The organism is Staphylococcus sp. HMSC070D05 (assembly GCF_001815595.1).
Lineage (GTDB): Bacteria > Bacillota > Bacilli > Staphylococcales > Staphylococcaceae > Staphylococcus > Staphylococcus hominis.
In genome coordinates this window covers 1-41,703 of the sequence record NZ_KV821096.1, presented here as the reverse complement: position 1 = coordinate 41,703, position 41,703 = coordinate 1, and the positions used below count along the sequence as shown (strand labels likewise).

The window sequence follows — 41,703 nt, the reverse complement described above, 5'->3', positions numbered from 1 at the left end:
ATATCATTCCCACTAATTGGGGTCAGTCCATTTATCATTATTTTGTTTTATATGTAGCGCAATGAGTTGTTATTTTTCTGAGAATAATATTCTAGACTTTTATTTAATATTTTTATAACACAGTATTTGAATCTTCATCAACAAAATGATGTTCTATATAGAAAGCAATAGGTGTAATAATTAGAGAGATGATAATAAATGCCCAATTATTAATTTGAATACTAGGTCCATATGCCAAAAATGACTGTGGAATAAAAAACACATAAAATAGTGCGACTACTAGTAATGCGATAATACAGTAATTAAACCACCAAATCCAATGCGAATTATTAAAACACTGTAATTGAACAGTTTTAAAAACGACTAAAATAAAAAGAAATATAATAGTTAAACCAATGAAGAACGTAATAGGAAAAGTATATAAATATACTTCATTATGATTATCAGGAACAAAAAAACCGATAAACCCTTTAAAGAAAAAGAATATACCTATTAAAAAGATAAAATTTCTAAAAATAGATTTAATAATATTTTTAAATGTTTCATTTGGTAGGGATTTAAGTTGTTTTTTAGCGTGTGCTTTTGGATCATGATCGAAAAACTCAAGAGCTAAAGTTCCATCATTCTCTGCGGCAAGTAACTCCTTCAAAATACGATTGAGCATGAGTTCACTATCATGCGGATTTACACGTAAATCTGCTCTAATATAAGTCATGTAGTTTTCAAAAATTTCTCGATCCGTATTATTTAAACGCATTGATTTCACGTTGTTTTCACGGGCTAATGTTGCAGTCGATTTCATTTATTATCCCCTTAAAAATAAAAATATTTAAAAATTTTAAAAGTTGATTATTACATATTAAATATGAATAATCATATCATAGTTATGTAAAGAATATAATGTGTAAATAGGGAGAATATAAAATGAAAAGTCTTTCAATGACTGATTATCAATTAATTGAGAATATTACAAACATTCATGAATATTACTTAGAAAAAAGTGCATTAAATTATCATGCTACAACGTTCTCTATAAGTTTAAGACAATAAATGATTGAGAGAAGATTAAAAATGAATCAAGCTACATTTCATGTTAAAATAAGTGTTATTGATATATATTTAAAGGAGAACTATATGAAGAAGTGGGTTGTGTTTTTACTATTAGCGACTTTAACATTATCAGCATGTGGTAAAAGTGAAGAAAAAGTATCTTTAGAAAATGATATTAAACAGCTAGAAAAAGAAAATAAAGATTTAAAAAATGAAAAAAATAATCTAGAGAAACAAAAAGAAAAGCTCAATGCACAACGAGAAAAGTTACAAAAAGAAGTAGATAGTTCTGTTGCTAAAGAATCTGTTAAACAAGAAACTGAAAAATCCAAAAAGGATAACTCAAATCAAACGAATTTATCAAATGAAAGTTCTAGTAGTACTGAAGAACAAAGTAGTGACTCAAATAGTGTACAATCAAGTAATAATACAAGCTCTAGTTCGTCTACAGAGAGTAACTAATATAGGTTCTAAAAGGTTGCAGGTTTGACGATAGAATAAGTAGGGTAGTAGTATTTAAATACATTTTGAATATAATATCGATATATTTGAAAATAAAGTTTAAAAATATAATAATAACATTCAGCACATAATTTATAGTATGGGAGAGATAACTATGCATGAATATGATTTTCAAATCCTAGAGGGACGTGATATGACACTTCCAGAATTAGGTGAAGAGATTGAAAATATTACTGGACGTACAGTAACTCATTCAACTGGAGACATTAAACGTGTTGTAGCACACTTGCCAAATTTTGAATCAGAAAGTGATACATTTGTAGCTACTTTCAAACTTAATCATCGTAATGATTATATCGATGCAACCTTTGTAGCACCTAAAAATCAACGCAATAAGTTAAAAGAAATTCCAGTACATATCGAATTAATAAGTTATATTTCAAAAAACTAATAATCTTTTAATCAAAATGAACGAAACGAAGTGTGTTATGGTTATATACTCCATGCCACACTTTTTTCATAATTGTATTTGGGTAATGGAGTGTGGATAAATGGTTGTTTATATAGAAACAGAAAGATTGAGATTGCGTGATTGGGAAGAAAAAGATTTATTATCTTTTCAAAAAATGAATGCAAATCCTCAGGTAAGACGCTATTTTCCAAGTCTATTAAGTTATAGACGTTCAGAATTAGATATGCAACGAATGGATGATATTTTAAAAGAAAAAGGAATTGGGCTGTTTGCTGTTGAGCTTAAAGAGACAGGAGCATGGCTCGGATACATAGGATTAAACTACTTACCAAAAGATAGTAAATATCCTTTTCAAAATTTACCTATATATGAAATTGGATGGCGACTTATCCCTGAAGTATGGGGAAATGGTATTGCTACTGAGGGTGCTATGGCTGTTTTAGAGTATGCAAAAGAAAAAGGCGTAGAAGAAGTATTTAGTCTCACTGCTGAGGGGAATTTGGCCTCTCGAAAAGTAATGGAAAAAATTGGGATGTCATTATTTGATTATTTTGAACTGCCTGAACTAAGTAAATATCATCCACTTAAAAGACATGTAAGATATCAAAAAAAGTTGAACATATAAATATTAATAAAGACTAGAAGATAAATAGAAACCCTAGAGGTTTTTAGTATATTAAAAGTCATGGACCACATTAAAAATGTGATGATAAAAACAAATTTATTTCTAGTCCTAGACCCAAATATAGAAACACTCAACATGAAAGTCTCTATATTTGGGTGCCGAAACCAGGACGGGCCAACGAATTCTTTCTGAATTCGTTGGCCCGTTCTTTTTTATAGTATTCATTAATCATAGGTTCTAACACCAAGAGGTTTATAATTAAGTAATCCATCAATTAGAGCCTCTTTAGTGTCATATAAAGATGCTAACTCTTTATATTTTTTATCGATAAAACCTTCTTCAATCATATGATCAATTAAAGTTTGAAGTGGATTAAAGAATCCATTTAAATTAAAGATGCCTATTGGTTTTTGATGTATACCAATTTGTGCCCAGCTATACATTTCGAAAAACTCTTCAAGAGAACCAGCTCCTCCTGGTGCCATAACAAAAGCATCTGCTAATTCAGTCATTTTTTCTTTGCGTTCGTGCATTGAGTCTACAAGAATGAGCTCACTTACTTTTTGACTTGTAATTTCACGTTCATCTAACATTTTAGGCATCACTCCAATTGCACGGCCTCCGTAATCTAGTACGCCGTCTTGAATAGCGCCCATGATACCTACTGAACCAGCTCCAAAAATGAGTTCATAACCTTGTTCAGCTATATATTTTCCTAATTGATACGCTTCTTTAACATAAATGGAATTATTCCCTTTACTTGCTCCACAATATACTGCTATACGTTTCATTTTGTATCCTCCATTAATTGATTAAGTAAGGTTTGAAAAACATCACAAAAGTGCTGTCGATCTGCTTTTGAAAAAGAGGAGGGTCCTTTATGACGTCCACCTTGTTTTCTAATTTGTGCATTATTATAACGCTGTTGAAGTAATATATCTATATTATTTTCGTTATAGATAAATCCTTTATGATGCATTATCATTCTGACTTTCTTTAGTAATAAACTAGCTAATCCATAGTCTTGAGTAATCACAATATCGCTAGTTGTTACAAGTTGTATAATTTTGTAATCAACTGCATCTGGTCCATCATCAACGTATAGTATATTTACATGACTTGGATAATAAGAATGAGAAAAATGACTAAAGCTCCGTAAAATCGTAACAAAAAAGCCTGTCTCAGCTGTTAACTCAATAATTTCATTAACGACTGGACAAGCATCACCATCAACAAATATGGTTGTCATTATTTATTTGTAACCTTTTCTGAATGTAACACTTGATTTTGAGTAATCATACTGTCGGCATTATAGTTATCATATTTCTTCATTTCTTTAATTCGCTGCTTTTCATTATATTTTTGAAGTTTTTCTTCTTCTTTATGACGTTTATCAATATTTTTTTGAAGTTTTTTCTCTAATTTAGAAGATTGTTTATGGTTTTTTTTAGCTAATTTTGATCCTTTTTTCTTAATATATTTAGGGTCATTTTCTTTAGCAATTTTTTTGAGTTCACGCTTATTATCGAATTCTTGTTTTTTATCACCAAAGTAATCTTTAACATCAGATGCCTTATTTGCTACTGTATGTGTAGCATGTGAAGTTGCATGCGAAGCTTTTTGAACATCTGGATGAGACTTAATTTTTTTACGTTCTACAACTAGTGGTACGATAAATATCGGTAACACGTTCATTGCTGTTTTAATAACTTGTTTTTTGTCCATACTCGTTGCCCCCATAAAATTTTCTTTCTCTTTCATTACCCTATGATACAGGAATTTAAACGATTGCACTAGATTAAAATGGTTATCTAAAATTTTTATAAAAAAACACTAAAATTCAAAAAGAATTTCAGTGTGATATTATTAAATTCCTTTACCAATACCGAATCCGAAATAAAGAATAGCAATGAAAATAACTAATACGATTCGATAAATTGCAAATGGTACTAACTTCACTTTATTAATTAAATGTAAGAAGGTTTTAATTGCAATTAAACCAACAATAAATGCTGCTAAGAATCCAATGATATAAAATGGGACATGTGCAAGATCAATATATTGATAATTTTTAAGTAATGATAATGTACTTGCAGCTAACATAATTGGGACTGCCATAATAAACGTAAAATCAGAAGCAGATTTATGATTGAGTTTCATTAATACCCCAGTAGAAATTGTTGATCCAGATCTACTGAAACCAGGCCACATTGCGACTGCTTGCGAAATACCAATGACAAATGCTTGGAAATAATTAATTTGATCGACTGTTTGCGGATGTTTTACTTTAGTACTGTATTTATCAGCAATAATCATATAAATAGCGCCAATGAATAATCCTATCATGACAGTGGGTACACTAAATAAATGCGCTTCAATAAAGTCATCAAAAAGAACACCTAAAATTCCAGCTGGAATCATACCTACTAATACATGAAGTAAGTTCAATCGGCGAGGTTTAGAACGCATTCCCTCACTATGAGCAACATGTTTGTATTTTCCGATATGTAACATTTCGAAGTAACGTTCACGGAAGACCCATGCAGCAGCAAAAACAGAACCTAGTTGAATGACAATTTTAAAAGTAAAAGCTGAATGAGAACCTAAAAATTGAGATGATTTTAACCACATATCGTCTACAAGAATCATATGACCCGTAGATGAAACAGGAGCGAATTCAGTAAGCCCTTCTACAATACCTAAAATTAACGCCTTAATAAATTCAATAATTATCATAAGTAACCTCTTTCTTTTATGTAAAAAATGAACTTTTATTTATGCTAAATATTTTATTTTAAAAAATTCACTTTATTATCATAGCATATTAAAATAATAATTTACTAATAATTACCGGTGTATATGATAATAATGTCATGTTGTTTTGAAATAAAAAATGATTTTGTTGTATTGTGTGGAAGATGAATAATTCAAAGAAATGACATAATATTTTCACTTAACTTTGAAATCAATTAAATGATTATTTGTGCTCAAGATTCTATAATTAAACATTAGGTGAAGAATTTGAAAAATTTAATGAGTTTAGTCTTTAAATATAAATTATTTCCAATGTTTATGGGATTGACTAGTATATTGTTAGCCATATGTGTAGTGATTCAAAATATTGGAATTGCTGAGTTTTTGAATCAAGTCTTGTACCACAAGATTTCAGCTATTTATCCATTGTTATTTACTATTTTAATTGTATTAATTTTGAGAGTCACGTTTAATATGTTGAATCAACGATTAGGGGATATGTTAGCTTATAAAGTTAAACATGACCTTCGTCAAAAAATAGTAACAAGTAAGTCTAAAGCTTCAATTGGCGTACAAACAAACATTTTAACTGAAGTTATAGATGGAATGACACCCTTTTTTAATAATTACTTGCCGCAAGTGTTTAAATCTTTGTTCATACCACTTGTCATTATTAGTGTAATGTGTTTTATACATCTTAATACTGCTATTATTATGGCGGTTACTGCACCATTTATTCCATTATTTTATATTATTTTTGGCTTGAAAACACGAGACGAATCTAAAGAACAAATGACGTATTTAAATCAATTCAGCCAACGCTTTTTAAATATAGCTAAAGGTTTGATTACTTTAAGACTATTTAGACGAACAACGGAGACGGAAAATCGTATATATAAAGAGAGCACACACTTTAGGGAGTTAACGATGAAAATTTTAAAAAGTGCATTTCTATCTGGTCTTATGCTTGAATTTATAAGTATGTTAGGTATTGGTTTAATTGCACTAGAAGCGACGTTAAGTTTAGTCGTGTTTCACCATATTAACTTTAAAATTGCTGTAATTGCGATTATTTTAGCACCAGAATTTTACAATGCAATTAAAGATTTAGGTCAAGCCTTCCATACTGGTAAACAAAGTGAAGGAGCAAGTGATATTATTTTTGATTTTTTAAATAATATTGAAGAATCAAGTATTAACACGCCTATCATAAATGAGAATCAGCAAAATCAAATTTACTTCGATAAAGTAAGTTATCAATATCCTAATACGACTCTATATGCATTAAAAGATATAACTTTTTCAATCAATCAAGGAGAAAAAATTGCAATTGTTGGTCCAAGTGGCGCTGGAAAATCCACACTAGCGAATCTTATTAAGCAAATGATAACACCTACAAAAGGTCGTATTATATTTAATTCTGAAGTTACAGATATAGGTATGTTAAAACAACATCCATATATTTTTTCAGCGTCTATTAAAGATAATATTACGATGTTTAATGAGGTTTCAGATGAAAAAATTTTACAAACTTTAGAAACAGTAGGACTTAAAGAGAAGATTTTAAGCTTAAATAAAGGAATTCATACTGTAATTGGTGAAGGTGGAGAAATGTTATCTGGAGGTCAGATGAGAAGAATAGAACTTTGTAGAGTACTATTACTACGTCCGGATATCCTGATATTTGACGAGCCTACTAGTGGTTTAGATATTGAAACTGAACGTGTTGTTCAACAAACATTAGAGCATAACTTTAAGCAGGCTACTACAATTACAATCGCACATCGTAATTCGACTATACGTCGTGCAACACGACGTATATATGTAAAAGAAGGTCATCTTATTATAGATGATAATCAAATGTCTACGCAATTAAATAAGATGGTGAATAAAAATGAAGCCACATATTAAATTTCATTTAGATAAAGATTTATTTTTAGCTATATTAGTAAGCATTACTGGAAGCCTAATAGCACTTACAATGTTCTTCCTAAGCGGATATATGGTAACTCAAAGTGCACTAGGTATGCCTATTTACGCATTGATGATACTTGTCGTTTCTGTAAAATTATTTGGATTTTTACGTGCTATGACGCGATATGTTGAAAGATTATTATCCCATCGAACTACATTTACAATGTTAAGGAATATAAGAGTACAGTTTGTAAAGCAACTTTTTCCAAGAGTGCCTAATATTTATCGTAAATTTAGATCGAGTGATTTAATCTCAAGAATGGTCAATAAAGTAGAATCACTACAAAACATATATTTACGTGTATATTATCCCCCTTTTGTAATAGGTTTAACTGCGCTAATTGCTGCTGTTGCATTAATTTATTTTAGTATTGCTCATGCTATTTTAATTGTCATAAGTATGCTATTTTATTTATGGATTATACCATGGTTAAGTGCTAAGCGTGTACGCATACTTAAACAACAAGTTACTACTCATGAACAAAAAATGTTGGCTGAGTTCTATGATTATAAAGCGGGTTATCAAGAGTTAATGACTTTTAATCAACAAGATGTATATAAAAAGAAAGTCGCTAAGTCATTAGAATACTATGATAGATTACAATCTAAAGAAAATCGATTTTTAACATTTTATGATTATATATTGAATCTCATTTCTATTGTAACGATTTTTTTAAGTTTAGCTTTAAGCGTGATACAAATTGAACATGGATATTTAGATGTTATATATGTAACGAGTATGATATTAATGATTTTAACTTTGTTCGAACAAGCTATTCCAATGAGTAATTTTGCTTATTATAAAGCGGATACAGATCAAGCGTTAACAGATATTAATGAGGTGTTTAATTCTTCGATCACTACACCTGAGTTAAATGTACAGACAAAACAAGAACCTGTATTTAGTATTTCTAATCTAAACTTTAAATATTTTAATCAAGAAACATTAGTATTAAACGATATTAATTTAACCATCCATAAAGGTGAAAAAGTAGCTATCATTGGACCTTCTGGTTCAGGAAAAAGTACGTTAATGCAACTGCTATGTGGTTTATATGAAACAGAAGAAGGCCGTGTTGAGTTATATGGACAATCTATTACTCAAATTAATGAAAATGATAGATATAATGAAATCAATGCGTTATTACAATCTCAACAAATATTTGATGGTACTGTTAGAGAAAATTTATTATCTAATCAAAAAGATGAAAACTTAATCGATGTCTTAAATATGTTGAATTTAAGTTATTTAAATTTGAACACTCAATTGACTTTAGATGGAACTTCTTTATCTGGTGGTGAAATTCAACGTTTATCTTTAGCACGTTTATTTTTAAAATCGTCTAACATTTGGCTATTAGATGAGCCAACTACAGCGCTTGATGAAGATAATACGAACAATGTAATGAAAGAAATTAACAAACAAGCAGAAACATTAGTTGTTGCTACACATGATTTAGACTTACTTCCATATTTCGATACCATTATCGTAATGGTCGAAGGTGAGGTGGTTGAGTATGGAGATTATGTATCATTAAGTCAAAATAAGGGTTATTTAAATCGCATGATTCATATTAATAAATTATAAAATAAAAAACCTGAGATAGCTTTAAAAAGTGCTCTCAGGTTTTCCACTATTGATAAATATATAAATTACAGTTTGAAATGAATAACTTTAATTAGTTTAGTACTAGCATGTCATATTATTTATTTTCGGTAAAAGCAGCAATAATTTTACCTAATAGACGATTGAGTTCATGGACTTCATCATTACTCAAAGAAGAAGCGATGGCAACTTTTTGAGATGCATCACTTAGTTCGGGTTTAATATTTTCACTTTTTTCAGTAAGATGAATAAATACTTCACGTTGGTCAATTTCAGAACGTTCGCGTTTAATTAAATCAACGTTCTCCATTCTTTTTAGTAAGGGTGATACTGTGCCTGTATCTAAAGCTAATTCAGTAACTACTTTTTTAACATTTACAGGGGATTCCTCCCATAAAATACTTAAAACTAAGAATTGTGGGTAGGTAAGATTGTACTTTTTAAAGACTTTATTTGAATAGTAGCGATTTACTTGTCTTTGTGCATTGTACAAACTAAAACAAAGTTGCTCTTTTAAATTGTGTTGTTCAGACATTAAAGTTCTCCTCCAGACATTTATCCGTTTCTCTTTATTTCGGATTAAAGTTCGTCTATGTTGTGTAAAATATAAATTATCACACACTTCATTTCAATGCCATGCTAAAATTAAAGTATGCTTAAAGTTTAGAAGAAAACACTATTTTAATCAAGTGTAATCTAACATACATTTTTATAATATTAATTTCAAATACATTTTATATAGAAATGAGTTTTTAAAATGATAAATAATAAAAATCAAAAAATATCTATTACAATTATTAGTGGCTTTTTAGGAAGTGGTAAAACTACATTTTTGAATCATTATGTACACCAATTATTAAAAAAAGATGAGAAAATAACAATTATTATGAATGAATTCGGCGCTTTTGACGTTGATAGTTTACTTGTCGAAGAAGATATTACCGTAAAATCATTAATCAATGGATGCGTATGTTGTGACTTAAATAATGATCTAGTGTTACAGTTACAATCACTTATTAAAAAAATAAAAGTCAACACATCCTTATTGAATCGACTGGAATTGCACATCCTTTAGAAGTCTTTGCAGCGTGCCAAGATCCAACAGTAGTTAATGACGTGGAAATTCCTAAAATCATAGGTCTTGTTGATGCGTTAAGATTTAATAATAGAATGAAATACACGTCAGAGACGAATGAGTTAATGGAAGAGCAAATTAAATATAGTGATGTAATTATTCTTAATAAAATGGATTTAGTGACACAAGTAGAATTAGCAAATATAAAAAAACAATTGGTTTTTATTAATAATAAAGCAACGATTTACGTGACTACATATAGTAAATTAGATGACGTAGTAGTGAAAAATAAATCTGCTGATATTAATAGGCATGTTCATGTCCATCATCATAATATACAATCTATGAAATATACGTTTAGCTCTTCTATTGATCGACAATTATTTTATCAATTTATAATGCGTTTGCCAGATGAAGTATTCAGATTAAAAGGATTTGTAAAATTTAAAGATCAGGCGGATTCAATATACGAATTCCAATTTTCAATGGGATTACCTACTTATGGAATGATTGATAAAGAAGTTCCATTAACTATTGTTATTATTGGTGAAAAGCTTGATACAACACGTTTGAAAAACCAGTTAGAAATGATTCAATTTACTTAAAACGACTCCTTGATTTTTATGTGAGAGGTTATGAGTATTCTAAATTTCTAATAAATATGTCGCAGTCTTGTCACAAGAATAAAAAAATATATCATTTATAATAGAGTAAGGAGGAGTTATTAATGAATCATAATGAAGATAAACGAACTAAACAAATTCGCTTTGAGTTTAAGTGGATTACAATCCCATATTTAATTTTTGCAATTATTATTCTATTGTTAAATATCTTTTTTACAAATATAAAAATCACAATGACACTATTTGGATTGTTCTTTGGTTATAATTTAGGAATAGTGTTTATCGCGTTTATTAATAAGTACAAACGTACACTCATATTAACGCTCATTTTAACTATTTTAAGTGCAGCAACTTTCTTTACTTTACTATACGTGTTTGGACTTAATAGAGAACTATTTGGTTAATAAAAGTATTAATCACATTATATAAATTAAGTAAAAGGAGTCACTTTAGAATTTGTATTGAATTCTGTAGTCACTCCTTTTAATTTTAAGATAATAGGGTAGTTAAATTATTAACAAACATCAGTCTAGGAGTGAAAAAATGAATATCGGTGTCATTCTCAATAGAGTATTTAGAATAAATAATAATCCATTGTTCGCATATATTAATCAACACAAAGATGAAATTGATAAATGCTATCTTATAATTCCTAAGGAAACATTTGAAGAGAAAGGTACAGATAAAAAAGCAAACTATTATTATGGCACTTTAGAAAAATTTTTATATAAGTTGAAAGAACATCATATAGAGCCATATGTCATCGATTACAGTGAACTAGGTATGTTTTGTACTGAACATGATATTAAAGAAATAGTTATGGCTGGCGATATCATGAGTTATCATCAAGAAAGATATGATATTCGCCACTTAAAACAAGCGTTTAAAAATCACGATATACCCGTAATAACGATTAACGTTAATCATTATTTTAAGCCAAGTAACACTATGAATCAGCAAGGACAACCATATAAAGTATTTACAAGTTTTTATAAAGCACACCGTTTAAAACTTAGACAGCATTCTCCGTATCAATATCAATTAAGTGATATCGCTAATAAATGTAGCCAATCACAACAAACAATAACTAATGATTATCATCATGATGGACAATCAGAAGATCAAGCGTTAAACAATTGGAAAGATTATTTAAATCATAGTATTCAAAGCTATAAAAAGGATAGAGAGTATCTTCCGGAAATACTCACTAGTCAATTAAGTATTGTTCTAGCATATGGTCTAATAGATATTAAACAAATTATTACAGATTTATTAGAACGATATGAGGAAAATGAAAGTAATTACGAAAGTTTTATTAGAGAAGTAATGTTTCGTGAGTTTTATTATGTTCTTATGGCCCAATATCCTCATATTGCATATGAAGCATTTAATGAAAAATATCGTACTATACAATGGTCATATAACAAAGAAGAGTTTAATCGCTGGTGTGATGGTAAAACTGGTTTTCCTATTATTGATGCTGCCATGAATGAATTAAATGAGACAGGATTTATGCATAATCGCATGCGAATGGTAGTCTCTCAATTTTTAACTAAAGATTTGTTTATTGATTGGGCTTGGGGCGAAGATTATTTTAGAAAAAAATTAATCGATTATGATGCAGCTTCAAATATACATGGTTGGCAATGGTCAGCTTCAACTGGGACAGATGCTGTGCCGTATTTTAGGATGTTTAATCCTATTAGACAAAGTGAACTTTTTGATAAAGACGCTTTATATATCAAAAAATATATTTCTATATTCGATAATGTGCCCGCAAAATTATTACATCACCCATTTCAACATCAAACACAATTAGTAAAAAAAGGGATACAATTAGGTAAAGATTATCCTAAACCAATTGTAGATCATAAAGTTGCACGCGAACATGTGATGACAATATTTAAAAAAATATATATAAAGAGCTAGGGGAAGGAAACTGAATTCAAATTGAGTTCATGCTACCACCCCTGGCTTATTTAAATACATAACTAAACGTCTTATAAAATTTTTATACATGAATAGACTGTAATAAATAGAAATATATCAATGTGCCATTCTTATCCCTTTAATGAATAATAAAATGACAAATTGAAGTAGCATCATTAACGAAATAAATATTAAACTACTACCATTTAAGGCACTAATGACTTCTGTGATAATAGTGAATGGACGGGTAATTAAATGAACAGTATGAAATCTCAAAAATCTACCCATAAATATTCCTAAACCATTTAAAAACATAAGTGCTATTAATATACATCGATTTAACCATAGCTTTGAAGTGAAATGAGATAAATGAACAAATATGAGAGCCATGCAATAAATCGCAAAAAATACACCTAACAGTAAGAAAGTAAAGTATAACCATTCTATTAAATTAAGTTGGACGTAAAAATCAAATGTAAACTGATTGAGATGAATAAGATCAGTAACCATGTAAAATGTATTGGGTACTAATAAAATAAAAATAAGAGAAAAAATAATAAATATAGGCCATTCAAACTTTTTTCTAGGTTTAAATAAATCTAATAAGAAACATAATTCAAGTGGAATGTAAGCTAAAAATAAATTTAAGCTTACAAAATTAAATACACGCGTTTCAAATAATGATATTACAAAAAGAATAATAAAATAGACTCTTGCAATATAACGTGAAGTCATAATATGCACTACTTTCTAACGATTTAGTTAAATTACTATAGTAAAGGTTAAAGTCGAAGTAATCAAGAAAAAAGAAGGTAGAATATTTAAAGTTAGAGAAGTATTAATAATTGTAAAATAGATGTGTAATCTGTAAGAAAAGAATCTCAATGATTTTAAATAAAAGTGATATCATATTGTAATGAAACGGTTGAATTGAGGTTTTTGTTCTAGACATATTACGATCTTAATAAGTTGAGTCTAGTCTACGAATCAAAAGTTCGATTGATATCAAAATCAGTTATCGTAATGAACATTTCACTTGCTGTTGAAACCACAACTTTTGTTAAATGTCTACTTAACTTTTCGAAATATTGAGAGCCCAATGTACTATGTAAATGTGCAAATGGTTGATTATCAATATAAGAAATATTCCCTAATAAACTTGTTCATTCTAATGCTTCATTTAATTCATTTTTCATATTCACTTGTTTCCAAATTACGATAATTTAACACAACGTCATCACAAGCTCTGATATCACTCACTGAATCAAATTTAATATGTTAATGTTGAGCAAAGTGAGTAACCTTTTTTATAATATCTTTTCCATGTTCTAAAACAAGAAGAAAGTGTTGTCCATCTTTTTTGCATCTCATTATCTTCATTTTTATATTTAAGATAATTTAATTATATATAACATAAATTTAAAATACTTTGAATAAACTATTAAGTAAGATAGTATATTTTAAAATAAAGAATAATATATAATAGTATCTAAATGAAAGATGAAAAATTTAGAATTTTTAACTTTTCTCAGAATATGAATTAGATGAATTTCACTAAGAGTATTTAATTATAGATAAAAGAGAGGTGGTCTTCATGAAAAAACAATTATTTACATTATATTTTAATATATTTTTAATATTCGTTGGAATTGGCCTTGTTATTCCTGTTCTTCCAGTATATTTGAAAGATTTAGGATTAAAAGGAAGCGATTTAGGAATTTTAGTAGCTATTTTCTCATTATCCCAAATGATTATTTCTCCTTTTGGAGGAAGTTTAGCTGATAAATTGGGTAAAAAATTAATTATTTGTTTAGGATTAGTATTTTTTACGATCTCTGAGTTCTTATTTGCTCTGAGTCATTCTTTTATACTTCTAATAGTATCAAGAATACTTGGTGGTTTTAGTGCAGGAATGGTAATGCCTGGTGTAACAGGAATGATTGCAGATATTTCTAAAGCTAAAGATAAAGCGAAAAATTTTGGTTATATGTCTGCAATTATTAACTCTGGTTTTATTTTAGGACCGGGAATTGGTGGTTTTTTAGCAGAAGTATCACATCGTCTTCCATTTTATTTTGCAGGTGCATTAGGTGTTATTGCGTTTGTTATATCTGTAATATTGATTCGCCAACCGCAAAATACCGCGGAAAGTCATCATATTCACTTTGAAACTAAAGAACTTTCTAAAATTCAATGGGGTGTTTTTATTACTCCAATTATTTTAACGTTTGTACTTGCTTTTGGTTTGTCTTCTTTTGAGACGTTATTTTCTTTATATACTTCAGCGAAAGCAAACTACGCACCTGGCGATATTTCAATTGCTATTGTAGGTGGTGGTGTTGCGGGAGCAGTATTCCAAATTTTCTTTTTTGATAAATTGATGAGATATACCACTGAACTTACGTTTATTACTTGGGCATTATTATATTCTGTCATAGTTATATTTAGTCTTATAATCGCTCATAGTTACTGGTCAATTATGTTAATTAGTTTTATTGTCTTTATTGGATTTGATTTAATTCGCCCAGCGCTAACTAATTATTATTCAAATATAGCGGGTAATCGACAAGGTTTTGCTGGAGGACTTAATTCTACATTTACAAGTATGGGTAATTTTGTAGGTCCATTGGTAGCAGGCTCGTTATTTGATGTTAATATTGAATTCCCTTTATATATGTCTATTATTGTAATGTTATTTGGGGTAGTAATTATTTTCATAGAGAAAAATTTAAAGTTAAATCGTAACTGATGTGATTAAATAAGTTTTATATAATAGAAATGTAACAATAAAAAGTCGTTAGGTAATATAACTGTTACAAAGATTACAATTATTTTAAATTGTCTTCTACTGAATTATTTTATCTATATTTGTATGTTAAGATATAAAAAAATTCAAAGAGAAGTGTGGGTAAGGAGATGAATTTAAAAAATATATTGTTAAGTGTTGTAGCTATCATTTTATCAATTTGTTTGGTATTTCTATTATTTATCGCAACGAATCAAAATGCCTTAGCTAAGGTACATCGAACAATTTCTACTTTTTCAAAAGTCGGAAGTATTATCGAAACTAAAAATATATTAAATATAAACAGCAATCACACCGCCGAAGCTTCTGAGAAAAATCAAACGCAACGCAAAGCAGATATTCGTCAAAATCATAATGTTAATTATAGGTTAAATGAGAAAGCTCAAGAAAAATATTTATACTCAACAAAGGAATGTAAAACAATAGTTGAAAATTATATGCAACAAAATTATAAACAGCCTGTAAAGCTAGAGCGTTTGAATGAAACTAATCAAACCATCACTTTTGAAGTGTATCCAGAGAACAAAAAAGCTGAAGATATAACAATTAATAAAATGGGTAAAGTTGAGATGATTTCTGCAAATTAAGTTAAATAAAAATGTAATGTAAGATTAGAGTAAGAAAGTGAAATCTAAAGGGTTTCTATCTTACTCTATTTTTATTTGTCAAAAAGAGTAGTAAAATTGGATATATAAAGAAGATAAATGAGGTGTTACATTGAAACATAAGAAAACCAATGCAATGAGAATGCTTGATAGAGCTAAAATTAATTATTCAGTAAATACATTTGAAATAGGTGAAGAACATTTAGATGGAGAAACAATTGCGGAATTAGTGCATGCAAATGTAAAAGACGTATATAAAACATTAGTGTTAGAAAATGCTAATAATGATCATTTTGTATGTGTTATACCAGTCAGTGAAACATTAGATTTAAAAGAAGCGGCACATGTCATAGGTGAAAAGAAGCTTAATTTGATGCCGATGGATGATTTAAAAAAAGTTACTGGCTATATAAGGGGAGGGTGTTCTCCAATAGGAATGAAACATTCTTTTCCAACGATTATTGATGAGTCAGCTTTATCACGAGACAAAATCAATGTGAGTGGTGGTCAACGAGGTATGCAAATTATACTCGAACCTAATGATTTAATTGCAGTTACACAGGCACAAACAGCGCGTATTACTCAACATTAAATGTATTAGCAGAGTGAGCAATGATATACATTATGAACACTCTGTTAATTTTTTTATTTTTTTGAACGTTTTTGAACGTTTTTGATAATTTTTGATTGAAATATGTAAGCGCGAACACTATAATAAAAGTTGTAAAGGAGTGTTAAAGATGATTTCTGAAAAACGACAAAGTTTAATTTTACAAGAACTTAAGAAAAAAGACTTTTTATCACTCCAAGAGTTAATTGAACGAACAGGTTGTAGTGCTTCAACTATAAGAAGAGATTTATCAAAGTTACAACAACTTGGACGTCTTCAACGTGTTCATGGTGGTGCGACACTTAATAGTCATAGAAATCAAGAACCTATTTTATCTGAAAAGCTGTCTACAAATCTAAAAGAAAAAAGAGAGATTGGAAAAAAGGCAGCTCAGCTCATTGAAGATAATGATTGTATTTTTATAGATGCAGGTTCTTCTACAATTGAGATGATTCCATTTATAAAAGCACAAGATATCGTAGTGGTTACAAACGGATTGTCTCACGTTGAAAGATTACTTCATCGAGGTATTAAGACCTTGATGATTGGTGGAGAAGTAAAAGCTACTACTTTTGCTACTGTCGGAGCAAATGCCCTTGAAGTTTTAAGACGTTATTGTTTTGATAAAGCTTTCATAGGTATGAATGGCTTAGATTTGAATCATGGATTAACCACACCCGATGAAAAAGAGGCATTAATTAAAGAAAGAGCAATACATCAATCAACCACATCTTATGTTTTATTAGACCATTCAAAATTAGATGAAATATATTTTGCGCATGTCTCAACCAAATCTTGCCATGTTGAGTACATCGTATCTGAGCAATTACGTCATCATAATCGTTATAACGAATACAAAGAGAAATACCATTTTTTAGGAGGTTAATTATGATATATACAGTGACATTTAATCCATCTATTGATTACATCATGTTTACTGATGGATTTGAGCTAAAAGGGCTTAATAGAGCTAGAGAAACATACAAATTTGCTGGAGGAAAAGGTATTAATGTTTCTCGCGTGTTGAAAACCTTAGATGTTTCATCTACGGCTTTAGGATTTGCTGGAGGTTTTCCTGGGGAATTTATTTCTAGCATTTTGGAACAAAGCGATATTAATACGGAGTTTATTAAAGTAAATGAAGATACTCGTATTAATGTTAAATTAAAATCCGGCGCTGAAACTGAAATTAATGCACCTGGTCCGAATGTGACTTCTGATCAGTTTGAAGCATTATTAAATCAGATTAGACATACATCTAACGGAGACACTGTCATTGTAGCGGGAAGTGTTCCAAAAAGTATTCCGAGTGATGCTTATGCTCAAATTGCAAAAATCACTCAAGAAACAGGTGCAAAATTAGTAGTGGATGCTGAAAGAGATTTAGTTAATACAGTGTTAGAATATCATCCATTATTTATTAAACCCAATAAAGATGAATTAGAAGAAATGTTTGATGTCACAATTAAATCAGATCAAGATGTCGTTAAGTATGGTAGAGAAATAGTAAAAAATGGAGCTCAATCTGTCATTATTTCTTTAGGTGGAGATGGTGCCATATATGTTGACGAAAGAAGAAGCATTAAAGCTCAAAATCCTAAAGGTGAAGTTGTAAATACAGTAGGATCTGGTGACAGTACAGTTGCAGGTATGGTAGCGGGTCTTGAGTCGGGACTATCACTTGAAGAAGCATTTCGCCAAGCAGTAGCTTCAGGTACGGCTACGGCATTTAATGATGACTTAGCATTAAGAGAAGATATAGAAAAAATCAAGTCACAAGTTACAATTTCTGTACTTGATGGGGAGTGATAGAGATGAGAATAACAGAATTACTTACTAAAGAAACGATTGCTATGGATTTATCAGCTAGTGATAAAAACGGCGTCATTGATGAATTAGTTAATCAATTAGATTCAGCTGGTAAATTAAGCGATATAGCTCAATTTAAGGAAGCGATTCATAATCGTGAGTCACAAAGTACAACGGGAATTGGTGAAGGAATAGCAATTCCACATGCTAAAGTAGCAGCAGTGACATCACCTGCGATTGCTTTTGGTAAATCAAAAGAAGGTGTGGACTATCAAAGTTTAGATGGTCAACCTGCGCATTTATTCTTTATGATTGCAGCACCAGAGGGTGGCGCACAAACACATTTAGATGCATTAGCTAAATTGTCAGGCATTTTAATGGACGATAAAGTAAGAGAAAATTTATTACAGGCTAATTCGAAAGAAGAAATACTTCGTATTATCGATGATGCTGATGATGAAGCAACTAAAGAAGAAGAAAAAGAAGCTCAAGAGCAAGAGGCTGAAGCACAAGCAACAACTAGTGCATCAACAAATAATAATGCTGACGAACCTTACGTTTTAGCTGTAACAGCGTGTCCAACAGGTATTGCTCATACGTATATGGCCCGTGATGCTTTGAAAAAACAAGCAGAAAAAATGGGAGTTAAAATAAAAGTTGAAACAAATGGTTCAAGTGGTATTAAAAACCATTTAACTCAACAAGATATTGAACGTGCAACTGGGATTATTGTAGCTGCCGATGTTCATGTAGAAACAGACCGTTTCGATGGTAAAAATGTAGTTGAAGTTCCAGTAGCAGACGGGATTAAACGTCCTGAAGAGTTAATTAATACAGCACTTGATACAAGTAGAAAACCATTTAAAGCCTATGGTGGACAGAAAAATACAGATAAAGATAGTAATGATAAAAAATTAAGTCCAGGTAAAGCATTTTATAAACACTTAATGAATGGTGTTTCTAATATGTTACCACTTGTTATTGCTGGTGGTATATTAATGGCGATTGTATTCTTATTTGATGCCAACTCATTTGATCCAAAAAGTCCTGAACACAATGCGTTTGCAGAACAATTGTGGAATATTGGTAATAAGAGTGCCTTTGCATTAATTATTCCAATCTTAGCTGGTTTCATTTCTCGTAGTATTGCAGATAAACCAGGTTTTGCAGCTGGCCTAGTTGGCGGTATGTTAGCAATTTCTGGTGGCTCTGGATTTATTGGTGGTATTATTGCTGGTTTCTTAGCTGGTTATTTAACACAAGGTATCAAATATATTACTCGTAATTTGCCTCAAGCAGTTGAAGGTTTAAAACCAACATTAATTTATCCACTATTAAGTGTAACGATTACTGGATTATTAATGATTTATGTATTTAATCCACCTGCAGCATGGTTAAACCATCTATTATTAAATGGTTTAAATAGTTTATCTGGTTCTAACATTATGCTATTAGGACTAGTTATTGGAGCTATGATGGCAATTGATATGGGAGGTCCATTCAATAAAGCGGCTTATGTATTTGCGACAGCAGCTTTAACTGAAGGTAATGCTGCACCAATAACAGCAGCAATGGTTGGTGGTATGATTCCACCATTGGCAATTGCCACAGCAATGTTTATCTTTAAACGTAAATTTACAAAAGAGCAACGTGGCTCAATCGTACCTAACTATGTTATGGGTCTATCATTCATCACAGAAGGTGCTATACCTTTTGCAGCTGCTGACCCTTTACGTGTGATTCCATCAATGATGGTCGGTTCAGGTGTTGCTGGAGCGATTGCATTAGGACTTGGTTCAAGAATTAATGCACCTCATGGTGGTATCATCGTTATAGCAGCAACAGACTTTAGTCATATTATCCAAACTATCATTGCTTTAATTATAGGTACACTTGTTTCAGCAATACTTTATGGTTTACTGAAACCAAAATTAACAGAACAAGAAATTAAAGCTTCAGAATCTATGGATGAATAATAAACGTGGGTTTAATGAGCCTGAGACATAATGAGTTGTCTCAGGTATTTTTTTATATAATGATATTTGGTCATTGAATTGAAAAACGTGTTGCATCAAGATTATTTAAAGAAGTACTAGCATCGAGATCTTTGTAAAAAAGCAACGTTCAACGAAAGCTGGGGTTGGGGCCCCCAGCAAAAAGGGTTTTCTGGGAAACCCAACGTTCAACGAAAGCTGGGGTTACATTATCGAGGAGATCAATAAATTCTGTCCAATCTTCTATTATATAGTTAATATGTAATTAAACAATATAGCGATATATATACTTGACTATTACTACTGATTAATTTTAAATAGGAGTTTGATTTTAAGAAACAAATAACCGTCCTGGACTATTAGTGCACTTTGATAGTGCTTAATTAAAAAAACTCGTATATCGTTTTTCTGATTTTCTTAAAAATTTATTACAAAGACCATTGAAGTATATATGAAATAATAGGAAGAAAATTATTATATAATGCTTTTTAAATGATTTTAAATGTTAAAAGCTTTCTTATTCTTATTTAACCATTTATTATAGAAATATGGTAAAATTAAAGTAATACATTTTTTTTGGGGGTGTCTTGATGGGAAGGTCTTAACATGTTTTTATAACGGTGATAAACATGACGTATTAAATTCGTGTTACTCATTAGAGACACATAATATTTGGAGGTGAATCCCTAGAAATAGGGAATTAATTGGAAACAGTGACCATAATTAATTTAGTAATATTTTTTCTATTAATCGCTTTAACAACCGTATTCGTTGGATCTGAATTTGCATTAGTAAAAGTACGTTCAACAAGAATTGAACAACTTGCTGATGAAGGTAATGGAAGTGCAAAAATTGTTAAAAAGATGATTGCTAATCTTGACTATTATTTATCAGCATGTCAACTTGGTATTACAGTTACATCTTTAGGTTTAGGTTGGTTAGGTGAACCGACATTCGAAAAGCTATTACACCCACTTTTTAATCTATTACATTTGCCAAGTGCAGTGACTACAACCATTTCATTTGTGATTTCGTTTGTTGTTGTAACTTATTTACATGTAGTATTAGGTGAGTTAGCACCTAAATCAATAGCAATACAGCATACTGAAAAATTAGCATTAACTTATGCTAGAACATTATATTATTTTGGTAATGTCATGAAACCATTAATATGGTTAATGAATGGTTCGGCACGAGTAATTATTAGAATGCTTGGTGTTGATCCTGATGCGCAAGCAGATGCAATGTCTGAGGAAGAAATTAAAATTATTATTAATAATAGTTATAATGGTGGAGAAATTAATCAAACAGAACTGAATTACATGCAAAATATCTTTTCATTTGACGAAAGACATGCGAAAGATATCATGGTTCCACGTACACAAATGGTAACGTTAAACGAACCATTTAATGTTGACGAATTACTTGAAACGATTAAAGAACATCAATTTACACGTTATCCAATTACTGAAGATGGGGATAAAGACCATATAAAAGGTTTTATTAATGTGAAAGAATTTTTAACAGAATATGCTTCAGGTAAAACAATTAAAATCTCTAATTATATTCATGAACTACCTATGATTTCAGAAACAACTCGTATTAGCGATGCATTAGTTTCAATGCAACGTGAACATGTTCATATTAGTCTTATTATTGACGAATATGGTGGTACTGCTGGTATTCTAACAATGGAAGACATTCTTGAAGAGATTGTTGGTGAAATCAGAGATGAATTTGATGATGATGAAATAAATGATATTGTTAAATTAGAGGAAGGTATATATCAAATTAACGGACGTGTCTTACTTGATGATTTACATGAAAAATTTGATATCACTTTTGAAGATTCTGAAGATATCGATACAATTGGTGGATGGCTACAAGCACACAATACTAATCTTCAAGTTGAAGACTATATAGATACAAAATATGATCGATGGATTGTTTCTGAAATGGATAATCATCAATTGGTATGGGTTGTACTTAAATACCAATTTAATGAAACAAGACCTGTGATTAGTGATGAAGAGGAAGAAGAAAATCACGATCATAAACATGAATCGGATGAATAAAATAAAGGCACTTGGGTATGTAAACCTAAGTGTCTTTATTTGTATGCGTAAAAGAAATTAAGTTATGCTAATTTTTAGTTGAGAAATTTATATTGAATAGGATGTGGCACAAATGGTAAATGATACACAAGTGTTAAATAATGGTTACCCAATGCCTAAAGTAGGACTAGGTGTTTATAAAATGGAAGATAATGAGATGGAAACCGCAGTACAAACAGCATTAGAAGCGGGATATCGTGCATTTGATACTGCATATTTTTACGGTAATGAACAAGCGCTAGGTAAAGCTTTAAACAACAGTGATATTGCGAGAGAAGATGTATTTATTACTTCTAAATTATGGAATGATTATCAAGGATATGACAATACATTAGAATATTTTAATAAATCTTTAGAAAACTTAGGATTGGATTACTTAGATTTATATTTAATTCATTGGCCATGTGAAAAAGATGGCTTATATATTGAATCTTATAAAGCATTAGAAAAATTATATAACGAAGGTAAAATTAAAGCGATTGGTGTATGTAACTTTAAACCCCATCACTTAGAAACTTTGATGAAAGAGACAACTATTGTACCTCAAATTAATCAAATAGAAGTTCATCCTTATTTTAATCAACAAGATGTACAAGATTATTGTGATAAACATGATATTACTGTCACAGCTTGGATGCCACTTATGAGAAATCGTGGATTATTAGATGATCCAGTAATTACAAAATTAGCAGAACAATATGACAAAACACCAGCACAAATTGTATTACGTTGGCATCTAGCTCATGACAGAATTATTATTCCTAAATCAAAAACGCCATCTCGTATTCGTGAAAATTTTGATATTTTTGACTTTAATTTAGAACTTACTGAGATTGCAGAAATTGATAGTTTAAATAGAAATGCACGTCAAGGTAAAGATCCAGATGATGTAGCAATAGGTGATTTAAAATAATATAGTTTAAATTATTACAAAATCTAGGGTTAATGTTAATTATTTGTTAATTACATGGTTATTAGTAGAATATTTATTGATTTTATTGATACAATATTAGAAAGAATGTAGAAAAGGATGTAATTAGATGAAAATCAGAGTCATTATACCTTGCTTCAATGAAGGTAAAGTCGTAAAAAAAACTTACGATAGATTGACTGAAATTTTGAGGGAGAATAGTAAAACTCGTCGTTATTATTATGACTTGTTATTTATTGATGATGGTAGTCAAGATAATACGATTGAGCATATACAAAATTTAGCGGAATACGATGAACATGTTAAATATATTTCTTTCAGTCGAAATTTTGGTAAAGAAGCAGCAATGATTGCTGGTTTTCAATACAGTGTGAATTTTGATGCAGTCGTAATGATTGATGGAGATTTACAACATCCTCCGGAATTTATACCTAAAATGATTGAAATGTATCAACAAGGTTTTGATCAAGTTGTCGCTAAACGAGATCGTAGTGGTGAAAATGTTGCACGTAAAACAATGTCAAAGTTGTACTATAAGCTCATTAATAGCTTTGTTGAAGATATTAAATTTAGTGATGGTGTAGGCGATTTTCGATTATTAAGTCAACGTGCAGTTGAATCGATTGTTTCATTAAACGAATATAATCGATTTTCTAAAGGATTATTTGAATGGATAGGGTATAATACAAAGATCTTTACTTATAAAAATGTAGAACGAGAAGCTGGAGAATCTAAATGGACATTTACTAAGTTATTAAATTATGGGATTGATGGATTAATATCATTTAATAATAAACCACTGAGAGCAATGATATATCTTGGAATGTTTATTTTTGGATTAAGCATCATTTATATTATTTATTTGTTAATAGGTATTTTAATGAATGGAATTAATCATCCTGGTTACTTTACAACAATAGCAGCTGTATTGTTATTAGGTGGCATTCAGTTAATGTCTATTGGTGTCGTTGGCGAATATATTGGACGAATTTATTACGAAGTAAAACAAAGACCAAAATATATTGTGGAAGCTTCCAATTTAAAAACACCTATTGAAAAAGTAGTTGCAGAAAAAGAAAATATTTATTAATAAAAAATAAACATGTAAAAGCTCTTACATAATAGCTTCTTACATGTTTATTTTTTTAGGTCATTTTCAATATTATTATGTTTTAGTTGCCATAATAAATATATATCAAATAAAGCATAAATAATTATGAAGATATACCAAAATGACGTTAATAATGTCAAAAGTATAATTGAAATAATAATAATTGTATGACCGATCATAATAGGATGTTGTAATTTACTCAAAAATTTAAGATGATTCATTTCATTTTTTGAAAAAGTACTTATGAAATCAATGCTTAAGCCTACGATAAATATAGCTGGAGCTAAATAAGGAATAGACATATAGACTGATTGGTCGCTAGATTCAAAAGTGATAAATAATGAGCAACTAATCATAATTGCAAAAATTAATGCAAGAGATTTATACTCTGAAATCATTAAGTATATATGTTTACGATTTAAATAATATTGTAAGATTGTCCAACTTAAGAAAAATATAATTGAAGCAAATGTTATAAAATTGAACTTCTCAATCACAACACTATTAATAATAGCATTGATAACAATGGATAATAGAACGGAGTTAAACGTTAGTTGTTTGAAATGATGCCGATATAAATCAAAGCCTAGAACACATATTGTAATGGCTATATTAATAAATACATATATAATCATGTTGTACTCCTATCACGTGTGTGTAGTTCATTAAAATATTATAGCAATTAAAATAAACTTAATCATTTCAAAACACTTAATCAATATTATTCTATTATAATTTACTAATTATACACCTTTCTTATTACTCCATAACAATGTATGTAACTGAGGTAAAACATACACATGATTCATATCACTGCTATTCATCACTGTATCTACAAGGGTTTCATAGCGACCAAGTAATTTTTCGGTATGTTGTTCAACATCATCATCTAAATAGGGGTTTCCTACTTGCAAATAAAATGGAATATTAGGATAACGATGATGAATCATTTTAGCAAATTGATAATCTTCTTTATCAAAAACAACTACTTTCAAATTCAATGTTGATGGTATACATTGTTCTATGACATCATCTAATATTTCTAAATTAGGCACCATATTAGAGCTTGGCGGTTTAGGACTAATTGTTAAATCGTTAATTTGTCGCATCCAAGGTTGAAATTTACTGCCTTGGGTTTCTAATGCCGTAAAAATATTTTTTTCTTCAAATAAATCTACTAAATCTTGAATTCCTTTGATTAATGCAGGGTTACCTCCAGAAATAGTGACATGATCAAATTGATTACCACCAATTTCTTTTAAACGATCATAAATGTCTTGAGCAGTTAATAACTCTATATCATCTTTAGCGCTACCATCCCACGTAAAGGCAGAATCGCACCAACTACAACGATAATCGCATCCTGCTGTGCGGACAAACATTGTTTTTCGTCCTATAACTCGTCCTTCTCCTTGAATAGTAGGGCCAAAAATTTCTAAAACTGGTATTTTTGAAGGCATTATTTAATCTCCTTTGGACGATAGACAACATAACTTGATGGTGTTTCACGTAAATAAACTTGTACACATTTAGGTTTATTGTCGTACTCGTTAAGATGAGCTTGTACGATTTCAGAAATTGTCTGTGCCACAATTTCAGTAGAAGGACTTTTATCTTTAAATTGAGGTAAATCATTTAATAAATAGTGATCAAATTGGTCATGGATCAATCGTTTTAATTCACTAAAATTAATTAAAAATCCATTATGGTCGAGTGTATCTCCAACAATAGTTAAGTTAACAAAATAAGTATGTCCGTGTGTTCTCATGCATTTTCCAGCATCTTCACTAGGAATAAAATGTGCTGCTGAAAAATTGAAATCTTTATTTAATTCAAATGTATAAGGGTGACTCACTGTAGGATAAACTTGTTGTATCATAATGACGCATCTCCTTTTTGTTCTAAATATTGATGAAGTCCACGTTGTCTTAATTTACAAGCTGGACATTCTCCGCATCCATCTCCAATAACACCGTTGTAGCATGTAAGCGTATTGTGCCGGACATAATCGAGGACACCTAATTCGTCACTGAGTTCCCAAGTTTGCATTTTATCTAACCACATTAAGGGTGTATGAATAACAAAGTCTCTATCCATAGATAAACTAAGTGTGACATTCATAGATTTAATAAAACTATCTCGGCAATCTGGGTAACCAGAGAAATCTGTTTCACATACACCTGTAATGATGTGCTTCGCATTCACTTGATAAGCAAGAGCCCCAGCAAATGACAAAAATAATAAATTACGAGCAGGTACAAAAGTATTTGGTATACCATCTTCTCCTGTCTCAATCTTCATATCATGTTTTGTTAATGCATTTGGAGTAAGTTGAGATAGTAAAGACATGTCTAAAATATGGTGTTTCAATCCTTGATCTTTTGCTATTTTAGAAGCTACTTCGATTTCTGTATTATGTCTTTGCCCATAATTGAATGTGACAAGTTCAACCTCTTTAAAATGTCTTTTGGCGTAGAAAAGACAGGTTGTACTATCTTGACCACCACTAAACACAACAATTGCTTTTTCAGAATTCAAAACACTGTTTGGCATAACATTTCTCCTTTAAAAGTTAATATTTTTAATTTATGATGAAATAGAATGAAAAAATTTGATATAAAATATAAAAAAAGCCTATCTCTATAAAAAGATAGACTTAAAAGATGTAGAATATGTGTACATTAAAAATGTGTGTATAAATATTTCTACAAAGGTCTAGTTTTTTATAGAGGGTTTCAGCTAGGAACCTCTTTCTATTCGAATTATACGATAGATAGCTTAATATATTCATATCTTAAAATCAAGTGCTAGTTTATAGAATATTAAAGTAAGCGCTTATATAAAAATTGTATTTTAAATATATTATTTTGAAGGTTGGAAATAATTATGATTATAGTCATAGATAATAATGATTCATTTACATACAACTTGATTGATTACATAAAATCAGAAACCTCTCATTGTGTAGAGGTATTAAAGGTAACAGAAGTGACTGTAGCCTTACTTGAAGAATTAACAATTGAAGCTATTGTCATATCACCAGGTCCGGGAAGACCAAGTGACTATCCAATTTTGAAAAGTGTTTTAGATAGATATGTCTCATCGGTGCCTATATTAGGTATCTGTTTAGGGTTTCAACTCATCTATGAATATTATGGAGGAGAAATTATTCATGGACCAAAACCCGTTCATGGTCATCCAACACCTATAATGCATACAGGCAAAGGACTTTTCAAACATTTACCTCAAAATTTTAATGTCATGCGTTATCATTCTTTAATTGCTAATAGGCAACAATTACCTTCTCAATTAAATATTACAGCTACAAATAATGAAGGTATTATGATGGCTTTTGAACATGATACACTACCTATTTTTGCAGTACAGTATCATCCTGAATCTATATTAAGTGAATATGGTCATCAGCAGATTCAATACTTTGTAGAGAGAGTAGGAAAAATACATGAATATTACGTTTAATTACCGTTATTATACTAATGAAGACGACTACATTAATTATCAATTACGATTTGATCAATATATTTCAAAATCAATTGCTTATTCTTTAGAAGAAGTAGGTGAAGTTATTCAATTTGCTGAAGAGCAACAGAAAAAGGGGTATTATGTAGCGTTATATTTAACTTACGAATCAGCGCCATTTTTTAATAATCAATTAGAAACGTATCACTTAATAGAAAAGGAAGTATACGCTGTTGCATACGCCTTTAATCAACCCTTAAACTTTGATAATAATAAGGAAAATATACAATATCATTCAGTACATCACTTTCAATTCCAAGAAAGTGAAGAACAAATGAGAAGAACAATTATTAAAATACAAGAAGCTATTACAGAAGGAGATACTTATCAAGTTAACTATACTACTCGTTTATCCAGTAAAGTGCATTATCCTATTTCAATGTTATATACCTATTTAACTCAAACCAATAACGGTGGCTATACAGCTTTATTAGATACTGAAGAAGTAAAAGTTGCGTCAATTTCTCCAGAGTTATTTTTTCAAAAAGGTACGTTTAACGATAAAGCAAACATGATTGTTAGTAAGCCGATGAAAGGAACAATGCCACGTGGGAAAAATAGTGTAGAAGATCAGTTGAATTATGAAAAATTAATGTATTCTCATAAAGATAGAGCAGAAAATGTAATGATTGTTGATTTATTACGTAATGATATGTCAAGGGTTTCAAAAACTGGAACCATCGAGGTTTATAAATTGTTCTTTATTGAAACGTATCAAACCGTATACCAAATGACAAGTATGGTAACAGGGCAACTAGAAGATGCTATATCTCTTCATTCGATTTTAACAGCAATGTTTCCATGTGGATCTATCACTGGTGCGCCTAAACAAAGTACAATGACTTATATCAAACATTTAGAAACCAGTCCACGATATATTTATTGCGGCACAATAGGTTTATTGTTACCAGATGATAAAATAATTTTTAACATTCCAATTAGAACAGTAGAATATCGAAATAATCTAGCTCTTTACGGGGTAGGTGCGGGAATTACCATTGATTCTGTTCCATTAAATGAAATTCAAGAATTTCGAGACAAAACCAAAATATTGGAGGAGTTATGATTGAAATTATTTGAAACAATGCGACTTAATCATGGTAATATTCCAAGGTTAAACTATCATACGCGTCGGCTATGTCATTCTTGTTCACAATTAGGTTTTCAGTTTTCAGAGAATGCTTGGTATAGTTATATTGAAAATTTAAAACAACATTATAATGACCGCTTATATCGTTTAAAAGTAGAAATTGATAAAGACGGACAATTTACCCACGTTATTCAGCCATTATCTTCTAAAGACATTTTTACTGCACGTTTTAAAAAATCTAACAGTGACTATCCACAAGAATTCATTATAAATAAAACAACAGAAAGAACATATTTAACGCATAATCATGAAACAGATTTGATACTACTGTATGATGATAGTGGTAAAATTTTAGAATTTGATATTGGGAATATTATGATTAAAGAAAATGGAAATTATTATACGCCACGATATAATAAAGATTTTTTGAGAGGATGTATGAGAGAAAGTTTATTAGCAAATCATAAACTTAAGCTGAAAGATTATACTAAAGATGAATTAATGATAAAACTGGAAAATGAAGAAGTAGAAGTTTATTTACTGAATAGTCTACGTGAAGTTGCTCAGGTATCTATTTATATATAAAATACAATTGGTAGATGTTGTGAAATTTAATTTAGTTAATAATGGAGAAGGCTATGGCATTATTATGGTTAATACTTATCGTACTACTCAACAGTTTAAGTAAATATATCATCAATCGATATTTGAAGCATAATCTAATCATGCTACCACGTATTGTAGGCACAATGACTGTGTTGTTTCAATTTGTACTAGTATATCTTTTAATTCAGTCTATCATGCCATACGCTACGCATTTATTGAATCTATTTTATCACCAATAAAATAGATTCAAATAATTTAGAATGTAATAAGAGGTGCAATAATGAAAATTTATAGTCAGGGAGACCAAGCGATTATTATAGATATTGAACAAGAAGTCGCTGAAGATGTAACTAAAAATTTAATTGCTGTACGTACACATTTATTAAATAAAGATTTACCTTTCATCACTGATATTGTACCTACAGAGTCTAGTATGATGATTTGTTATGATGCTCGAGATATGATTAAACATTATAATATTTCATCGCCATTTCAATATATGAAGGCACTTGTAAATTCAATTCAAACTGAATTAGAACATATCGAAAATAAACAAGCAGCGTGTCATTTTCATAATATTCCCGTGGTTTATGGTGATCAATTTGGACCTGATTTAGAGGCTCTATTAAAATACTATCGTCTATCCAAAGAGGAATTTATTCAACTTCATTCAAAATCACATTACTTTGTCTCTATGATGGGATATTCGCCAGGCTTTCCTTATTTAACAGGAATGAATGAAAAATTATATGTTAATCATACAAGTCAGAAGAAAAAAAGAGTGCCTGCAGGTTCTGTCATTATTGAAGGGAAAAAATGTGGCATTGTAACGACAGATACTTATAACGATTGGTTAGTCATTGGCTATACCCCAATTAAATTATTTTTACCGGAGCGCGATAACTTTAATTTATTAAAATTAGGAGATAATGTCTTATTTCATCCTAAAAATCCAAATGATACTGAATTAGGAGATTTTAAATAATGTCAATCATAATAGAAAAACCTGGACTTTTTAGCACGTTCCAAGACTTTGGACGCCAAGGGTATGAATATGAGGGAGTCATCCCTGGGGGTGCATTAGATACATTAGGACATGAAATTGCCAATCGTCTTGTAGCAAATGATAAAAACGAAGCAACTTTAGAAATGACACATATTATGGCGAAAATTAGATTCACAGAGCCTACTTTAATTGCCTTAACAGGTCATCACTTTGAAGCGTGTACAGAAAACATGAAAATTAAACCTTATAAATTGTATTTAGTAGAAAAAGGGGAGGTATTGTCTTTCAAAGAAACGAGTACAACATCTCGTGTTTATTTAGCTATTGGAGGAGGATTTAAATTAGATGCTTGGTTAAATTCAACTTCAACAGATTTAAATATTGGTGTTGGAGGGTTTCATGGAAGAACACTTCAAGAAGGCGATGAAATTGAAATGAAACGTGATTATACATCACGACACCGTAAACTTTTTGAAAATTTAGCACATCAACGAACAACAAGTTGGGGAATTGATGGTTATGCTTTATCGTTTAATTATGTTTCTGATGTATTTCATGTCATTGCTAATAAAGGGACAAATGATTTTGATACTGAGACACAACAAAAATTTATACTTGGAGAGTACAAAGTAACGAATAAGTCTAATCGTGTAGGAATGTTATTAGAGGGTCCAAGTATCAAAGCATATTATGAAGATATGCCTGAGTATCAACCAGTAAAAAGAGGCACGATTCAAGTAAAACGTGATGGTACACCTATTATTTTATTAAATGATCATTATACTATTGGAAGTTATCCACAGATAGGTACGATAGCAAGCTATCATTTGACTAAACTAGCTCAAAAACCACAAGGATCTCGTTTGAAATTTCAATTTATAGATATTGAAACGGCTGAAAAAAATACTGTGAAGTTTAGTAATTGGACGAATCAATTATTTCATGGTATCGAATTTCGAATGCAATTAGAAATGTTAAAATAAAAAATATCATCAACATATTGAACATTAATATTTTAATGATATTTTTTAATGTAAAGGTATAGGACTATAGTCTGATTAAAATGAATAGATTAGGCGTTATAATATATCAATCAGTTTAATAGTTTAGAAATGATTAGGTATATAAATGGAAAGGCTGAACTTGAGCTTTTTCTTGATAAATAAGTAAAAATACTTTATATTTATATATTGAACTATGAAGTATTATTACAAAAATATTACAAAATTCGCATTTTTTTAATAAATAGTTAACAATTAAATGTAGTGATAAAAAATGTTCTTTTATTAAGTGATAATTAAAAATTTTATTGTTTTAAAAATAGCATTCGTAAATGGCCGTATTTGAATAACTATAAACGGAGGAAACATTCATGAGTTTACACAAAAGAAAAATAAGTCTTTTTGCGTTTTTCTTAATGACTGTATTTACAGTAACATTGAAAACGTATTTCTCATACTATGTAGATTTTTCTTTAGGTGTTAAAGGATTAGTTCAAAATTTAATACTATTGATGAATCCATATAGTTTAATCGCGCTTATTTTAAGTATCTTTTTGTTCTTTAAAGGTAAGAAAGCATATTGGTTTATTTTTATTGGAGGATTCTTATTAACATTTTTACTATATGCTAATGTTGTTTATTTTAGGTTCTTCTCAGACTTTTTAACGTTTAGTACATTAAATCAAGCGAGTAACGTTGAATCGATGGGAGGCGCAGTAAGTGCCTCTTTTAAATGGTATGACTTTGTGTATTTCTTAGATACGATTGTTTATCTGTTTATTTTAATTTTTAAACGAAGTTGGTTAGACAAACGTGTATTTAGTAAAAAGTTTGTACCAGTAGTGATGGCAGCATCAATTGCATTGTTCTTTTTAAACTTAGCTTTTGCTGAAACTGATCGACCTGAATTATTAACTCGTACATTTGATCACAAATATTTAGTTAAATATTTAGGTCCATATAATTTTACTGTATATGATGGTGTTAAAACGATTCAAAACAATCAACAAAAAGCATTGGCTTCTGAAGATGATTTAACTCGTGTTTTAAATTATACGAAACAAAGAAATACAGAACCAAACTCTGAATATTATGGTATTGCTAAGAAGAAAAATATCATAAAAATACATTTGGAAAGTTTTCAAACATTTTTAATTAATAAAAAAGTAAATGGTAAGGAAGTTACACCTTTCTTAAACAAATTATCGACTGGTAATGATGACTTTAGATATTATCCAAACTTCTTCCATCAAACAGGACAAGGTAAAACTTCTGATTCAGAATTTACAATGGATAATAGTTTATATGGTTTACCACAAGGATCTGCGTATTCATTAAAAGGAGATAACACATATCAATCTTTACCAGCAATTTTAGATCAAAAAGAAGGTTATACTTCTGATGTTATGCACGGGGACTACAAAACATTTTGGAACCGTGATCAAATTTATAAACATTTTGGTATAGATAAATTTTACGATGCAACATATTATGATATGTCAGATGAAAATGTCGTGAACTTAGGCTTAAAAGATAAACCTTTCTTTAAAGCATCAGCAGAATATCAAGCTAAAATGAAACAACCTTTTTACTCTCATTTAATTACACTAACTAACCATTATCCATTTACTTTAAATTCAGAAGATGCAAGTATTGATAAACCGAATACAGGCGATTCTACTGTAGATGGATATATTCAAACGGCGCATTACTTAGATCAAGCTTTAGAACAGTATATTAATGATTTGAAAACAAAAGGATTATATGATGATTCAGTCATTATGATTTACGGTGACCATTATGGTATTTCTGAAAACCATAACAATGCAATGGAAAAATTATTGGGTGAGCGAATTACACCAGCTAAATTCACAGATTTAAATCGTACTGGCTTCTGGTTAAAAATTCCTGGTAAAAATGGAACTGTAGATGAAACATATGCTGGACAAGTGGATGTTATGCCTACTATCTTACATTTAGTTGGTATCGATTCGAAGAATTATTTAATGTTGGGTACAGATATGTTATCTAAAGATCATAATGATGTGATTCCATTCCGTAATGGTGATTTCATCACAAAAGATTATAAATTTGTGAACGGTAAAGTATATTCAAATAAAAATAATGAATTACTAACAACGCCACCTAAAGATTTAGAAAAAAATAAGAAACAGGTGGAAAAAGACTTAGAAATGAGTGATGACGTATTAAATGGAGACCTATTCAGATTCTACAATAATCCAGATTTTAAAAAAATTAATCCATCAAAATATGACTATAAAATAGGTCCTTATGGAAATCAAAAATAATTCAATATTAGAGAGTGTGTAAAATTAACATTCTATATTAAACGCCCGTAGATAAGTTTTATCTACGGGTTTTTTATAGATGTATTAAAAATCAACAAAAAAGAATGGGAGTGGGATAGAATTCATTTTGAATTCGTCGTTTTACTGCGGCAACGCATTCCTAACTTGCGTTGGATGTAGACTTTCTTATTGAAAGTTTTATGTTGGAGTCTCGAGACTAGAATTGACTGTCAATATATTAAAAATGCCTAAGACAATTTATTATGTCTCAGGCTTATTCTTTAATTTAATTATCCTAATGATACGTCTAATATCATCATTATCACAAAACCAAGCATTAAGCTTAATGTAGCTAAATCTGTATTATTACCTGATTGAGAATCGGGAATAAGCTCTTCTACAACTACAAAAATCATTGCTCCTGCTGCAAAAGCTAATGCATAAGGTAGTACTGGAGTGATAAAAATAATTGCAATGGCACCTATAGTTGCAAAAATAGGCTGATGCTTGACCATAATTAAATGCTTTAAAACGTGTTGCACCAGCGGCTCTAATCGGCATGGACAAAGCAGCTCCTTCTGGAATATTCTGAATACCAATACCAATTGCTAAACCAAGGGCTCCAAAAAAGGTAGCTTGTCCATTTCCAGTTGCAATTCCACCAAATGCTACACCAATTGATAAGCCTTCAGGAATATTGTGTAAAGTGATAGCTAATACTAGTAAAGTATTTTTACTTAAAGAAGTTTTAACGCCTTCTCGATATTGACTTTTATCACCAATTTTTTGGTGTATATGTGGAATGACTGCATCAAGTCCTCTAATAAACACACCACCTAGAATAAAACCAATCGCAGCAGGTAACCAAGCAGGTAAATAACCATTTGTACCATAATCAATGGAAGGTTGTAATAAAGACCAAAAACTTGCGGCAATCATAATTCCAGCGGCAAAACCTTGCATAGAAGTTAGAATTTTTTTGTTTACAGTCTTAAAAATAAAGACTGATGCAGCACCTAAAGCGGTTAATAACCAAGTGATAATACCGGCAATAAGTGCTTGAAGATAAGGTGGTAAATTTTCGAAAAAGTCTATCATATCTATTTTCTCCTTATATCATTTAGCCTTAAAAAGGTGTATAATATATAGAACTGAATTAAGCTTATCAGAAATATATTGAAATTTCGATATTAAAAAGGAAGTAAAAATATGGAAGCGTATAAAATAGAACAACTAAATAAATCATATGCTGATAAAGTTATTTTTGATGACTTAAATCTCTCTATTTCTGAACATGAAAAAATTGGACTTGTAGGTATAAATGGTACTGGTAAAAGTACTTTATTAAAAGTCATTGGTGGTTTAGATGAAGATTTTTCAGCCGATATAACTCATCCTAATCAGTATCGCATTCGTTATTCTTCACAGAAGCAACATTTAGATGGTGATATGACAGTATTTCAAGCTGTTCTAAGTTCTGAAACAGATACTTTACATATTATTAAAACATATGAAGAAGCTGTGAAGATATATACAGAACATCAAGACGATGCGAATTTTAAAAAAATGATGGAAGCTCAAGAACTTATGGATCAACACCATGCATGGGATTACAATGCTGAAATCAAAACGATTTTATCAAAATTAGGTATTAATAATACAACTAAAAAAATTAAAGAATTATCAGGAGGACAACAAAAACGTGTTGTCTTAGCTAAGACGCTTATTGAACAACCTGATTTGTTATTGTTAGATGAGCCTACAAACCATTTAGACTTTGAATCAATTAACTGGTTAATTAACTATGTTAAGCAATATCCACATACAGTTTTATTTGTTACACACGATCGATATTTTTTAAATGAGATTGCTACACGTATTGTGGAATTAGATAGAGGAAAACTTAAATCTTATCCAGGAAACTATGAAGATTACATTGCAATGAGAGCTGAAAATGAAGTGATTGAATTAAAACAACAAGAAAAGCAAAAAGCACTTTATAAACAAGAACTTGCGTGGATGCGTACAGGCGCAAAAGCAAGAACGACAAAACAACAGGCTCGAATTAACCGATTTAATGATTTAGAGACAGAAGTTCAATCTCATCATCAAAAAGATAAAGGTCAACTCAATCTTGCTTATTCTAGATTAGGCAAACAAGTATTTGAGTTAGATCATTTAACGAAAAAGTTTCAAAATAACATATTATTTAAAGATGTAACAGAAATCATTCAAAGTGGTCAAAGAATTGGTATTGTTGGCCCAAATGGTGCTGGGAAGACGACAATGTTAAATATTTTAAATCAAGATGATACTGATTATTCTGGAGAATTAAAAGTTGGGCAAACTGTAAAAATAGCTTATTTTAAACAAACAGAAGAAACTTTGGATAGAGATATACGTATGATCGACTATTTGAGAGAAGAAAGTGAAGTGGCAAAAGAAAAAGATGGTACTTCAGTTTCAGTTACTCAATTGTTAGAGCAATTTCTATTTCCGAGTGCTACCCATGGTAAAAAGATTTATAAATTATCAGGTGGAGAGCAAAAACGATTATATTTATTGAGATTGCTTGTCCATCAACCTAATGTTCTGTTACTTGATGAGCCAACCAATGATCTTGATACTGAAACATTAACAATTTTAGAAGACTACATTAGTACATTCGGAGGATCAGTAATAACTGTAAGTCATGATCGTTATTTTTTAAATAAAGTAGCACAAGAATATTGGTATATTCACGAGGGCCAATTAGAACGTATTATTGGAACATTCGAAGATTATGAGGCCTATAAAAAAGAAAAAGATCGACAGGATACACTTGAAAAACAAGCTCAACAACCTAAAACTAAATCAAACGTTCGTAAAAAGACGGGACTGTCTTATAAAGAAAAACGTGAATATGAAGCCCTAATGGAACGTATTGAAACGACAGAACATAGATTAGAGCAGATTGGTGCTGAAATGGTAGAAGCGAGCGCTGACTACGCTAAAATAAAAGAATTAAATGAAGAAAAAGAACATCTAGAGCAATCATATGATGTAGACATCACAAGATGGAGTGAGTTAGAAGAAATAAAAGAGCAATAAGGGGAATATAAGTATGGAAGCAACTTTGTCACATTATTTTGGTTATGATACGTTTAGACCAGGTCAAAAAGAAATAATTTCTAAAATATTAAATCATCATAATGTATTAGGTGTCTTGCCTACAGGTGGTGGTAAATCAATATGTTATCAAGTACCTGGTTTAATGTTAGGTGGTACAACGATAGTAATAAGTCCATTGATTTCTTTAATGAAAGACCAAGTGGATCAGTTAAAAGCAATGGGTATCGAAGCAGCCTATCTAAATAGTAGTTTAAATAAAAAACAACAATCTGAGATTGAAAATAAGTTAATAACTGGTAACATTCAATTTTTATATGTTGCACCTGAACGTTTTGAAAATAACTATTTTTTAAACTTGCTTAGTCGAATCGATGTTAACTTAATTGCATTTGATGAGGCACACTGTATTTCAAAATGGGGACATGATTTTAGACCTAGTTATCAAAGCGTCATAAACAAAGTGTTTACACTACCTCAATATTTTACGATTGTAGCTCTTACAGCTACAGCTACGGCCGAAGTTCAACAGGATATTATGGAAAAATTAAATATCCAAAAAGAAGATGAAATCAAAACAAGTACCAAAAGACGTAATCTCATTTTTAAAGTTAATTCGACATATCAAAGACAAAAATTTGTTATTGAATATGCTAAGGCTCATAAAGATCAAGCAGGTATTATTTATTGTTCTACACGTAAACAAGTAGAAGAATTACAAGAATCTCTAGAATCTATAAATATTGCTTCTGCTATTTATCATGCAGGTTTAACAAATAAAGAAAGAGAAGAAGCTCAAAATGACTTCGTATACGATCGTATTAAAGTTGTTATCGCAACAAATGCATTTGGAATGGGTATTGATAAATCTAATGTTCGTTATGTTATTCATTACAACATGCCTGGAGACATTGAATCATACTATCAAGAAGCGGGTCGCGCAGGACGAGATGGTTTAAAAAGTGAATGTATTTTATTATTTAGTGAAAGAGATAAAGGGTTACATGAATATTTTATTACTATTTCGCAAGCAGATGATGATTATAAAGATAAAATGGGCGAGAAACTAACTAAAATGATTCAGTATACTAAAACGAAAAAGTGCTTAGAAGCGACAATTGTACATTATTTTGAACCGAATGCGCGTCTAGAAGAATGCGGTCAATGTAGTAATTGTATTCAACAAAATAAAACTTATGATATGACCAATGAAGCAAAAATGATTATTAGTTGTATCGCACGCATGCGTCAACAAGAAAACTATCATGTTATTATTCAAGTATTGCGTGGAGAATTAAGTGATTATATTAAATATAATCACTACAATCAACTTACAACACATGGATTAATGAAAGACTATACTACTTCAGAGTTAAGTCATTTAATTGATGAGTTACGATTTAAAGGTTTTTTAAATGAATATGATGAAATTCTAACGTGTGATGAAAGTGTGAAAGAATTGTTGAATAATGATGTAACAGTGTATACGACACCATTTAAACATAAAAGTAAGGAAAAAGTTTTCATTAATACAATTGAAGGCGTTGATCGTGCTTTATATAGTGAATTGGTAGAAGTTCGCCGTCAATTAAGTGAAAAGTTGAATATTGCGCCTGTAAGTATTTTTTCTGACTATACATTGGAAGAATTTGCTAAACGTAAACCAGAATCTAAACAAGAAATGATTGCGATAGATGGTGTAGGAAGCTATAAGTTAAAACATTATTGCCCTAAATTTCTTGAAACAATCCAATCATATAAAACAAATATCTAACAAAAATTAAATATGACTTAATAAAACAACTTAGAGGCTAGAAAACGTTTTAAGTTGTTTTATTTTTTTTTGTTAAATAATAAATAGTATTTAAATCTATTAAGTATGAATTTATCAATAAACATGATTTAATAGAAAATAAGCAATATAAATTTTATAGTGATGTGAAGGAAATGAAGGTGACAAGATGATTGAATTTAAAAATGTAACAAAGCGTTATGGAACGAATGTTGCAGTTGATGATGTGAGTTTTAAGATTAATGAAGGAGAATTTTTTATTTTAATCGGACCTTCAGGCTGTGGGAAAACAACCACTTTAAAAATGATTAATCGATTAATACCGTTAAGTGAAGGGTACATATATTTTAAAGATAAGCCAGTGAGTGATTATCCAGTTTATGAGATGCGTTGGGATATTGGATATGTACTACAACAAATCGCATTATTTCCACATATGACAATTAAAGAAAATATCGCACAAGTTCCTCAAATGAAAAAGTGGAAAGAAAAAGATATTCATCAACGTGTAGATGAATTATTAGATATGGTTAGATTAGATCCAAATAAATATCGAGATCGTAAACCAGATGAATTATCGGGAGGACAACGTCAACGTGTAGGTGTGGTAAGAGCATTAGCAGCTGATCCTCCAGTAATATTAATGGATGAACCTTTTAGTGCGTTAGACCCCATTAGCAGAGAAAAATTACAAGATGATTTATTAGAATTACAAACGAAAATTAAAAAGACAATTATTTTTGTAACACACGATATACAAGAAGCAATGAAATTAGGAGACCGTATTTGTTTATTAAATGATGGTCGTGTTGAACAAATTGACACACCTGAAGGATTCCAAGAGCATCCTAAAAACCAATTTGTTAGAGAGTTTATGGGCGATCACTTACATAAAGATATCAATAACTCAAAAATCTCCGATCTAAATCTTACAAGAACACTTACTGAATATGACGAAAAACAAGGATACCCAATTATAAAAGATAGTATGAAACTTCAAGATATTTACAAGATACTTGCTAAACATGAAGCAGTAATTGTAGAAAATCATCATGCTTTAACACAGTCATTATTAAGAAGAGAAGATGTTTTTGATTATCTATCTAAAAATGATAAGGAGGGTTAAAGCATGAATGAATTTTTAACAACACTCAATGATCGTAAAATAGAATTATTAAGAACAATTTTTGAGCACATACAAATTTCTTTTATTGCTTTATTTATCGCAATTTTAATTGCAGTACCACTTGGTATTGCTTTAACTAAAACAAAGCGTTTATCTGAAGTTGTAATGAATATCGCAGCGGTATTACAAACTATTCCATCCCTTGCTTTACTTGGATTAATGATTCCAATTTTTGGTATAGGAAAAGTTCCAGCAATTATTGCATTAGTAGTATATGCGCTATTACCTATTTTAAGAAATACATATACAGGTATTAAAGAAGTAGAGCCTTCTCTAATAGAAGCAGCCAAAGGTATCGGTATGAAACCAATGCGACGTTTAACTAAAGTCGAGTTACCTATTGCAATGCCAGTCATTATGGCAGGTATACGTACAGCTATGGTGCTTATTATTGGTACTGCTACATTAGCAGCATTAATTGGAGCAGGTGGATTAGGGGATTTGATCTTATTAGGAATTGATCGTAACAATACATCACTGATATTGATTGGCGCTATTCCAGCTGCATTATTAGCTATTTTATTTGATTTTATATTACGTTATATGGCAAAGGTATCTTACAAAAAACTTCTTATTACACTAGGTATTATTCTATTAATTATCTTACTTGTTATTGTTGTTCCACTCTTTGGTAAAAAAGGTGCAACAATTACTATGGCAGGAAAATTAGGTTCTGAACCTTCAATTATTACGAATATGTATAAAATATTAATTGAAGAGGAAACACATGATACAGTTAATGTTAAAAGTGGCATGGGTAAAACCTCATTCTTATTTAATGCGTTAAAATCAGACGATATAGATGGTTACTTAGAATTTACAGGTACAGTATTAGGAGAACTTACTAAAGAGGATCTAAAATCTAAAAAAGAAGCTGATGTATATCACCAAGCTAAAGCAAGTTTAGAGAAAAAATATGATATGACTATGCTTAAACCAATGAAATATAATAATACGTATGCTTTAGCTGTTAAAAGAGATTTTGCTAAAAAATATAATTTACAATCAATTGGCGATTTACGTAAAGTACAAGATCAACTTAAACCAGGGTTTACTATGGAATTTAAAGATAGAGATGATGGTTATAAAGCAGTAGCTAAAAAATATAACTTGAATCTTTCTAATATTAAACAAATGGAACCTAAACTACGTTATACGGCAGTAGAGAAAGGCGACATTAATCTTATTGATGCTTATTCTACCGATGCTGAATTAAAACAATATGATATGGTAGTGCTTAAAGATGATAAACATGTTTTCCCACCTTATCAAGGTGCTCCAATGTTTAAAGAAAAGTTTCTAAAAGAACATCCGGAAATTAAAAAAGCTTTAAATCAATTATCAAATAAAATTACGGATGAACAAATGCAAGAAATGAATTATAAAGTGACAGTGAAAAATGAAGATCCATATAAAGTTGCTAAACAATATTTAGAAAAAGAAGGATTAGTACATTAAATTTGTAAAAACGCTCGTAGATAAATTTTGGACTGACCCCAATTAGTGGGAATGATA

The 41,703-nt window shown here is 30.1% G+C and carries 38 protein-coding genes and 3 pseudogenes; 29 read left to right on the top strand and 12 right to left on the bottom strand.

Annotated elements, in window-relative coordinates:
* Positions 1 to 112: 112 nt before the first annotated feature.
* Positions 113 to 802, bottom strand: coding sequence for a DUF1129 family protein (locus HMPREF3046_RS02915; protein WP_070716301.1), 690 nt, complete (start codon positions 800 to 802; stop codon positions 113 to 115).
* A 122-nt stretch (positions 803 to 924) separates the two neighbouring features.
* Between HMPREF3046_RS02915 and HMPREF3046_RS02910 the strand changes: the two genes are divergently transcribed.
* The 4 genes from HMPREF3046_RS02910 (at position 925) to HMPREF3046_RS02895 (ending at position 2,609) form a co-directional block, all read left to right on the top strand.
* Entirely contained in the window at positions 925 to 1,050 is a 126-nt protein-coding gene (locus HMPREF3046_RS02910) for a GNAT family acetyltransferase (protein ID WP_070716298.1), read from the top strand.
* An 84-nt stretch (positions 1,051 to 1,134) separates the two neighbouring features.
* Positions 1,135 to 1,512 (top strand): SA0632 family lipoprotein, encoded by a 378-nt coding sequence (locus tag HMPREF3046_RS02905; protein WP_070716295.1) that lies wholly within the window; start codon positions 1,135 to 1,137, stop codon positions 1,510 to 1,512.
* A 154-nt stretch (positions 1,513 to 1,666) separates the two neighbouring features.
* A complete protein-coding gene (locus HMPREF3046_RS02900) occupies positions 1,667 to 1,963 on the top strand; it encodes a hypothetical protein (protein WP_070716292.1) in 297 nt (98 codons plus the stop codon).
* 100 nt (positions 1,964 to 2,063) lie between these two features.
* Complete coding sequence (locus HMPREF3046_RS02895; RefSeq protein WP_070716291.1) at positions 2,064 to 2,609, top strand: GNAT family N-acetyltransferase; 546 nt, start codon at positions 2,064 to 2,066, stop codon at positions 2,607 to 2,609.
* A 224-nt stretch (positions 2,610 to 2,833) separates the two neighbouring features.
* On the opposite strand, the gene HMPREF3046_RS02890 is transcribed toward HMPREF3046_RS02895, so the two are convergent.
* From HMPREF3046_RS02890 to HMPREF3046_RS02875, 4 genes and pseudogenes are all read right to left on the bottom strand, one after another.
* Entirely contained in the window at positions 2,834 to 3,400 is a 567-nt protein-coding gene (locus HMPREF3046_RS02890; RefSeq protein ID WP_070716288.1) for an LOG family protein, read from the bottom strand.
* Positions 3,397 to 3,858: a YaiI/YqxD family protein gene (locus HMPREF3046_RS02885; RefSeq protein ID WP_070716287.1), complete on the bottom strand. Its 462-nt coding sequence runs from the start codon at positions 3,856 to 3,858 to the stop codon at positions 3,397 to 3,399. Before HMPREF3046_RS02885 ends, HMPREF3046_RS02890 begins: the two co-directional genes overlap by 4 nt.
* A 23-nt stretch (positions 3,859 to 3,881) precedes the next feature.
* A pseudogene (locus tag HMPREF3046_RS02880) lies at positions 3,882 to 4,334 on the bottom strand (hypothetical protein); the annotation flags it as partial.
* Between the two features lie 141 nt (positions 4,335 to 4,475).
* The gene (locus tag HMPREF3046_RS02875; protein WP_070716286.1) at positions 4,476 to 5,345 is read right to left on the bottom strand and encodes an undecaprenyl-diphosphate phosphatase; all 870 of its coding nucleotides are present in this window, start codon (positions 5,343 to 5,345) and stop codon (positions 4,476 to 4,478) included.
* Between the two features lie 285 nt (positions 5,346 to 5,630).
* Here HMPREF3046_RS02875 and HMPREF3046_RS02870 point away from each other — a divergent pair, with 285 nt between their 5' ends.
* Both HMPREF3046_RS02870 and HMPREF3046_RS02865 read left to right on the top strand, forming a co-directional pair.
* Entirely contained in the window at positions 5,631 to 7,274 is a 1,644-nt protein-coding gene (locus tag HMPREF3046_RS02870; protein ID WP_070716283.1) for an ABC transporter ATP-binding protein/permease, read from the top strand.
* Positions 7,258 to 8,925: an amino acid ABC transporter ATP-binding/permease protein gene (locus tag HMPREF3046_RS02865; protein ID WP_070716281.1), complete on the top strand. Its 1,668-nt coding sequence runs from the start codon at positions 7,258 to 7,260 to the stop codon at positions 8,923 to 8,925. The genes HMPREF3046_RS02870 and HMPREF3046_RS02865 overlap by 17 nt, the downstream gene beginning before the upstream one ends.
* Before the next feature lie 115 nt (positions 8,926 to 9,040).
* Here HMPREF3046_RS02865 and HMPREF3046_RS02860 read toward each other — a convergent pair whose 3' ends face one another.
* A complete protein-coding gene (locus HMPREF3046_RS02860; protein WP_070716279.1) occupies positions 9,041 to 9,478 on the bottom strand; it encodes a global transcriptional regulator MgrA in 438 nt (145 codons plus the stop codon).
* 222 nt (positions 9,479 to 9,700) lie between these two features.
* On the opposite strand from HMPREF3046_RS02860, the pseudogene HMPREF3046_RS02855 reads away from it, so the two are divergent.
* The 3 genes and pseudogenes from HMPREF3046_RS02855 to HMPREF3046_RS02845 all read left to right on the top strand — a co-directional run bounded on the left by HMPREF3046_RS02855 (position 9,701) and on the right by HMPREF3046_RS02845 (position 12,570).
* Positions 9,701 to 10,623, top strand: a pseudogene (locus HMPREF3046_RS02855) (GTP-binding protein).
* Between the two features lie 122 nt (positions 10,624 to 10,745).
* Entirely contained in the window at positions 10,746 to 11,045 is a 300-nt protein-coding gene (locus HMPREF3046_RS02850) for a hypothetical protein (protein WP_070716276.1), read from the top strand.
* A gap of 139 nt (positions 11,046 to 11,184) precedes the next feature.
* Positions 11,185 to 12,570: a cryptochrome/photolyase family protein gene (locus tag HMPREF3046_RS02845; RefSeq protein WP_070716274.1), complete on the top strand. Its 1,386-nt coding sequence runs from the start codon at positions 11,185 to 11,187 to the stop codon at positions 12,568 to 12,570.
* A 117-nt stretch (positions 12,571 to 12,687) separates the two neighbouring features.
* On the opposite strand, the gene HMPREF3046_RS02840 is transcribed toward HMPREF3046_RS02845, so the two are convergent.
* Positions 12,688 to 13,305 (bottom strand): DUF1361 domain-containing protein, encoded by a 618-nt coding sequence (locus HMPREF3046_RS02840; RefSeq protein WP_070716272.1) that lies wholly within the window; start codon positions 13,303 to 13,305, stop codon positions 12,688 to 12,690.
* 859 nt (positions 13,306 to 14,164) lie between these two features.
* Here HMPREF3046_RS02840 and norA point away from each other — a divergent pair.
* The 9 genes from norA (at position 14,165) to HMPREF3046_RS02795 (ending at position 24,529) form a co-directional block, all read left to right on the top strand.
* Entirely contained in the window at positions 14,165 to 15,319 is a 1,155-nt protein-coding gene (gene norA / locus HMPREF3046_RS02835; protein ID WP_070716270.1) for a multidrug efflux MFS transporter NorA, read from the top strand.
* A 167-nt stretch (positions 15,320 to 15,486) separates the two neighbouring features.
* Positions 15,487 to 15,963: a hypothetical protein gene (locus HMPREF3046_RS02830; RefSeq protein ID WP_070716268.1), complete on the top strand. Its 477-nt coding sequence runs from the start codon at positions 15,487 to 15,489 to the stop codon at positions 15,961 to 15,963.
* Between the two features lie 154 nt (positions 15,964 to 16,117).
* On the top strand, positions 16,118 to 16,573 hold the full coding sequence (gene ybaK / locus HMPREF3046_RS02825) for a Cys-tRNA(Pro) deacylase (RefSeq protein WP_176746060.1): 456 nt from the start codon (positions 16,118 to 16,120) through the stop codon (positions 16,571 to 16,573).
* A 148-nt stretch (positions 16,574 to 16,721) separates the two neighbouring features.
* The gene (locus tag HMPREF3046_RS02820; protein WP_070716264.1) at positions 16,722 to 17,477 is read left to right on the top strand and encodes a DeoR/GlpR family DNA-binding transcription regulator; all 756 of its coding nucleotides are present in this window, start codon (positions 16,722 to 16,724) and stop codon (positions 17,475 to 17,477) included.
* A 2-nt stretch (positions 17,478 to 17,479) separates the two neighbouring features.
* Positions 17,480 to 18,400, top strand: a complete 921-nt coding sequence (gene pfkB, locus HMPREF3046_RS02815) for a 1-phosphofructokinase (protein ID WP_070716263.1) — start codon at positions 17,480 to 17,482, stop codon at positions 18,398 to 18,400.
* A 5-nt stretch (positions 18,401 to 18,405) separates the two neighbouring features.
* Positions 18,406 to 20,376 (top strand): PTS fructose transporter subunit IIABC, encoded by a 1,971-nt coding sequence (locus HMPREF3046_RS02810; protein WP_070716260.1) that lies wholly within the window; start codon positions 18,406 to 18,408, stop codon positions 20,374 to 20,376.
* Between the two features lie 722 nt (positions 20,377 to 21,098).
* Entirely contained in the window at positions 21,099 to 22,469 is a 1,371-nt protein-coding gene (locus HMPREF3046_RS02805; RefSeq protein ID WP_070716258.1) for a hemolysin family protein, read from the top strand.
* A 112-nt stretch (positions 22,470 to 22,581) separates the two neighbouring features.
* On the top strand, positions 22,582 to 23,421 hold the full coding sequence (locus tag HMPREF3046_RS02800; RefSeq protein ID WP_070716257.1) for an aldo/keto reductase: 840 nt from the start codon (positions 22,582 to 22,584) through the stop codon (positions 23,419 to 23,421).
* A 127-nt stretch (positions 23,422 to 23,548) separates the two neighbouring features.
* Positions 23,549 to 24,529: a glycosyltransferase family 2 protein gene (locus tag HMPREF3046_RS02795; RefSeq protein ID WP_070716255.1), complete on the top strand. Its 981-nt coding sequence runs from the start codon at positions 23,549 to 23,551 to the stop codon at positions 24,527 to 24,529.
* 47 nt (positions 24,530 to 24,576) lie between these two features.
* On the opposite strand, the gene HMPREF3046_RS02790 is transcribed toward HMPREF3046_RS02795, so the two are convergent.
* The 4 genes from HMPREF3046_RS02790 to queC form a co-directional block, all read right to left on the bottom strand.
* Complete coding sequence (locus HMPREF3046_RS02790; RefSeq protein ID WP_070716253.1) at positions 24,577 to 25,185, bottom strand: hypothetical protein; 609 nt, start codon at positions 25,183 to 25,185, stop codon at positions 24,577 to 24,579.
* A 108-nt stretch (positions 25,186 to 25,293) separates the two neighbouring features.
* A complete protein-coding gene (gene queE / locus HMPREF3046_RS02785; RefSeq protein ID WP_070716251.1) occupies positions 25,294 to 26,010 on the bottom strand; it encodes a 7-carboxy-7-deazaguanine synthase QueE in 717 nt (238 codons plus the stop codon).
* A complete protein-coding gene (queD, locus tag HMPREF3046_RS02780) occupies positions 26,010 to 26,429 on the bottom strand; it encodes a 6-carboxytetrahydropterin synthase QueD (protein ID WP_070716249.1) in 420 nt (139 codons plus the stop codon). Before queD ends, queE begins: the two co-directional genes overlap by 1 nt.
* Entirely contained in the window at positions 26,426 to 27,103 is a 678-nt protein-coding gene (queC, locus tag HMPREF3046_RS02775; RefSeq protein ID WP_070716247.1) for a 7-cyano-7-deazaguanine synthase QueC, read from the bottom strand. The genes queD and queC overlap by 4 nt, the downstream gene beginning before the upstream one ends.
* A 333-nt stretch (positions 27,104 to 27,436) precedes the next feature.
* Between queC and HMPREF3046_RS02770 the strand changes: the two genes are divergently transcribed.
* The 7 genes from HMPREF3046_RS02770 (at position 27,437) to ltaS (ending at position 34,102) form a co-directional block, all read left to right on the top strand.
* A complete protein-coding gene (locus HMPREF3046_RS02770; protein ID WP_070716245.1) occupies positions 27,437 to 28,030 on the top strand; it encodes an anthranilate synthase component II in 594 nt (197 codons plus the stop codon).
* The gene (locus HMPREF3046_RS02765; RefSeq protein ID WP_070716243.1) at positions 28,014 to 29,156 is read left to right on the top strand and encodes a chorismate-binding protein; all 1,143 of its coding nucleotides are present in this window, start codon (positions 28,014 to 28,016) and stop codon (positions 29,154 to 29,156) included. The genes HMPREF3046_RS02770 and HMPREF3046_RS02765 overlap by 17 nt, the downstream gene beginning before the upstream one ends.
* The gene (locus HMPREF3046_RS02760; RefSeq protein WP_070716238.1) at positions 29,157 to 29,765 is read left to right on the top strand and encodes an aminotransferase class IV; all 609 of its coding nucleotides are present in this window, start codon (positions 29,157 to 29,159) and stop codon (positions 29,763 to 29,765) included. It begins immediately after the preceding gene.
* A 53-nt stretch (positions 29,766 to 29,818) separates the two neighbouring features.
* On the top strand, positions 29,819 to 30,025 hold the full coding sequence (locus HMPREF3046_RS10940) for a hypothetical protein (protein WP_049335041.1): 207 nt from the start codon (positions 29,819 to 29,821) through the stop codon (positions 30,023 to 30,025).
* A 41-nt stretch (positions 30,026 to 30,066) separates the two neighbouring features.
* Positions 30,067 to 30,771, top strand: coding sequence for a 5-oxoprolinase subunit B family protein (locus HMPREF3046_RS02755; RefSeq protein ID WP_070716235.1), 705 nt, complete (start codon positions 30,067 to 30,069; stop codon positions 30,769 to 30,771).
* Positions 30,771 to 31,775: a 5-oxoprolinase subunit C family protein gene (locus HMPREF3046_RS02750; protein ID WP_070716232.1), complete on the top strand. Its 1,005-nt coding sequence runs from the start codon at positions 30,771 to 30,773 to the stop codon at positions 31,773 to 31,775. Before HMPREF3046_RS02755 ends, HMPREF3046_RS02750 begins: the two co-directional genes overlap by 1 nt.
* Before the next feature lie 389 nt (positions 31,776 to 32,164).
* Positions 32,165 to 34,102 (top strand): polyglycerol-phosphate lipoteichoic acid synthase LtaS, encoded by a 1,938-nt coding sequence (gene ltaS, locus HMPREF3046_RS02745; protein WP_070716230.1) that lies wholly within the window; start codon positions 32,165 to 32,167, stop codon positions 34,100 to 34,102.
* Positions 34,103 to 34,392: 290 nt separating this feature from the next.
* Here ltaS and HMPREF3046_RS02740 read toward each other — a convergent pair.
* Positions 34,393 to 35,200 (bottom strand): annotated as a pseudogene (locus tag HMPREF3046_RS02740) (ZIP family metal transporter).
* Between the two features lie 111 nt (positions 35,201 to 35,311).
* On the opposite strand from HMPREF3046_RS02740, the gene HMPREF3046_RS02735 reads away from it, so the two are divergent.
* From HMPREF3046_RS02735 to HMPREF3046_RS02720, 4 genes are all read left to right on the top strand, one after another.
* Positions 35,312 to 37,192 carry an ABC-F family ATP-binding cassette domain-containing protein gene (locus HMPREF3046_RS02735; RefSeq protein WP_070716228.1) on the top strand — a complete coding sequence of 627 codons (1,881 nt, stop codon included), beginning with the start codon at positions 35,312 to 35,314 and terminating at the stop codon, positions 37,190 to 37,192.
* Positions 37,193 to 37,205: 13 nt separating this feature from the next.
* Positions 37,206 to 38,984: a DNA helicase RecQ gene (gene recQ, locus HMPREF3046_RS02730; RefSeq protein WP_070716225.1), complete on the top strand. Its 1,779-nt coding sequence runs from the start codon at positions 37,206 to 37,208 to the stop codon at positions 38,982 to 38,984.
* Positions 38,985 to 39,171: 187 nt separating this feature from the next.
* Complete coding sequence (locus HMPREF3046_RS02725; RefSeq protein WP_070716224.1) at positions 39,172 to 40,128, top strand: ABC transporter ATP-binding protein; 957 nt, start codon at positions 39,172 to 39,174, stop codon at positions 40,126 to 40,128.
* Positions 40,129 to 40,131: 3 nt separating this feature from the next.
* Positions 40,132 to 41,646, top strand: coding sequence for an ABC transporter permease/substrate-binding protein (locus HMPREF3046_RS02720; protein ID WP_070716222.1), 1,515 nt, complete (start codon positions 40,132 to 40,134; stop codon positions 41,644 to 41,646).
* The last annotated feature ends 57 nt before the right edge of the window (positions 41,647 to 41,703 follow it).

What these genes read in the sequence shown, in the direction of transcription:
- HMPREF3046_RS02915 (WP_070716301.1), bottom strand. Translation starts at nt 802, where the DNA reads ATGAAATCGACTGCAACATTAGCCCGTGAAAACAACGTGAAATCAATG.
- HMPREF3046_RS02910 (WP_070716298.1), top strand. Translation starts at nt 925, where the DNA reads ATGAAAAGTCTTTCAATGACTGATTATCAATTAATTGAGAATATTACA.
- HMPREF3046_RS02905 (WP_070716295.1), top strand. Translation starts at nt 1,135, where the DNA reads ATGAAGAAGTGGGTTGTGTTTTTACTATTAGCGACTTTAACATTATCA.
- HMPREF3046_RS02900 (WP_070716292.1), top strand. Translation starts at nt 1,667, where the DNA reads ATGCATGAATATGATTTTCAAATCCTAGAGGGACGTGATATGACACTT.
- HMPREF3046_RS02895 (WP_070716291.1), top strand. Translation starts at nt 2,064, where the DNA reads ATGGTTGTTTATATAGAAACAGAAAGATTGAGATTGCGTGATTGGGAA.
- HMPREF3046_RS02890 (WP_070716288.1), bottom strand. Translation starts at nt 3,400, where the DNA reads ATGAAACGTATAGCAGTATATTGTGGAGCAAGTAAAGGGAATAATTCC.
- HMPREF3046_RS02885 (WP_070716287.1), bottom strand. Translation starts at nt 3,858, where the DNA reads ATGACAACCATATTTGTTGATGGTGATGCTTGTCCAGTCGTTAATGAA.
- HMPREF3046_RS02875 (WP_070716286.1), bottom strand. Translation starts at nt 5,345, where the DNA reads ATGATAATTATTGAATTTATTAAGGCGTTAATTTTAGGTATTGTAGAA.
- HMPREF3046_RS02865 (WP_070716281.1), top strand. Translation starts at nt 7,258, where the DNA reads ATGAAGCCACATATTAAATTTCATTTAGATAAAGATTTATTTTTAGCT.
- HMPREF3046_RS02860 (WP_070716279.1), bottom strand. Translation starts at nt 9,478, where the DNA reads ATGTCTGAACAACACAATTTAAAAGAGCAACTTTGTTTTAGTTTGTAC.
- HMPREF3046_RS02850 (WP_070716276.1), top strand. Translation starts at nt 10,746, where the DNA reads ATGAATCATAATGAAGATAAACGAACTAAACAAATTCGCTTTGAGTTT.
- HMPREF3046_RS02845 (WP_070716274.1), top strand. Translation starts at nt 11,185, where the DNA reads ATGAATATCGGTGTCATTCTCAATAGAGTATTTAGAATAAATAATAAT.
- HMPREF3046_RS02840 (WP_070716272.1), bottom strand. Translation starts at nt 13,305, where the DNA reads ATGACTTCACGTTATATTGCAAGAGTCTATTTTATTATTCTTTTTGTA.
- norA (WP_070716270.1), top strand. Translation starts at nt 14,165, where the DNA reads ATGAAAAAACAATTATTTACATTATATTTTAATATATTTTTAATATTC.
- HMPREF3046_RS02830 (WP_070716268.1), top strand. Translation starts at nt 15,487, where the DNA reads ATGAATTTAAAAAATATATTGTTAAGTGTTGTAGCTATCATTTTATCA.
- ybaK (WP_176746060.1), top strand. Translation starts at nt 16,118, where the DNA reads ATGAGAATGCTTGATAGAGCTAAAATTAATTATTCAGTAAATACATTT.
- HMPREF3046_RS02820 (WP_070716264.1), top strand. Translation starts at nt 16,722, where the DNA reads ATGATTTCTGAAAAACGACAAAGTTTAATTTTACAAGAACTTAAGAAA.
- pfkB (WP_070716263.1), top strand. Translation starts at nt 17,480, where the DNA reads ATGATATATACAGTGACATTTAATCCATCTATTGATTACATCATGTTT.
- HMPREF3046_RS02810 (WP_070716260.1), top strand. Translation starts at nt 18,406, where the DNA reads ATGAGAATAACAGAATTACTTACTAAAGAAACGATTGCTATGGATTTA.
- HMPREF3046_RS02800 (WP_070716257.1), top strand. Translation starts at nt 22,582, where the DNA reads ATGGTAAATGATACACAAGTGTTAAATAATGGTTACCCAATGCCTAAA.
- HMPREF3046_RS02795 (WP_070716255.1), top strand. Translation starts at nt 23,549, where the DNA reads ATGAAAATCAGAGTCATTATACCTTGCTTCAATGAAGGTAAAGTCGTA.
- HMPREF3046_RS02790 (WP_070716253.1), bottom strand. Translation starts at nt 25,185, where the DNA reads ATGATTATATATGTATTTATTAATATAGCCATTACAATATGTGTTCTA.
- queE (WP_070716251.1), bottom strand. Translation starts at nt 26,010, where the DNA reads ATGCCTTCAAAAATACCAGTTTTAGAAATTTTTGGCCCTACTATTCAA.
- queD (WP_070716249.1), bottom strand. Translation starts at nt 26,429, where the DNA reads ATGATACAACAAGTTTATCCTACAGTGAGTCACCCTTATACATTTGAA.
- queC (WP_070716247.1), bottom strand. Translation starts at nt 27,103, where the DNA reads ATGCCAAACAGTGTTTTGAATTCTGAAAAAGCAATTGTTGTGTTTAGT.
- HMPREF3046_RS02770 (WP_070716245.1), top strand. Translation starts at nt 27,437, where the DNA reads ATGATTATAGTCATAGATAATAATGATTCATTTACATACAACTTGATT.
- HMPREF3046_RS02765 (WP_070716243.1), top strand. Translation starts at nt 28,014, where the DNA reads ATGAATATTACGTTTAATTACCGTTATTATACTAATGAAGACGACTAC.
- HMPREF3046_RS10940 (WP_049335041.1), top strand. Translation starts at nt 29,819, where the DNA reads ATGGCATTATTATGGTTAATACTTATCGTACTACTCAACAGTTTAAGT.
- HMPREF3046_RS02755 (WP_070716235.1), top strand. Translation starts at nt 30,067, where the DNA reads ATGAAAATTTATAGTCAGGGAGACCAAGCGATTATTATAGATATTGAA.
- HMPREF3046_RS02750 (WP_070716232.1), top strand. Translation starts at nt 30,771, where the DNA reads ATGTCAATCATAATAGAAAAACCTGGACTTTTTAGCACGTTCCAAGAC.
- ltaS (WP_070716230.1), top strand. Translation starts at nt 32,165, where the DNA reads ATGAGTTTACACAAAAGAAAAATAAGTCTTTTTGCGTTTTTCTTAATG.
- HMPREF3046_RS02735 (WP_070716228.1), top strand. Translation starts at nt 35,312, where the DNA reads ATGGAAGCGTATAAAATAGAACAACTAAATAAATCATATGCTGATAAA.
- recQ (WP_070716225.1), top strand. Translation starts at nt 37,206, where the DNA reads ATGGAAGCAACTTTGTCACATTATTTTGGTTATGATACGTTTAGACCA.
- HMPREF3046_RS02725 (WP_070716224.1), top strand. Translation starts at nt 39,172, where the DNA reads ATGATTGAATTTAAAAATGTAACAAAGCGTTATGGAACGAATGTTGCA.
- HMPREF3046_RS02720 (WP_070716222.1), top strand. Translation starts at nt 40,132, where the DNA reads ATGAATGAATTTTTAACAACACTCAATGATCGTAAAATAGAATTATTA.